This is a genomic window from Gordonia sp. ABSL11-1 (assembly GCF_030315685.1).
Classification (GTDB): Bacteria; Actinomycetota; Actinomycetes; order Mycobacteriales; family Mycobacteriaceae; genus Gordonia.
In genome coordinates this window covers 170,587-228,257 of record NZ_JASXSI010000005.1, presented here as the reverse complement: position 1 = coordinate 228,257, position 57,671 = coordinate 170,587, and the positions used below count along the sequence as shown (strand labels likewise).

Genomic DNA, 57,671 nt, shown 5'->3' with positions numbered 1-57,671 from the left:
TCTGTCCCGACAGCCAGAAAGACCATCGTGAGCACCTCCACCGACATCGTCACCGACGACATCACCCCGCTGTCCGCAGTCACCTCGGACACCGTCACCTCGGACACCGCCTACGCCGCAACCGGAACCCCGTCCCGCCGTGAACACCTCGCCTGGATCGACATCCGCGGTGTGTCCGATCACCTCCGGGACGCCCTGGTGCAGGCCGCCATCCATCACCGCATCAGCGGCATCGTCAGCGACGACCCGGAGGTGCTCGCCGACCTCCCGCCGACGGTGCGCCGTGTGCTCGCCGTCCCCGCGCCGGCTGTCGACACCGACGTCGCCGCGACCGTCGACGTCGTCCTCGGTGTGCATTCCGGTGACGACGAGAACGTCCTCGTCGACGCCGGGCCCTCCACGGAGGCCGGTGTGCACGTGGTGGTCTCGGACGCCGACACCCTGCGTCATGCCTGCGAGATCGTCCGTCGTGCACCCTGGACGGTGCTGACCTTCACCGACCCCACGAAGATCCCGCTCGAGATCGTCATCGCGGCCGCCGAGAACTCCGGTGGCCGCACCGTGACCGTCGTCAACGACATCGAGGACGCGGAGATCGTCAAACTGGTCCTCGAACACGGCTCCGACGGTCTGCTGCTGAGTCCGCGCTCGGCCGACGACGTGGCAACTCTCGCCGAGGTCATCCGACCCACTGCCGATCGCATCGAGCTGGCCGAACTCACCGTCACCAAGGTCGAACACATCGGCATGGGTGAGCGCGCGTGCATCGACACCTGCTCGTTGCTGGAGAAGGACGAGGGCTGCCTGATCGGTTCGTTCTCCACCGGGATGTTCCTGTCGTGCAGCGAGACCCATCCGCTCCCGTACATGCCGACCCGGCCGTTCCGGTGGAACGCCGGCGCGGTGCACTCCTATGTCCTGGTGCCCGACAACCGCACCCGCTATGTCAGCGAATTGCAGGCCGGTCAGCCGATCCTGGCGATCCGCAGCACCGGGGAAGTCCGGGAGGTCCGCATCGGCCGTGTGAAGATCGAACGGCGCCCGCTGATCTCCGTCTCGGCGACCGCACCGGACGGCCGCAAGGTCAACGTCATCGCCCAGGACGACTGGCATGTCCGTCTCCTCGGCCCCGGCGGGTCGGTCAACAATGTCACCGACCTGAAGCCCGGCGACAAGCTCCTCGGCTACGCGCCCGCGGAGTCGCGCCACGTCGGACTGCCCATCACCGAGTTCTGCGACGAGCGGTAGGTCGTCGTGAGCATCTCCGCACTCGCACCCGAGCGCGACGCGGATTCGGAACAGACCGCCCCGCAGGTCCTCTGGTACATCAACCCGACCGACGGTGACGTCCCCTGGGAACCGTCGCACCGGGTCCCACCGACGTTCGACGTGATCCGCCATCAGGCGCGCACGCTCGACCGACTCGGCTACTACGGGGCGCTCACGACGGCCCGCGAGGCGATCTCGCTCGTCGCCGACACCCAGAATCTGCGGTTCCTGATCCCCGAGTACCCCGGCGTGAAGCCACCGGTGCTGCTCGCCGAGGAGGCGCAGGTCTTCGATCAGTACTCGGGCGGCCGGTTGATCTACAACCAGGTCAACGGAGCCGATCCCGTCCTGCACCGATATGGCCGTTTCGGGTCGAAGGCGGAACGCTATCGGGTGTCGGCCGAGTACTGGACCCAGGTCAAGCGGCTCTACCTGGACGACGTCGAACCGTTCGACGGCGAGTTCTTCTCCTACGGTCCGCGATACAAGCCGCCGATCCCCGGACCGCGGCAGCCGGGCGGCATCGAGGTGTGGGGTACCGGCGCGTCATCCGAGGGCATCGCCCACGCCGCCGAGGTCCTCGACGTCTACCTGTCGTTCATGTCCGAACCCGCCGCCCTCACCGGACTCTTCGATCGGGTCCGCCTGGCGGCCGCGGAACGTGGACGGACCCTGCGCTTCGGGGTGCTCGCCAGCGTGATCGTGCGAGAGACCGACGACGAGGCGTGGGAGCGTTTCGAGTGGCAACTGGGCCGGACCCGGCCGGAGACCGTGCTGGCCACCGCCGACCGCAACCTGCGCAGCTTCGGCTACCCCGGCCTCGACGAGATCCGGAGCGACAACCCGCAGGTGCAGGGTCGGATCGAGGCCCTCCGCGCAGGGCGGCTGCCGGGTCGTGCCGATCTCGAGTTCGCGCCCAACATGGCTGCCGGACTCACGACGTGGACCGCGGCCGAGCCGCCGTTCGACATCGCCGGCAAGGGCACCGGCACCTACTTCGTCGGCAGCGCCGAGAACGTGGCGGCGGCGATGTCGGCGGTCGCCCGCCGGGCCGGGATCGACGTGTGGATCCTGTCCGGATGGCCGCTGGCCGCCGAGGCCGAGATCGCCGCCGACCTCTTGCTGCCACTGCTCCTCCGACAGGCTCCGGCGCGGGCTGTCGGCGTCACGCGATGACGGCGCGCCGGTGACGGCCACGACGGACAACCGCGGTCGGTCACTGCTGCGCCGGGAATCCGGCGGGCTCGGCGTCGACATCGTGGCCATCATGACGTCGAGTCTCGCCACGGGCGCCCTCGGATTCGTGTTCTGGACCATCGCCGCCCGCGGCTACACCACCGCGGAGGTCGGTCGTGCCTCGGCCATCATCTCCTCGGCCACACTGCTGGCGACGCTGTCGAATCTCAGCATCAACAGCCTGTACGAGCGATTCCTGCCGGTCGCCGGGGGTCGCGCGCATCGCCTGCTCGTGCTCGGGCGGTCGGTCATCATCGCGACCGCCGCCGTCCTCGGCGTCGGCTTCGTGCTCCTCGGACCGCGCGACACCCTGTTCACCTCGAGCACCCAGGCGTGGCTGTACCCGGCGTTCGTCGTCGTACTGGGCATCTTCGCCATCCAGGATTCGATGCTGATCGGTCTGGGCCGGTCGCGCACCGTCGCCACCAAGAACATCACGCAGTCGACGATCAAGCTGATCCTGGTGGCCGCACTGATCCCCCTCGGCACCGGGTCCGCCGTCGTCTGGGCGTGGGTGCTTCCCGCCGCGGCGATCTCGCTGTGGATCGGGATGACCGCGATCCGCGACGGCGCCCGCGCGATGACCGGACCGTCGATCCTGCCGCGCCGCACCGAGATCGTCCACTTCTACGCCGGTTCGTTCGCGATGACCGCGGTCGGAGTGGTCGTGCCGCTCGTCGTGCCGCTCGTCATCGTGGCGCGTCTCGGCGCGGAGATGAACGCGTACTTCACCATCTGCTGGCTCGTCATCAGCACGGCGGCGGTCCTGCTCAACGCCACCGCAGCGCCGTTCGTGGCGACCGCATCCGAGCCGGGCACCGATCTGCGACAGGCGACGCTGCGTTTCATCGCACTCTGCGGTGGCGCGAGCATCGTCGGATGCGTCGCACTCGTCGTGACCGCACCGTGGATTCTGTCGATCATGGGTCCGCAATACGCCGCCGAGGGCACCGACCTCATCCGACTGATGGCACTGACGTTGCCGACGGTCGCGTTCGTCACCATCTACACCGCGCTCGCCCGCGTCGAGCGCCGGCTGCGCCTCGCCGTCATCACGCAGGTCGTGTTCGGCGTCGTCGTCGTCACCGGCATCGCCTTCAGCACCGACCACTGGGGAATCATCGGCGTCGCGTACGTGTACCTGACCGCCGACGTCATCATCGCCGCCATCGTCGCCATCCCCGGCATCCGGATGATCCGCCGGGCCCTGCGCACCAGCGCGCGTCGTGACGTCAGACACGGTCACGAGGACGACGAGAACCCGGTCGCCCCGGGACGACATCGCGCCACACCGGAGCGTCCGGCCGTGGTGCTATGGCCGTATCCGGACACACCGGCCTCCGCGACACCGGCATCCCCGACAGCAGCATCCCCCACAGCAGAGCACGAGCCAGCACATCCGGAGAAGACAGAGTGACGACACGCATTCCCGTCGAGCACACCGACATCGCGTCCACGGCACACCCCGCGATCCGCCGTCCCCGCGGCGAGAGCGGACGCTCGACGAGCGTCGCCGGCCGGATGGCGGCGGCCGCCGAGACGTATGGCGACGCCGTCGCGCTGCGGACCGCTGACGCGGGCACCACCGAGGGCATCGGCTATCGCACCCTGCTCGACCGGGCTCGACGAATCTGCTCGGCGATCGACTCGACCACCGCACCGGGCGATCAGCCGGTCGTCGTGCAGGTGGCCATGTCCGGCGACGCGGTGGCCGTCGTTCTCGGAGTCTTCCTGTCCCGGCGGCCGATCGTCGCGATGGATCCGGCGCTCCCGGCGGAGCGCGTGCGGGTCATCCTCGATCAACTGCGCCGGCACGGACGTCCGCCCGCGATGATCATCGCCGACGACGCCCACCTGGCCGTCGCACGGCAGGCCGCCGACGACACCCTCGAGATACGCCGCGTCGACGAGCTGTCGACCGACGCCGCGAATTCCGTCGCCAGAGCCGCCGCATCGCGGGCACACGACGAGTCGCACGCCGTCACCAGCATTCAGTTCACCTCGGGGTCCACCGGAACCCCCAAGGGCGTCCTGCATCCCAACGCCATGTGGCTGTGCGACGCCGATCTGATGAACGGGCCCTTCGGAATCGGGCCCGGCCGGCGGGTGGCGCTCTGCCTGCCGATCAGTTTCGGGGCGGGCCTCAACGTCCTGATCGGCTCGCTCCTCAACGGTGCCGAGGTGACCGCGATCGATCCCCGGTCGACCTCGCCGGAGCAGTTGCTCGACCAGATGTCCGATGCGGGCGCGACGATCGCGTTCATGACCCCCTCGCTGCTGCGCGCCCTCAGCGGCATCAGCGGTCGTGACCACCGCGCGTGGACCGGTCTCGGACGCGTCATCACCACCGGCGAGGCCCTCCCCGGCGACGTCGCCCGCGCAGCCCTGGACCGCTCACCACATCTCACGGTGACCAACTGGGTCGGGTCGTCGGAGACCTCGGCCCTCGCGTACTTCGATGTGCGTCAGGGCGACACGATCCCCGCGGGAATCCTCCCGGCCGGACACGCCGCCCCCGAGAAGCTCATCGACATCGACACCGACGGACGGATCGTGGTGTCGTCGCCGTACCTCGCGCTCGGCTATCTGGATCCCACGTCGGACACCGGACATTTCGAGCGGGACTCCCTGGGCCGCAGCATCTTCCGGATGAGCGACCGAGGCGAGCTAGCCGAAGGTATCCTGCATCTGCGTGGTCGCGCCGACAACGCGGTCAAGATCCGCGGCTACCTCGTCGAGCCCGCGGAGATCGAACGGGCGTTGTTGGCCGACGGCGACATCGCCGAGGTGGTCGTGATCGCGCAGCAGACCGGCACCGCCGCCGACACCGCGAATGCTGCGGCCGATGAGGCACCGGAGCCGCCCGCTGGACGATCCGCACCGACCGCTCCCGACGCGACTCTCGTCGCCTACGTGGTGCCGAACGGTCGAGTGCGCACCCCGGCACCGTCGGAGTTGCGTACGCGGCTGCACGAGACGCTGCCGCCATGGATGGTGCCGGCGACGATCGTCGAGCTGTCCGAACTCCCGAGGACCGCGCGCGGCAAGGTGGACCGGGCCGCGCTGCCCGCACCGCGGCGTGTCATCGAGCAGCCCCGCGGGCACCTCGAGGCGGCGATCGCCCACATCTGGGCACGCGAACTCCATCTCGACACCATCGGCCGCACCGAGAACATCTATGCGCTGGGCGCGGATTCGCTGACCGTGCAGCAGATCCTGGTGCAGATCACCGAGCAGCTGGGCGTCGCCCTCACCCAGTCGGAAGCGGCCGGCGCACCGACCGTCGCCGAGATGGCCGTCGCCGCGAGCGCCCACCGGTCCGGCCCGCGTCGACGTCCGCGCGGCGGTCTCGCCCCGACCACCATCCGTCTGCGCGCCGCGGAGGGCCGGACGGTGTTCTGCTACACCGGTGCCGGGGCATCAGCCCTGGCGTTCGTACCGCTCGCCGACCATTTGTCACACCTCGACGCCATCGGCTCGGTCCACGCCTTCCAGCCCCACGGACTCGACAACCGCGGCCTTCCCGATTGGACGATCGACCGCGCGGTCCGCCGTCATCTCCGTGACCTCCGTCGACTGCAACCGTCCGGCCCCTATGTGCTCGTGGGCCATTCGCTCGGCGGGTTCCTTGCCCTGGAGACCGCCCGGCGACTGCGTGCCGCCGGCGAGCAGGTCGACATGGTGGTCGTCCTGGACACCTTCGTGCCCCCGCGGGTGACCGGAGCGGTCCGCGACAGCACCCCCGATCTGACCGTGACCCCGGACGAGGCACCGCTCCCGCGCGCCGAACTGTGGCGCCGGCGTGCGCGTCTGCCGCTCGCCGGGATCGTCCCGATGTCGCCGGTCGCGGCCGCCGGCGCGATGGAGGAGGTCGGTCGACGCGTCGGCCTGCTCCACCGGCCCCGGCCCTACGACGGCCGGGTGCTGCTGGTGCAGGGCAGCGAGAACCACGACGACCCGCGGATCTGGTCCGAGCACATCACGACCGGCGACCTCACCGTCCGACGACTCGACTGCGACCACATGTCGATCATCCGGGCACCGCACATCACCGAGGTCATCGACGCAATGAGCGAGTCCCTCGACCTCCACTGAGCCTCGGCCGGGGTGAACGCGGTCGGCGTCGACCGCAGTGGTCGGCGCCGCGTATACGCGTGCAGCACGAGAAGGCCGGGGCGACAATTGTTGTCGTCCCCGCCTTCACATTCCGCTGCAGTATCGTCGCCACGTCTGGCTTCCGGGGATCAGCCCAGATGCACGTGATCCGGGCGCCGGCAAAGGATGCGCGAGTACAGATTCGGGGTGAGGACGATCCCGGCGGCGAAGACCGCCGACCGGACCTGCCGGTCGGCCAGCAAGGGCACGACATCGCGCAGGGAGCTGCGTTCACGGGCGCCGACGAGGAGTCCGTCGATCACCTCTCCGCCGGCGGCGCCGTCGTGGCGGGCGCGCATCGCCATGTGGGCCGCCGGGATCAGCACCTCGCGATAGGCGAAGCGTCGTCGGAGTCGGCGACGACGCCGACCAGCCGCGATCGTGTCGATCACCTCCGACATCTCATCGCCCATCTCGAACAGACCCAAGGTGTGGCCGTTCACCGTGCGCGACACCGAGTCCGCGCGCTGCCGGTATCGATACAGGGCGACGCCCACCATGGCCACCCGATCCGAACGCAGGGCCATGCGCGCCGTCGCGACCATGTCCTCATACGCGCGACGCTCGTCCCACGGGGCGGCACCGAGGACGTCTCGCCGGAAGACGTGTCCACCGGGCAGCGCCTTCACCGTGCCGGTCACCAACAATTCGACGAATCCCGAACCGGTGACCGCGCCGTTCGGCGCCGCGTCCTCCAGAACCCCTCGCGCGCGTCCGTCCGGGCCGACGAGCGCTGTGCGGCAGGCGGCGACGTCGGCGTCGAGGTCGGTGAGTGCGTCGACCATGATCCGGGTGAACGCCGGGTCGGCGAGGTCGTCGCTGTCGAAGAACCAGACGACCTGTCCGGACGCGGCCGCGACCCCGGCGTTGCGTGCACAACCGGCGCCCCGATTGCGGTCCTGGCGGACCACGGTGTGGTCGACACGCGCCGCGGTCAGGACCTCGACGGCGATCTCGATGGAACGATCTCCACCGAGGTCGTCGACGAGCACGACCTGATCGACAGGATGTTCCTGGGCGAGGACGGCATCGAGGCACTCGCGGATGTACCGCTCGCTCCGGTGGATCGGGATGACGACCGACAGCGACAGCCGCTCTGTCCCGACGTGCTCTGACAGATGTATCGTCGGCGTGCTCCGATCACCATTGAGCACGCCGTGGTCACTTTCTCCCTGCCGGACACCGATGGAGAAAGGGTAACCTAACCTGCGTCATCGTCCCAGTTCGGGGCCGGTGAGACGAGTCACCGACAGGCCGATGGCCATTCGCCGGCTCCGTGACCACCGCTCCCGGATGCTCACAGCCGCACGGTCGCGAGCACTCCATGATGATCGGAGCCCGGTAGATCGATCCGTCGAAACGAGGTCGGTGTCGGACCGTTGCGGGTCAGCACCCGGTCCAGCGCGAGCAGCGAGGGATAGGGCCGGCCGGCGGGATAGGTCGCGACGATGCCCGATCCGAGGTGCTCTGCGGCGTCGGTCAGTTGGGGTGAGTCCGGTGCGTCGGAGCCCGACAGCAACAGCCGGAAGGCGCGGTGATCGTAGGTCGAGTTGGCGTCGGCGCCGATGATCAGCGGCGCCGCGTCGGCGGAGAGGATCGACCGCAACTCGCGGAGCTCGGCATCCCAGCGCCACGACGGCTCGGGATACGGCGGCAGAGGGTGCAGTGCATACACCGATATGGGCCTTCGGTTCGGAAACGAGAGTCGCGCATGGAGATTCGACAGCTCGAAACCGCGCAGGAGCTGCCCGTCGGTGAGCGGGGCCCGCGCATAGATTCCCGCGCCGCCTCCACCGTCGCGCGGATGCAGGAACGCGAACGGCAGCGCCCGGCGCAGTCCGGCGCGCTCGAGGGCCCCCACCGCATCGGGCGTCAGCTCGATCACCGTCAGGACGTCGACGTCGGAGTCACGCACCCGCGACACCAGTGCGTCCGGGTCGGCCCGCCCGAGAAAGATGTTCGCCTGCATCACGGTCAGGTCCGAGTCCGAGACCTGTTCGTCCACCCCGCGATACAGCGGAGCCTGTGACAGAACGCCGACGGCGACGACGAGCACGGCGACCGCCGCGGAGATCCAGGCGCGCGCGAACAGCAACAGCACCAGACCGAGGACGCCGACGAGGATCAGCACCGGCGTGAACGACGCCACACGGGACGCGAGATTACTGACCAGACCGGAATGGTGGGCCGCGATCCCCGCGATCGCGACGACGACCGCACCCCACCCGAGCAGTCGAACCAGTCCACGCATGCGGTCGATCCTGTCATGGTCGCCGTCAACGGTTTCCACCGCGTCGGCCCGCGGCGGCACCGTGTCGGTGGGGCCGCTCAGCCGTAGGCGACGTCGATGGCGTACTGCGTGAACCCGAGCCGGTCATAGGTGTGCAGGGCCGCGGTGTTGTCGCCCTCGACGTAGAGTTCGACCTCGCTCAGGCCCCGGTCGGCGAGGTGATGCAGTCCGGCGAGGGTCAGGAGCCGGCCGAGTCCGCGACCCTGGGCGTCGGGGTCGACCCCGACGATGTAGACCTCACCGAGTTCGGCATCGTGACGTTTGGTCCAGTGGAATCCGAGGAGCCGCCGCGGATCCCCGGTGTCGAAGGCCAGGAACAGGCCTTCGGGATCGAACCACGAGCTGTTCACGCGCTCGGCGATCTGCGCCGTCGTCCATCCGCCTTGCTCGGGGTGCCAGTCGAAAGCCGCATTGTTGACCCGGAGGATCTCGGCGTCGTCGGCCGACCCGGCGTACGTGCGCAGCACGAGCGAGTCGCCGACCGCGAGCGCGGGGAGCTCGTCGGCCTCGGGCCCCAACGGCCGTCGGAGCTGCAGGAGTTCGCGTCGCCGACGCAGACCCAGCGACGCGGCCAGCGCTACGGCGCCGGGCAGATCGCCGTGCGCCCAGGCACGCGGCGCCGGATCGGCGACGAGGTCGCGGGCGACGTCGAAGGCCACGGTCAGCAGCGCCCGGCCGTGGCCACGACGTCGGGCGTCCGGGCTCACCACCGCCTCGACCATCGCCGGTTCACCATCCCGGCCGGCCACCACATTCGCATATCCCACATCGGAGACGACATGACGCACACCGTCTTCCGCGCCGGAGCCCATCGCGTGAATCGCCTGCTCGGCCAGCGGCGACACCCCGTCGGAGTCGGTGGCGGCCGTGACGAGACCGCGCGCGAAGTCCGCGACATCCGGGGTGAGCCGATCGTGGACCGCCGGGGCGGGGCCGGCCGGATCAGTTTCCGTTGGCGCTGGCACTGAACTCCTCGTCGAACGGGCCGTCGAGATCATCGGGATCGAGATCGTCGTCCTCATCGTCGACGACGACATCGAGATCGCCACCACCGCCTGCCGCGCGGCCCCGATTCGGACGCACTGCCTTGTAGCCGACGTTGCGAACGGTGCCGATCAGGGATTCGTGCTCGGCACCGAGTTTCGCGCGCAGGCGCCGGACGTGCACATCCACGGTGCGCGTGCCGCCGAAGAAGTCGTATCCCCAGACCTCTTGCAGCAGTTGAGCTCTGGTGAAGACACGCCCCGCGTTCTGGGCGAGGTACTTCAGCAGCTCGAACTCCTTGTAGGTGAGATCGAGAGGACGCCCGCGCAGTCGGGCGGTATAGGTGCCCTCGTCGATGATGAGCTCGCCGAGAGTGACCTTCCCGCTGGCCTCCTCGGTGGTCATCCCCCTGGTGCGCACGACGAGCAACCGAAGGCGCGCATCGAGTTCCGCAGGCCCGGTGCCGGGTAGCAGGAACTCGTCGAGTCCCCAGTCGGCGTTCACCGCGACGAGTCCACCCTCGGTCAGTACGGCCGCCACCGGCACCGACGATCCGGTACTGCCCAGCAGGCGACACAGTCCACGCGCAGCTGCGAGATCGGTACGGGCGTCCACGATGGCGACGTCGGCGTTGCCGGCCTCCATCAGGGACGACACCTCGGTCGGCGCGACCCGAACCGTGTGCGCGAGCAGAGATAGCGAGGGCAGGACGGATTCCGGGTTCGGATCGGCTGTCAACAGCAAGAGATCCATGAACAACTCCGATCTCGTTCGTTCCCCGGTCCGGTCGTCTCCGCACCGTTTCGGCCCATGATCTCCGACCGTCCCGTCGCGGTTCGCGCGGCGACGCATTGTTTACGCCGCCTTACCAACGTGTGCGCGATAGGTGACAGAATAGCGCCAATGTCGGGATCCGCTGTCAACAAGGCGCTCAGGGGAGGCCGAGGCGGGCGCACCCGGGCCGCGCGAGGTCGGTCACACCCCGGGCATCGCATACTCGGGGTCGGCATCATCGCAGTGATCGTGGTCACAGTCGCCGTGCTCCTCACCGACACCGTCACCGCCATGCGCACGGAACACGGCTTCTCGCGTGCGTTGCTGGCATCCCCGCATCTGACCTACGAACCCGAGGTCACCATCAGCGGCTTTCCCTTTGTCACGCATGCACGCACCGACCGGTTCACCGGCGCGGTCATCACCGCCCGCGGCGTGCCGGTGGCGTGCCCGCCGCGCGAGCGCTGTCACGCCGAACTCGGCGCCACCCTGGGCCCGATCACAGTCCCGGACGGCTTCTCGATCGCATCGAGTGACATCGTGCACACCGACTCCCTGAGCGCGTACACCCGGCTGGACTCGGTGAACCTGGGCCGCATGCTGGGGATCGTCGACCTCACCGTCAGCACCCCTGCCCCGACCGACAAGGCGGGTGGCGGGGGGCCCGGCGACGGGTTGCTCCGGCGATCGAGCGGAGTCGTACTGACCGGGACCGTCCCGCTGCCATCGGCGCGCGCATCCACGGACCCGCCGTCGGCATCGACGTACGATGGTCCGACCGCGCGGGTCAGCGTCCTCGTCGACCTGTCCGTCGTCGGCGGGCGGCTGCATGTGCAGGCGACCGACTTCTACCGCGGCCCCGAACGCCACGCGGACGACGAGGTGGCCGATGATCTCCGCGAGAATGTGCTGTCCGCGTTCACCGCGACCCTCCCCGCTCTACCCATGCCATGGGATGTCGCCCCCACCGGCGCGCACAGTGAAGGCAGCGACGTTCTGCTCGCCGGCGACGACGGGCCCCGCGACCTGCGGCCTGACGAGTTCTGAGTTGCACCGGGGGGCGCCGCGGGGCGGGGTTGGGGCCGCCGGTGCGTCTCTAGTACCCTGGTCCGCATGCAACTGCGCCGTGAGTTCATGCTCACTCGCCGTCGTGCGATCGACTTCTGTCGCGTCGCCGATTGTTGCTGTCGTTAGACAGTGAACGCGGCGCCTCGTCGGCGCGTTCACCGCGACGATGGCGGCCGGTGCGGTTCTCTGCATGTCCTCCTCCCACCTCGCGTCTGATCCGAGTCTTCGTCGGTGAGCGCGGTGCGTGACGGATCAACCGGTCGACATCACCTCGAATCCCCATCGAAATCAATGTCCTACAAGGAATCCGGGAAGGATCAACCATGGCACGTTCCGACGTCCTGGTCAGCGCCGATTGGGCTGAGCAGAACCTCACCACCGATGGTGTCGTCTTCGTCGAGGTCGACGAGGACACCTCCGCCTACGACGGTGGGCACATCGCCGGCGCCGTGAAGCTCGACTGGAAGACCGATCTGCAGGATCCGGTCCGTCGTGACTTCGTGAACGCCGAGCAGTTCGGCGCACTGCTGTCCGAGCGCGGCATCTCCAACGACGACACCGTGGTGCTCTACGGCGGCAACAACAACTGGTTCGCCGCCTACGCCTACTGGTACTTCAAGCTGTACGGCCACAACGACGTCAAGCTCCTCGACGGCGGCCGCAAGAAGTGGGAACTCGACGGGCGCCCGCTGAGCACGGACGCCGTGAGCCGTCCGGCCACCACCTACAAGGCCGGCGAGCCCGACCTGACCATCCGCGCGTTCCGCGACGAGGTCGTCGCCGACATCGGCGTCAAGAACCTGGTCGACGTCCGCAGCCCTGACGAGTTCTCGGGCAAGATCCTCGCGCCGGCCCACCTGCCGCAGGAGCAGAGCCAGCGTCCCGGCCACATCCCCGGTGCCATCAACGTGCCGTGGAGCAAGGCGGCCAACGAGGACGGCACCTTCAAGAGCGACGACGACCTCAAGGCGCTCTACGACGAGGCCGGCCTCGACGGCTCCAAGGACACCATCGCGTACTGCCGTATCGGCGAGCGCTCGAGCCACACCTGGTTCGTGCTGAAGGAACTGCTCGGCCAGCAGAACGTGAAGAACTACGACGGCAGCTGGACCGAATACGGCTCGCTGATCGGCGTCCCGATCGAGCTCGGAGAAGGAAAGTAATCATCATGTGTGCTGCACCCAAGCAGGGACAGAAGCTGCCGGCAGGCGTCGACGTCGAGAAGGAGACCGTCCTGACCGGGCAGGTCAACGACTCGTCCGGCACCCCGGTCGCCGGCGCCTTCGTCCGGCTCCTCGACTCGACCGGTGAGTTCACCGCCGAGGTCGTGGCGAGCCCGACCGGCGACTTCCGGTTCTTCGCCGCCCCCGGTACGTGGACACTGCGTGCGCTGTCCTCGGTCGGCAACGGCGACGTGACCATCTCGCCGGACGGCCCCGGGGTCCACGAGCACGACATCGTCGTCGCGAAGTAACCTCCGGACATCCCCGGCCTCAGGGCCCGGTCGCCGCACGGTGACCGGGCCCTGAGTCGTCTGTTCCCTCCGGGGCTCCGGCGTCCCCGGGTCAGCCGCGTTCGGCGCGCTCCGCCAGGCGATCGAGCGAGGCCCGCAGGCGGTCGGGGGTGGTCTCGCGCGCCCTGGGCAGACGGTTGGGGTCGTGCAGGTCGGTCCAGTCGTAGGTGTGAACGACGCGACTGCCGCCCTCCTCCGGCGTGATCGCCCAGCGCCACAGGTGACCGACCGGCGCAGCAGAGGGTTCGGCCGGGCGCCATGCGATGAGGCGCCCCTCCTCGAACTCGACGACGTGGTTCTCGCGCACCTGACCGTTGGTGAGGGTCATGGCGAACACGTCGCCGACACCGGTCACCCGCTGTCCGGGGGCGGCCTCCGCCAGGTTGTCGTTGCCGTCCCATTCCGGTTGGCGGGTCGGGTCGGCGATCAGCTCGAAGATCTCCTCCGGCGCCGCCGAGATGAGTCGGGATGCCGTCGAGATGCGCGTGTCATCGGTCATCTGCTCATCCAATCGCATCACCCGACCTCAGGTCGAGAGCGTCCGGCGCGCGCGGTAAACTGCCCATCGTGGTCATATTCTTCGAGATCCTCCTGATCCTGGCGTCGATCCTGATCGCCTGGTTCGGTGTCTACGTCCTCTACCGTCTGATCACCGACGAGTCGTGACCTCCGCCGACGCGGACAGCAACGACGAGAACGGTCGGTCGGACCTCCGCCGATCCGGCGACGAGGCGATCAACCGGGCGGCCGAGCGCGCCAAGGAGACCGCCGAACGCAACCTTCCCGAGTGGGGTGAGCTCCCGCTCCCCCACGACACCGCCAATCTGCGTCAGGGCGCCGACTTGCACTCCGGGCTGCTCGCCCTCCTGCCGATGGTCGGGGTGTGGCAGGGCGAGGGCGAGGGCAACGACCCGGAGAGCGGCGAGGATTATCACTTCGCGCAGCAGATCATCATCAGCCACGACGGCCAGAACTTCCTGAACTGGCAGTCGCGTTCCTGGGTCATCGACGAGGACGCGCGGTTCGTGCGACCGGATCTTCGCGAGACCGGATATTGGCGGATCGGTGAGGACGACTCGATCGAACTCCTCCTCGCGCACGCCGAGGGGTCGATCGAACTGTTCTACGGTCGGCCACTGACCCAGACCTCCTGGGAACTGGCGACCGACGTCGTGATCAAGGCCGATTCCGGACGGCGGACCGGCGGGGCCAAGCGGCTCTACGGTCTGGTCGAGGACGGCGATCTCGCCTACGTCGAGGAACGCGTCGACGCCGACGGTGATCTCATCCCGCGACTGTCGGCCAAACTCCGCCGCTACGCGGGCTGACCGCATCGGCCTGCGTCACCGGCCGCGACGCAACCACCGGCGATCCGACCACGCCAGATAGAGATTCTTCTTCGGGATCGCGCTGTACACGACGGTCCCCAGCATGATCACCACGGAGCCGTAATTCGTTGCGGTACCGGGTTTCCCGCTGGTGCCCGGGATCACGGCGCCGGACGTCGCGAACGACGCCGACCGCCCCGGCCTGCTGTCGACTCGCTCCCCGACCACCGAGAACACCTGTCCGGCGTCGGCGTCAGCCCGTACCGGGAAGGTCATCGCCGTGCGCGGTCCGATCTCGGCGACCGCACGCTCCTCGCCACGGTTGAACAGCACCGCGACGGACTCCTCGCCGGTGTTGCGGATCGTCATCGTCTCCGCGCCCGTGCGGTATTGATAGGTCACCCCGGACGCCTCGGCGTCGAGATAGATCTGCTGGGGATAGCCGCAGTCCCAGTCGGCGCTCCAGGGGGTCAGGAAGTGGTAGTCGAGATACTCCCGACGTCCGGGGACCGGCAGCACGCTGGGCATCAGCTCACCGCCGGCGAACCACATCACCCCGACCAAGGTGGGGCTGCCGTCGGTCCGCGGCGCCTGGACGTAGCAGACCGAATCGCCGGGCGGCACCGGAACCGACTCGCCGGGCCGCGCGATCACCAGATCCAACGGGCCCGCGGCACCGACCGTGAGGACGCCGACCGGGCCCGCGCCGCGGTTGTGAATGGCCACCTCGCCGTCCACGCGAGTGTGATGCACGCCCGCCGCCACCGGGTCGGCGAAGACGAATGAGGGTGACGTCGGTACGCCGAAGTCGACGTCGCCCGGCTTCCAGAACAGACCGTCCGGATCCCGGTCGGCCCAGCGCACCTCGTCGGGTCCCGGTCCGTCGAGCACGAACCGCGGCTCGTCGCCGTACGGGTCGGTCGCCGCGCTGATCTGTCCGACGCACACGGGACGGCCGTCGACCCGCTCGGTCTGCAGGATGTGGAACTCGGCGGCCGGGAGCTCCACCGAATCGCCCAACGGCACATGGGTGAAGCGAGTGCCGTCGATGCCGGGCAGTTCCGGCGTCGACAGGACACCGAGGTCTCGGTGGCCCCGGTTGTGCAGGATCACCCGGCGCGAACCGGCGGAGTGGCTGTAGGTGACGCCGGTGACGTGACCGGGCGTCCACGTCGCCGCACCGTCGTTCGTCCAATCGGCGTCGTCGGGGGTGAGGAACCGACCGCGGATCCGGTCGTCGGCGCGGCCGTCGGAGAGATGCCGGTCGATGCTCGGGAGTTCGTGCACCGGTGCGGGTGCTGCGAGCAGCGAGTCGTCGGCGGACACCACGTGCGCATGTGTCGTGGTCATGTCGGTCTCCCTCGGAAGTGATCCTCGTGTCAGTGATTCGCATCCCGGCCGGTCTCGGATGGGATGGGTGATCGGGGTCGATCACGCCTCTGAGGCAAGTTCACGTCAGATCCGGTACGCGAGCACGAGTAGTCGACTACTTGACTTGGTGGTCGCACCCTGGGTGACCTGCGTTACACCATCGATGTGGTACGAACGGACCTTTCGGGACACGACGTGGCCCAGACATGGAACGGCCCCCGCACCACCCGTGAGACGGGCGACGTCGATCGGACAGGATCGAGGTGCGGGGGCCGGGTGACCATCGGGTATTCGCCGGCGCGGCGTGTGCGGTACGGGTTCGGGGTCCGAACACCTCCGGCACACATCCGGGCAGTGAATGCCACGGGGTCCGCGCTAGCGGATGGTCACCTCACGTGTCCAACAGTCATACAACTTCGAACCACCTCCTTCCTCGTGTACAGCCGAAGATACGCTCGCCGACGACGACCGGCAACGGATTTACCGATCTGCCGCGGCAGGCGCGATGTCGAGCAGCCTGCAGTCCGGGTTCATCGCGGAAACTTCGTGTGGCGCAACGTGATGCGTGACGACGATGACCGTCCGCCCGCGACCGAACCAGCCGCCGTCGGCGGCCACGAGCCGGCGCATGACCGCGGCCGCGTCGTCGGCGTCGAGGTGTTCGGTCGGTTCGTCGAGCAGCACGACGGGCGCCGGGTGCAGCAGCGCTCTCGCGAGCAACAGTCGACGACGTTGGCCGCCGCTGACGGCCTCCCCGCCACCGACCAGATCGGTGTCGAGCCGCTCGGGCAGCGACTCCACCCAGGAGCGCAGGCCGACGGTGTCGAGCGCCGCCATCAGGTCGTCGTCGCCGGCGTCCCCGCGCGCGAGCAGCAGGTTCTCGCGGACCGTCGTCGAGAAGACGTGGCCCTCTTCGGCGAAATAGCAGACGGCGGATCGCGGATCGACGGGGCCGCCGGTGTCGTCGACGACGGTGACGCGCCCGGCACGTGAAGCGAGAAGCCCGGCGATCGTGACCAGCAGCGTCGACTTGCCCGATCCGCTCGGCCCGACCACCACCATCCGTTCACCGGGCCCCAGACGCATCGTGAGTCCGTCGGCACCGATGAGATCGCGGCCGACGAGATCCTGGTCGGCCAGGTCGGGGCCACCCGGCCACCCCCAGTGCAGCGCCTCCGTGGACACGGTGACCGGCCCGGTGTGCGGCGGCAGATCCCACGGGCCGGTCACCGATTCGTCCTCGGCGGGCCCGGCGACGGACGCAGAGGCGACAGGTGCAGCGGCGACAGGTGCAGCGGCGACAGGTGCAGCGGCGGCGGTCGCGGGTGCACCGGCCCGATCGACGAGCGCCATGACACGTGCTGCCGCCTGCCGGCTGCGTTCGAGCTGGATACCCGCCTCGGTGAGCGGGGCAGTCGACTCGAACGCGGACAGCGGCAGCAGGATCAGCACACCCAGGATCATCGGGGTGAGCCCCTCGCCGGAGGCCACCGACGCGAGCGAACCCGACACCGTCGAGGCCAGATGCACACCGATCAGGCAGGCTGCGAGCAGGGAGACCCCCAGGGACAGCGGGGTGGCCGCGGCGGCCGCCGCCTCGTGGCGCAGTCCGCGGTCCGCCGCCGCACGGGCGGCGAGGTCCGCCCGGGCCGCGGTGGCGAGCACCTGTTCACGGCGCCGGGCGACGATGAGTTCCGGCGCATGCCACAGTGCGGCCATCACCGCTTCGGAGGTCTGCGTCGACGCCGTCGACCCGTCGGCGATCGCAGTCGCGGCACCGCGGGCGGCCAGCCACGGTGCGATGACGCCACTGACCACGAGTGCGACCGCGAGAACGATTGCCGCCCACAAGGACACCAACGCCATGATGACGACGGCCGCCACGCTGGTCACCGCGCCGACCGCGATGGGGATGACCCCGCGGATCAACGCGTTGCCGATCTCGTCGATGTCGTCGCCGGTCCGGGCGAGCAGATCTCCGCGCCGCAACATCACCGAGTAGGCGGGTGACCCGGCGGCCAGCGTCCGGTAGATCCGTTCGCGCGCAGTCGCCATCGCCCCGAGCGCCAGGTCGTGGGTGGCGAGACGTTCGAGGTAACGGAAGACGCCGCGCGAGATGCCGAGTGCGCGGACCGCGGTGATGGCGACCGACAGATAGAGGACCGGTGGCATCTGCCAGGCGCGGGTGATCAGCCACGCCGACAACGCGGCCAAGCCCAGTGCCGACAACGCCCCTCCGACACCCAGCAGTACCGACGACACCATCGGGCGACCACGGAGTCTGAGGAACGCGAACGCGCGGCGCAACGGATCGCGGCCGGCCCCGTCGACGCTCGCCGTCTCGACGTCAGACACCTTCTCCTCCACCCACGTCGATGATCTGATCGGCGAAGGTCCGCGCGATCGGCTGATGGGCGATCACGACGACCGTGTCGCCCGCACGGGCCCGCGCGGTCAGTGCGTCGAGTACGCGCGCCGCGGAGACGTCGTCGAGGTGGGCCGTCGGCTCGTCGAGCAGCATCAACGGCGACGGTGAGGCGAGCACGCGGGTGAGTGCCAGACGCTGGCGTTGTCCGGCCGACAATCCCACCCCGCCGGCCCCCAGGATGGTGTCCGGGCCGGCGGGCAACGACGCCAGCACACCGTCGAAACCCGTTGCCGCCGCGGCGCTCCGGATGGCCGCCGCGTCCAGGGTGCCGAACAGCGCGAGATTGTCGGCCACGGTGCCGGGTACGACGACGGGTTGCTGGGGCAGCCACGCCATCTGTTCGTGCAGCGCATCCGGGTCGAGCTCGGCGACCGAGATCGAGCCGATCAGCACCGACCCCTCGTCCGGATTGAGCAGCCCCATGACGGCGAGCAACGCCGTCGACTTCCCCGCGCCGTTGCGACCGGTCAGCACGGTCAGCTCACCGGGCCGGATGACGGCGCTGAGACGATAGGGGGCCCAGCCGTCCCTGCCGTGTACGCCCACGTCCAGCAGCGTGATCGGCGTGCCCGCGACCACGCAGGTGCGAGTACCCGGTGTCACCGCAGGTGCGTCGTCCGCGCCCTCGATGAGGTCGATCACCTCGCCCGCGGCCGCCACGCCGTCGGCGGAGTTGTGGAACTGCGCACCCACCCGACGCAACGGGTGATAGGCCTCCGGCGCCAGGATCAGCGCGAGAATCCCGGCGTACAGGCTCATCTCGCCGTACACGAGGCGGAGGCCGATGCCGACGGCCACCAGGGCCACGCAGAGGGTGGCGAGCAGTTCGAGGACGGCCCCGGACAGGAACGCCACGCGCAGTGCCGACATCGTGCTGCGCCGATGCGCCTGGCCGAGCACGGCGACCCGATCGGCAGGTCCGCGCGACCGGTTCATCGCACGCAATGTCGGCAGTCCCGCGATGAGGTCGAGCAGCTGGGCCGTCAGACGGCTCATCGTGGCCAGTTTGCGGGCCGTCCGGTCGCGGGTCATCAGACCGATCAGCACCATGAACAACGGGATGAGCGGCAGCGTGATCAGGATGATCAGCGCCGACGGCCAGTCGGTCACGGCGATCACCGCGACCACCGTCGGGGTCACGGTCACGGTGACGATCAGCGCGGGCAGGTACCCGGACAGATAGGGCCCGAGGCTGTCCAGTCCGCGCAGCAGCACCGTCGTCGCGTGGTCGCGGCGTGCGAGCAGATCACGCGGCGACGTCCGGGACGGATCGGTGAGCACCTCGAGCGCCTGGTTGCGCAACTGTGCGATCACCCTCGCCGACGCTCGTTGGGCGTACCGATCGTGCAGGAAGCTCATGAGGGCGCGCACCCCCAGCGCCCCGGCGAGGACGACGAGATGTACCTGCTGGGCGGCGATCGAGCGCGCCGGCGGATCGACGATGATCTCGGAGACGATGGATGCGGCCATCGCCGCCGTCACGATGATCGCGATGACCGTCGCCGCCGAGAAGGCCGCGGTGACGATCACGTACCCGCGCGCCCGCGACGAGTGCCGAATCAATCTCGGATCGATCGGCCCGGTCCGGACTCTGGCGGACGAGCCGCCGTCGTCGACACCGAGCGTGTCGTCGGCGACCGTTGCCCGGGTCATTCAGTCGGCACGCGCAGCGACGGCAGGCCGCTCGGCTCCGGGATCTGGTCCACCGAGATCCGCTTGCGGAACACCCAGTAACTCCAGGCCTGGTACCCGATGACGACCGGGGTGATGAACAGTGCCGCCCAGGTCATGATGGTGAGCGTGTAATGACTCGACGACGTGTTGTCGATCGTCAGGTTGTAGGCCGGATTCGTGGTCGACGGCAACACATTCGGGTACAGCACCGAGAACAGGGTCGCGACGGTGCCCGCGATGGCCACCGATGTCGCCAGGAACGCGATGCCCTCCCACTTGAGTCGGGTGGCGAGCACCATGACCACGGCGGCGACAGCCGCGATCAGAACCGGGATCCACGTCCAGCCGTTGCCGTAGGCGAACTGGGTCCACAGCAGGAACGCGGCCGCGACGACGAGCGTCGGGATCGCCAGTCGTGACGCGTACTTCATCGAATCCTGCTGCAGCACACCGTTGGTCTTGAGGGCGAGGAACACCGCACCGTGAGTGAGGAACGCGAGCAGGGTCGTCGCACCGCCGAGCAGCGCATACGGGTTCAGCAGGTTGAAGAAGCCTGCCGTGTACTGCGCGTCGGCGTCGATCGGCAGACCGCGGATGACGTTGGCGAAGGCCACCCCCCACAGGATCGCCGGAATCCATGACCCCAGACCGATGCCGATGTCGGCCCACGTCCGCCACTTCGGATCGTTGATCTTGCCGCGCCACTCGATGGCACACACCCGGGTGATCAGACCGACCAGGATGAGGAACAACGGCAGATAGAACGCCGTGAACATGGTTGCATACCAACCACCGAACGCGGCGAACAGAGCGCCACCCGCGGTCAGCAACCACACCTCGTTGCCGTCCCACACCGGACCGATGGTGTTGAGGATCGCACGACGACGCTTGTCGGGGTCGGCGAGGACGTCGCCGGCCGCGACCTGATCGTCACCGCCGGTGTGGCTCGAGCCGAGGAACGGCATGAGCATGCCCACGCCGAAGTCGAAGCCCTCGAGTACGAAGTACCCGACGAACAGCACCGCGATGATCAGGAACCAGAACTCGGGAAGTCCCATGGGTGGTCTCCTCAATACGCGAACGAGAGTTGCTTGGGCTCATCGGAATCGGAGTCCGACGGTTCGTCTGGTGGCACGGCGTCGTAGGTCGCCGGCCCCTCGATCACATAGCGGCGCTGGAGCATGAACCACACCACGCCGAGAGCACCGTAGAGGAGGGTGAACCCGATCAACGTCACCCAGACGGTCGCCGCCACGTGATTGGACACACCGTCCTGCACGAGCATGTGGATACGGGTCGGATCGAGGTCGTCCTGCCAGTTGGGTGCGACCACCCAGGGCTGACGGCCCATCTCGGTGAAGATCCAACCGGAACTGTTGGCCAGGAACGGCGTAGGGATCATCCACAGCGCGAGGAGGCCGAATCTGCGCGATTCCACCACCCGTTTCTTCCTGGTCAGCCACAGCCCACCGAGGGCGACCACGACCGATCCGAGCGCCCAGGTGATCATCGCGCGGAATCCCCAGTAGGTGACGAACAGGTTCGGCGCGAAGTTCTGATTCGGCATCTGCAGCGCCTCCTCGTACTGCTCCTGCAGCTGATTCACGCCCTGCAGGGTGGAGTCGAAGGTGTGCGTCGCGAGGAACGACAGCATGCCGGGGATCTCGATGATGTGTTCGATGTTGTCGCAGTTGTTCTGCCTGCCGATCGACAGGACGGAGAACCCCGCACCGGTCTCGGTGTCGCAGAGCGATTCGGCCGCCGCCATCTTCATCGGCTGCTGCTTGAACATGATCTGCGCCTGGGTGTCCCCGGTGATGACGAGCGCGACACCGGCGACCAGGGTGAGCCACAACGCGAATCGCGTCACCGGCCGCCACAGCTGGTGGGCGTCTCGTTCGAGAGCCTCCGGCGTGGCGTCGATGTGGCTCGGTGACGTCGTCTTCGGCATGTCCGACGTGTCACCGGTCTCGATGGCCTCGCGCAGTTTCTTGGCGCGCCACATGTTGCGGGCCATCCACCAGCATCCGATCGCGGCGACGAACGTGCTCGCGGTCAAGAATGCCCCGGCTATCACGTGTGGGAATGCCGCCAAAGTGGTGTTGTTGGTGATGACCGCCCAGAAGTCGTTCATGGCAGGGCGGTTTCGGACGGGATCCCACTCGACGCCGACGGGATGCTGCATCCACGAATTGGCCGCGATGATGAAGTACGCGGATGCGTTCACCCCGATGGCCGCCAGCCAGATGCAGGCGAGGTGGACTCGACGCGGCAACCGTCCCCACCCGAAGATCCACAGACCGATGAACGTGGACTCGAGGAAGAACGCGACGAGTCCCTCGAGCGCAAGTGGAGCGCCGAAGACGTCGGCGACGAACCGGCTGTACTCGCTCCAGTTCATGCCGAACTGGAACTCCTGCACGATGCCGGTCGCCACACCCAGCGCGAAGTTGATGAGGAAGAGTTTCCCGAAGAACTTGGTGGCCCGCAGCCACTGTTCGTTTCCGGTGACATGCCAAACGGTCTGCATGACCGCGATCATCGGCGCGAGACCGATGGTCAGCGGGACCAGGATGAAGTGATAGACGGTGGTGATCCCGAATTGCCAACGGGAGACATCAAGAGCGTCCATGTCGCCTCTATCAGAGTCGGTGCACCGGGCTGCGGTGCACGGCTGGGCCGGTGTCGAGATGACTGCCGAACCGTTCCTACTACACACAGTAGTAGAGATACCCCTCCGACGCTACGCTGCACCGATCGGACGATTCAAGCGACCAAAGTCCTCATCGCACCGGGATTGAATTGTGGGCTGGATCCCGACCGCACCGATAGGCGACGTCGATCACGGCACCGATCACCACGAACTGCACGGACGTGCCACCATTCTCAATCAACGCAAATGGCGCGGTCCACCAATTGGGCGAATTCGTCATTGTTCGGTGACTCCGGCATCACATATCTGTTCAACGACGTGACCCGGGCGGCGAGCGCCACGCTGCTGACCAGCCAGACGGATTCGGCCGCGATCAGGTCGGCGCGGCGCAGCGGTTCGGCCCTCGTCGTCCATCCCTCCTGCGCGGCCGTCTCGAACACCGCACGTTGGGTGGTTCCCGGCAGGATGCCGAACTCCGCGGGCGGCGTCACGAGCGTCCGCCCGGTCACCGTGACCACGGTCGATCGCGGTCCCTCCAGCACCGATCCCTCGCTGCTGAGGTAGATGACATCGTCGAAACCCTGTGCGGCGGCGTGCCGCAACGCCGCCATGTTGGTCGCATAGCTCAGCGTCTTGGCCCCGAGCAACTGCCAGGGCGCCGCGTCGGCGAGGTCGGTGGAGAACCCCCGCTCGAGGGTCACCACCGAGATGCCGTCGGCGCGGGCGGTCCGGACGCGATCGGCGACCGGGCCGACCATCACGTACGCGGTGGCACCGGCGTCGGGACTGCTTTCCCGCCCTCGCGAGTAGACGAGGCGCAGCCAGGCCTCACCGGCTCCCCCGGCACTCGCCGACCATTGCTTCTCGGCCACCTCGATGGTCGAGCGCCACGCGTCACGGTCGGGAGCGGGCAGATCCATCATGTCCGCGCTGCGCTGCAGGCGATCGAGATGAGCGCCCACACGCCGGACGCGGCCGGAGCGGATCAACAGCGTCTCGAACACCCCGTCGCCACGCAGCGCTGCCAGGTCGTCGGCGTGCAGGAACGGGGCGTCGGAATCATGGACCGTACCGTCGAGAGTCACCAGGATCTGCTGCGCCATGACGTCGAGGCTACGGGCCGGGCGGGGCGCGCGGCTGTCATCACCGGCGGCCGTGTGGGCGTGTCGACCCGTAGAATCGACACGTGACCGCGTCACCCATTCTGACCAGGCAATCCACCCACGGTGCCGTTCCCGGCCCGACCGCAGCCGACGGCCCGGACGACCTCGTCGAGGTCGCCTGGCATTACGGGGATCCCCTCGGCGAACAGCGCACCGCCGAACGCTCGGCCGTCATCGTCGACCGATCCGATCGGGCCGTCCTCGAACTCCCCGGCCCCGAACGGCTCACCTGGTTGCACACGATCTCCAGCCAGCACGTCCAGGGTCTCCCGGACCGTACGAGCGCCGAGAACCTGTCCCTCGACCTGAACGGGCGGGTGGAAGAGCATTTCGTCCTGACCGATGTCGACGGCGTCACCTGGATCGACACCGAGGGCGCTCGCGGCGGGCCCCTGCTCGACTTCCTCACCAAGATGGTGTTCTGGGCCCAGGTGCAACCCGGCGCTCGGCCGGACATGACGGTGCTCACCCTCATCGGGCCCGACGTCGTCCGCGGCCCGATCGCCGAGCTCCTCGAACTCACCCCGGACGCCCCCGTGTACGCCGCGGGCGACCTCCCCGAACTCCACCACGAGGAGGAGCCGATCGGTTTCTGGCGAGTGATGCCGCCGATCGGCGAGGGCGGACGCATCCCCGTCGTCGACCTCGTCATCCCCGAGTCCTCGGCCGACGCGTGGTGGACGCAACTGACCGACGCCGGGGCCCGCATGGCAGGCACGTGGGCGCACGAGGCCCATCGCGTCGCCGCGCTGCGCCCCCGATTGGGCGTCGACACCGACGACCGTACGATCCCGCACGAGGTGAACTGGATCGGCGATCCGTCCGAGCAGGGCGCGGTCCATCTCGACAAGGGGTGTTATCGCGGGCAGGAAACCGTTGCGCGTGTGCACAATCTCGGCAAGTCGCCACGCAGGCTCGTGCTGCTGCACCTCGACGGCAGCGCCGACGAACGCCCGGTCCCGGGCGATCCGGTGACCGCGGCCGGCCGTGCCGTCGGTCGCGTCGGCACCGTCGTGGACCACTTCGAACTCGGCCCGATCGCGTTGGCCCTGGTGAAGCGTGCCGTCGGCGCCGACGTCGATCTCCTCGTCGACGGCGAGCACCCGATGAGCGCACGGATCGATCCCGACTCCGTACGTGCCGACGATCGTCCGCAGGCCGGGCGCGTCGCCATCGAACGCCTCCGACGCGGTCCGGCCGACTCGTGACGAGAGCACCCGACGTCGGCGTGGTGCTGGCCGTCTGCGCCGCGACCGACGATGTGATGCTCGACAAGATCGGTGCCAGTGGCATCGACAAACGACCCGTCGTCGGCCGGGCGACCGTGGGGGAACTGGGCCTGACCTCCGACCACAGCGTCGACACCAGACATCACGGTGGAATCGACCAGGCGGTCTACGCCTACAGCGAACACGAGGCACGCCGCTGGGCGGACGAACTCGGACGCCCGCTCCCGCACGGCTGGTTCGGCGAGAATCTTCGGATCGACGGCATGCCGGTGACCGACGCCGTCGTCGGCGAGCAGTGGGCCGTCGGCGACGACGGGCTGCTCCTCGAGACGACGATCCCGCGCACTCCGTGCCGCACCTTCGCGGTGTGGTCGGGTGAGGCACAGTGGGTCAAGAGGTTCATGGATCGCGCCGATGTCGGCGCCTACCTGCGTGTTCTGCGTCCCGGCACGGTCGGAGTGGGCGACACCGTCAGCGTCGTCGCGCGACCCGACCACGGCGTGCTGGTGCGTCAGCTGTTGCCGACCGTCGAGGCCGATGACGACGGGTTGTCGGCGTTGCTGTCCGCCCCGGATCTACCCGCCAAGGTCCGACGAGAAGCGTCGCGCAGACTCGCCCGCGTCTGAGTGTTCGACCCGCCGTGATCACGTCGTCGCAACTGGTCGCGGCGTCGTCGGCAGGGCGATCCGCATTATCGAGACGAGCGCGCTAAACTGGGTCCCACGACAGAATCATTACCTAGAGAACGGGGCCGCCAAGTGTTTGGCCGCCCCGTCATTGTGCGAGGGGGTCCCAGATGGGCCGCGGCCGGGCAAAAGCAAAGCAGACGAAGGTTGCTCGTCAGCTGAAGTACTCCACTCCGAACACCGACTTCGACAGCTTGCAGCGCGAGTTGTCCGGGTCGGAGGACGCGGCGCCGGAGCGCCGTGATCCGGTGGATGAGTGGGCCGACGAGGACGAGTGGCGTCGAGCCTGACGCCTCCGACGTCGGTATCACCCTCCCGTCGTTGCACCGATCTCGGTGCACAACACTGTAAGCCACACCTGAGCGGTTCGTCGTTGGCACTGTCCTCCCGTCGGACCCTCGGGTGTGGTTGTGTGCTGTGCTGACGGGCAGGCTCCCCAGGCCGACCGGGTCCAGAGTTTCGCCGACCGTGCCCTGTTTCGAGCCGATCGTGCCCGGAATCGGGCTGTGGGGCATGAGATGAGATCGATTCAGGCCCTTGGCCTTTCGCCGTGGACCCGGTCAGCGAGAATCTGGGCACGCTCGGCGAAAGCCTGGACCCGGGCGGCGTGACTCTGGACACGATCGGCGCGAACGTAACGCCGGATCGGCGATACCGTCAGAGGCGATACCGTCAGAAGCGGGGGTGCTCTCCGGTCAGCGCGACCCGGGGCAGATCGTGATTCTTGGGTTCCGACGACCGCTTCACCGATCCGAGGACCCAGTTGTCGACGTGCCGGGCGGTCAGGACCGCCTGTGCACGCTCGGTGTCCTCGGGCGCGACGACGGCAACCATGCCGACACCCATGTTGAAGGTCCGTTCCATCTCCTCGCGCGCCACACGACCACGCTGCGCGATGAGGGCGAACACCGGCGCGGGCGTCCAGGTACCTCGTTCGAGCTCGGCGACGAGACCGCCCGGGATGACGCGTGCGAGGTTCTCGGCGAGTCCGCCGCCGGTGATGTGTGCGAACGTCCGCACATCGGTCTCGGCGGCAAGCGCGAGGCAGTCGCGTGCGTAGATCCGGGTCGGCTCCAGCAGTTCTTCCCCGAGCGACCGGCCGAATTCCTCCACGTGCCCTTCGAGGTCCATGTGCCCCCATTCGAGCAGCACCTTGCGCGCCAGCGAATACCCGTTGGAGTGCAGGCCCGACGATCCCATCGCGATGACCACGTCCCCGGGACGGACCCGCTCCGGCGACAGCAGCGCGTCGGCCTCGACGACGCCGACGGCCGTGGCCGACAGGTCGTAGTGATCCTCGTCCATCAGTCCGGGGTGTTCGGCGGTCTCCCCGCCCAGCAGTGCGCATCCGGCGTCGACGCAGCCGTCGGCGATACCCGCGACGATCTGCGCGACCGTCTCGGGAACGACCTTGCCGACGGCGATGTAGTCCTGCAGGAAGAGGGGTTCGGCGCCACAGACGACGAGGTCGTCGACACACATGGCGACCAGGTCGCGGCCCACGGTGTCGTGCTTGTTCATCGCCTGTGCGATGGCCAGCTTGGTGCCGACTCCATCGCTGGCCGCGGCCAGGACCGGCTCGCGGTAGTTGCCCTTCAGCGCGAACAGCCCGGAGAAACCACCCAATCCGCCCATCACCTCGGGCCGCGACGCACGTTTGGCATGGGGTGCAAACAGTTCGACGGCCCGCTCACCTGCGTCGATGTCGACGCCCGCCGTGGCGTAGGACACCGGATCACCGGAGGTGTGCGAGTGGTTGGTCTGATTGTCGGCAGCCGAATCCCGATCGGTCATCTAGCTGAGCACCCCTTGTCGAAATCCAGATGGTTCGGATCCCCGGATGGTTCCCCAGGCTCCGTCGTCACGTGTTCGGGCAGGCTCGCGCTCTGGCGGTCACACACGAGTCCCCGACGGCGAATACGCTACCCGACGTCGGTCCGGCCGTACGGCTCGGTGTGGATGGATGTGGACGCCGCAGTCCAGGATGTGACGGCCCCGAGGTTCAGGGCCGCATCACCGCGCTCACGTTGTCGTTGGTGCCGGTCAGCGGATCGACGCGATCGGTGTCGCCGGCGGCGTTGGCCAGCATCTGCTCGAGCACCGCCTTGCCCATCGACGTCTCCTTCGGCAGCTCGATCGGGTACTCGCCGTCGAAACACGCCGCGCAGAGGTTGTCCGAGGTCTGATCGGTCGCGGCGATCATCTCGTCGATGCTGATGTATCCGAGCGAGTCGGCGCCGATGGCCTGCCGAACGCCTTCGACCATCCCGGCCTCGGATTCCATGCCGTTGGCGATGAGTTCGGCGGGCGACGCGAAGTCGATGCCGTAGAAGCAGGGCCAGCGGACCGGGCTGGACGCGATCCGGACGTGGACCTCGGCCGCCCCGGCCTCGCGGAGCATACGGATCAGCGCGCGCTGCGTGTTGCCGCGGACGATCGAATCATCCACGACGACAAGACGTTTGCCGCGAATGACCTCTTTGAGAGGATTGAGCTTGAGGCGGATGCCGAGCTGACGGATGGTCTGCGACGGCTGGATGAAGGTGCGCCCCACGTAGGCGTTCTTCATCAGGCCCTGGCCGTACGGGATTCCGGATTCCTGCGCGAAGCCGACGGCGGCCGGCGTACCGGACTCCGGCACCGGGATCACCAGATCGCCCTCGGCCGGATGTTCCCGGGCGAGCCGACGACCGATCTCGACGCGGGTGGAATGCACGGAACGGCCGTGGATCACGCTGTCCGGGCGGGCCAGATAGACGTACTCGAAGACGCAGCCGCGCGGGGTGGGCTCGGCGAAACGCGAGCTCCGCACACCGTCGGCGTCGATCGCGAGCAACTCGCCGGGTTCGATGTCGCGGACGAAGGAGGCGCCGACGATGTCGAGGGCCGCGGTCTCCGACGCGACGACCCATCCGCGGTCGAGACGACCGAGCGACAGCGGGCGCACACCATGCGGGTCGCGGGCGGCGTAGAGCGTGTGCTCGTCCATGAACGTCAGGCAGAACGCACCGCGCAGCGTCGGCAGCAGTTCCATCGCGGCCTGCTCGAGGGTGCTGTCGGCGGCGCCGTGCGCCAGCAGCGCACCCACCAGATCCGAGTCCGATGTCGCCGCCGTGCTCATCACACCGAGCGAACGAGCGCTGCTGGCGAGATCGGCGGTGTTGACGAGGTTGCCGTTGTGCCCGAGAGCGACGCCCGTTCCCGCCGTCGTCGTACGGAAGATCGGTTGCGAGTTCTCCCACGTCGTCGAACCGGTGGTCGAGTACCGGCAGTGCCCGATCGCCACGTGACCCGACATCGCGCCGAGGGTCTGCTCGTCGAAGACCTGGCTGACCAGACCGAGATCCTTGAAGACCAGGACCTGCGAACCGTCACCGACGGCGATCCCGGCCGCCTCCTGACCGCGATGCTGCAGGGCGTAGAGCCCGTAATACGAGAGTTTCGCGACGTCCTCCCCCGGTGCCCAGACGCCGAAGACGCCGCATTCCTCACGCGGTTCGTTCTCCGGTTCGTCGATCGGGGAAGCGGTACCGCAGGTACGCGCCGGTGCGAGGAGGTTCTTGTTGCTGATCGACAAGTCGGTCATTCGGGTGCGCTCCCTGGGGGCTGCGAGAGACGTCGCGACGTCGGTGGGCTGGGAGGACCCCGAGTTTACCGGTCGGTAGACGCCGATTGCGAATCATGCAGCGGCGGGGCGAGTCCGGATATTCCCCGTGTGAGGTGCGCCACGCGACCCGACCCGCCCGATCCCGCGCCGTCGCTGGCCATTGGCGCCGTCGGATCGAACCCGCCGCCTGTCCGGCGACCGGGGAGTGAACGTCGTTGCGGGAGCGATCACACCGGGAACAGTGGCATCCAGCGAGCGATCTCGCCGGCGCGTGACCCCGAGGCGCTGACCGCTCCCTGCTCGACCAGATCGGACAGCTCGGCGTCGCCGACCACGAGTCGCAACCAGGCGCGCGCATCGGTCTCCACCACGTTCGGCGGCGTACCCCGCGTGTGTCGCGGACCCTCGATGCACTGAACGGCCACGAACGGCGGGACACGCACCTCGACCGACGACCCGGGTGCGATCTGCGCGAGCGTGCGAGCACTCATCCGGACCGCGGCGGCGAGCGCCGGGCGTGCGGGTGCGGGTGACGAATCGTCACGGATCCAATCCACGACAGCGACGACCGCAGCGCGGGCCTCGCCCGGATCGATCGGTTTGCGCGCTGTCACGCCGACCATCATGCACCATGGGTCCATGGGCACCGACGTGGGCAAACGCGAGTTCACCGGCGAGGACCGGGTGCGGTTCCGGCGGCAGGTCGGCCGCGGGACCGAGGCGATCGCCCGGATGCTCGCCGACGGGCTGTTCACCGATCACGGGCAGCCACCGGAACCGCTACTGGGCATGGAGGTCGAGCTCAATCTCGTCGACGACGACATGAACCCGGCGATGGCCAACGCCACGGTTCTCGACGCCATCGCCGACCCCGACTACCAGACCGAGCTCGGACAGTTCAACATCGAGATCAACGTCTCCCCACGACCGTTCGTCACCGACGACACGATCTCCCTCGAACAGGCGTTGCGCACATCGCTCAACCGTGCGGAGAAGCGCGCGTCCCAGACCGACAATCATCTCGTGATGATCGGCATGCTGCCGACGTTGCGTTCCGAACACTTTGCTCATCAATGGATCTCGGCGAATCCTCGATACGATCTGCTGAACGAGCAGATCTTCGCGGCGCGCGGCGAGGACATCGAGATCGACATCAGCGGAATCCCGTTGGGCGAGAACCACTCTACCGAGCGACTGCACACCGCCATCGACTCCATCCTCCCCGAGGCCGCCTGCACCTCACTGCAACTCCATCTCCGGGTGGCGCCGGAGGACTTCGCCGCGCATTGGAATGCGGCGCAGAGCATCGCCGGCATCCAGGTCGCGCTCGCCGGCAACTCGCCGTTCCTGGCGGGCACGGCGCTCTGGCACGAGAGTCGCATCCCTGTCTTCGAGCAGGCCACCGACACCCGCCCGCTGGAGCTGAAGAACCAGGGGGTGCGGCCACGAGTGTGGTTCGGCGAGCGATGGATCAACACCATCTTCGACCTGTTCGAGGAGAACACCCGCTACTTCCCGGCGCTGCTGCCGGTCTGCTCGGACATCGATCCGATCGAGGAACTCGACGCGGGCCGCACACCGACACTCGACGAGTTGCGACTGCACAACGGCACCGTCTACCGCTGGAACCGCCCCGTCTATGACGTCATCGACGGCCATGCACATCTGCGCGTGGAGAACCGGGTCCTGCCCGCCGGTCCGACCGTCGTCGACACGATGGCCAACGCGGCGTTCTACTACGGCGCGGTGCGCGGACTCGTCGAGTCCGATCGCCCACTGTGGTCGCAGATGTCGTTCAACGCCGCCGCCGAGAACCTGCAATCGGGGGCCCGTGGCGGGCTGGAGGCCCAGCTCTACTGGCCGAATGTGGGCTGGGTCCGGCCCGATGAGTTGACGCTGCGCCGGCTTCTCCCGCTCGCCGATGCCGGCCTGCAGTCCTTCGGGGTGTCCGGCAAGGCGCGATCACGCTACCTGTCGGTGATCGAGGGCCGCTGCATCAACCGGCAGACCGGATCGGCCTGGCAGCGCAGGGCCGTCCTGGCCCGCGAGGACGCGGGCGACAGCCGTGACGCGGCGCTGGCGGGCATGTTGCGTGACTACGTCGACCTCATGCACGAGGGCGAGCCGGTGCACACCTGGACATTGTGAGCCGCATCACCTGTCACCGCGGGTCGTAGCGCACCCCACAACACCATCCACCCCGGGATGGTTGACCGTTACTTCACGTCACAGATACCTTCCTCCTATCGACTATGTCGTCCTGCATACATAGTTCTGCAGACATAGTCCGGGGAGGGGAGTTCAGGTGGCCGCATCGACTCAGAGTCGCGCACTGACCGTCGCGGGAGGGTGGATCCACCGGCATGCCGGGGTGGTCCTGCTCGTCTGGATCGCCGTCGCCGCCGGACTCAACCTCGCAGTCCCCCAGCTGGAACAGACGGTGGCGAGCCGTTCTGCCGATTTCCTGCCGCGCGACCTGCCCGCCAATCAGAGCCTCGAACGCATGGCCGCCGACTTCGGTGTGCCGGCGTCGAATGCGGTCAGCAGCGTAGTCCTGGTCGACGAGAGCGGGATCGACGCCGACGACGAACGCTATTACCGGGAGTTGTCGGCGCGCCTGGTCGCCGACAAGGACAACGTCGCCTACGTACTCGACACCTTCGGCAACCCGGTCACGCGCAGCATCGCACTGAGTCCCGACGGCAAGGCCGTCACCCTGCTCGTCGCCTCCGAGGGCTCGGTGGGCTCGACCCGGGCACACCACTCCACCAACGGGATCCGGGCACACATCGACGCCATCGCGAAACCCGAATCGCTCCGCGTCCACTACAGCGGCCCGACAGCGACTCTCGCCGACCTCTTCAGCGCCATCGACGTCTCGCTCCTGATCATCACCGGCGTCTCGATCCTGCTCATCACCCTGCTGTTGCTCATCGCCTACCGCGACCTGGTGACCGCGCTCGTCCCACTCGCGACGATCGGTATCACCCTCGCGGTGGTCCGACCGATCATCTCCGCGCTGGGTTCGACCGGCGCACTGTCCATCTCGAACTTCACGATCGCGATCATGACCGCACTGGTGCTCGGCGCCGGTACCGACTACGCGATCTTCACCATCGCCAACTACCACGAGGGACGCCGGGCGGGAGCGTCCGTCGGCGACGCCGTCGCCCGCAGCTCCGGGCGCACCGCACCCATCCTGATCGCCTCGGCGCTGACCATCGCCGCGGCCTGCGGGTCGATGATCTTCACCAAGATCGGGATGTTCACCACCGCGGGGCCGCCGACGGCCCTGGCCGTCCTGATCACCCTGGCGATCGCTCTCACCCTGCCCACAGCACTGCTCTCCCTCGCCGGGCGACGCGGCTGGGCCGAGCCCCGCGCCTCCACCGAGCGCGCCTGGCGCCGTCGGGGTGCCCGGGTGATCCGACACGCCGGGGTGTACACCGCTGCGGCACTGATCTTCCTCGTCGGCACGGCCCTGATCAGTACGACCTACCGCATGAACTGGGACGAGTCGGCGATGCCGGTCCGGCCGACGGACTCGACACGCGGTTACGACGCGGTGGCCGAGCACTACGGCCACAACGAGATCGCGCCCGAATACCTCACCGTGCGCGCCGATCACGACGTCCGCAACACCCGTGACCTGGCCGCGCTGGAGCTTGCCGCGATGTCCGTGGCAGCGATGCCGGAGGTCGCGGTCGTACGCTCGATCACCCGACCCGACGGCAAGCCGCTTCCCGAGGCCGCCACCGGATACCAGAGCGGTGTCGTCGGCGCCCAGCTCGGCGATGCGCATCGTCAGATGGTCACCGCGACACCCGAACTCAAGCGGCTCGCCGCCGGGGTCGGGGAGCTCGCGGCCGGCGCCGAGTCCGCGGTCACACGGATGCCCGAGCTCGTCGACGGCACCCGCGAGGTCACCTCGATGGCGTCCACGGTCCTCGACGGACTCGACCGCGCCGAACGGATCGTCGCCCTGTCCACCGACGGGCAGTCGCTGAGTCAGGTCCTGCCGACCCTCCGGGCGACGATGGCCTCGCTCACGACGATCGTCGCGGCCCTCGACGGACGCGATCGCGTGGCCACCTCGGCGCTGCGCCAGGTACAGACGACGTTCGGGCCGCTCCAGGGCGGACGACCCACGGCGGCATGCCATTCCGATGCCCGGTGCATGGCGGCGCGGGCAGCGTTCGCCGCTCTCGACCGCGCCCTCGGTGGTCGCGCCTCGGCTGCGCTCACCGAACTCGACGTCGCAGCAGATGCCGCGCCGGCCATCGTCGAACGGCTCCGGGCGCTGCTGCCCGAGCTGCGGGCGGCACTGCACACGGTCGACTCCCTGACCCGCCAGCTCGGCGGCCGCTCGAGCGCGGACATCCGTGCCGACCTGACCCGTCTGTCCGATGGTGTGACCGAACTCGCCGGCGGTATGGGACGTCTGGCCGACGGACTGCGGCAGGTGAAGGCGGGTACCGACAAGACCGTGGCCCTGACCGGGCAGCTGAACGACGGATTGCGGCGCGCATCGGAGTACCTGTCGACGATGGGGCACGCCACACGGTCCGGGCCCGGTGCGGGCTTCTATCTCCCGCCCGAGGCGCTGACCGATCCCCGGTTCGTCGAGGGCAGCAAGCTGCTGATCTCCCCGGACGGCCGAACCGCGCGCATGCTCGTCACCTGGAAGATCAACCCCTATGGGCAGGAGGCTCTCCGGGCCAGCCGCGAACTGCCGGACGTCGCAGCGCGCGCCCTGGCCGGGACGGTGCTCGACGACGCGGAGGTCTCCACCGCCGGTCTGGCGTCGCTGTCCGCCGACATGCAGGATCAGGTCCGTCGTGACTTCCTCCTGTTCGCGACCGTCGCCGTCGTGGCCGTGCTGCTCATCCTGATGGTGTTGCTCCGCAGTGTGCTCGCGCCGGTTCTGCTGGTGGCCACGGTGATCCTGTCGTTCGCCTCCGCCGTCGGCGTGAGCGTCCTGGTGTGGCAGCACATCATCGGTGTCGACCTGGACTGGTCGGTGATCCCGGTGTCGTTCATGGCGGTGATCGCGGTCGGCGCCGACTATTCGATGCTGTTCGCCTCACGCATCCGCGAGGAGTCTGCGCGTGGCGGCATGGTCCGCGGGATCATCCGCGGCTTCGGCAGCACCGGTGGTGTCATCACCACCGCCGGAATCGTGTTCGCGCTCACCATGTTCGCACTCATGAGCGGCACCGTGCTCAACCTCGTGCAGATCGGCTTCACCATCGCCGTCGGACTGCTGCTCGACATCGCGATCGTCCGAACCATCCTGGTGCCGGCCGCGATGGCCGTCGTCGGAGACCGGATCTGGTGGCCGTCGACGACGGCCCCTCGCCAGACGTAGCGGAAACCGTCTGCGGGCGACGATGTCGGCTACGTCTGCAACAGTCTCACCCGCGGGCGACCAACCCTCGCCCCGCCACCATCGGCAGGTCCAGCGCGGTCACCAATCCGGGTTTGGCATCCACCACGGCGGCAACCGAATTCACCAGTCGCATCGCGGTCACGATCATGCCCGACACGTTGTGGTCGCCGTTCTCGCCGTGGTGGGAGAACTCCACCTTCATCTCGGGCTCACCCGAGATGAGGATGCGGTAGCAGCCGTCCCCCTCGGCCGGCGTCGGCCACTCCGGACACTGATCGGGATGCGTGCGTGTGTAGTGCTCCAATACGATGCGATCGACACCGTCGACCTGGCCGACGACCTCGAAATGCAGTGCTGCCATGGTTCCCTCGGCGATGTCCACCGACACGGTCGGGCAGTCGCGGTCGGCGGCCACGCACTCGGTCCGTTCGATCAGCGGTTCGTCGAGCGTCAGGCCGAGTCCCGCCGCGAGTTGACGGACGACGCTGCCCCAGCCCATCGACAGCACCCCGGGCAACAGGAGCAGCGGCGTGGCATCCATCGGCTGCCCGAAGCCGAAGATGTCCTTCATGACGACGGGTTGGTAATAGGTGGAGTAGTCGGCGATCTCGAGGCATCGGATCTCGTCGATGCGCTGCGAGAGGCTGGTCATCGCCAGCGGCAGGACGTCGTTGGCGAAGCCCGGATCGATGCCGTTGACGTGCAGGCTCGCATTGCCCGTACGCCCGGCGGCGGCCACCCGGTCGAGCAGGTCCTGGTTGAGGATGCCCTCGGGGAACTGCAGCACGACGGGTCCGCTGGACACCACGTTGATCCCCGCCTCGACGAAGGAGATCAGGTCGTCGATGGCCTCGAAGATGCGGTCGTCGGTCATCGCGGTGTGCACGATGCAGTCCGGCCGCAGCGCGAGGAGCTCGTCGCGATCGTTCGTGGCGGACACCCCCAGGTCGCGTCCCAGGCCGGACAGATCCCCGGCGTCCCGGCCCACCTTCGCCGGGTCCGACACCCACACGCCGACGAGTTCCAGATCGGGATGGGCGTCGATCCCGGCGATGGCATGGCGTCCCACGGTTCCTGTCGACCACTCGACAACACGAAGAGTCATGCGCCCAAAGTAGAACATGTTCCAATTCCGGGGAGGCGTTTTCGCGCGGGCGATGGGATTGGTTCCAGGACACCTGCAGTGTGCCGAGCTCGCGTAGCGTCGAGGACCGTGACCGACTCCTCTGCTCCGGTGGCGATCGTCCGCGGCGGCCACTCGACCGCCCTCAAGTGGCATCGTGCACGACGCCGGGCCGGTGACCCGGCGTTCACGGCGCGCCGCATCGTCGAGGGGATGCGGGCCGGCGCCGCGGTGGAGATCGACCTCGTGATCCATGCCGACCGCGGATTCGCGGTCCTGCACGACCGCGACGTCGCGCACGGCACGACCGGCCGCGGTCACATCTCGCAGCTGTCGGCCGACCAGGTGCGATCGCTCTTGCTCCGCGCCGACGACGGCACGCCCCTCGACGACCCGGTGCTGCTGGTCGAGGATCTCGCCGAGATCCTGTCCGACGTCGACGTGCATCCGGACGCGCTGCTGCAGTTGGACTTCAAGGAAACCGCGGCAGACCTCGACGAGCGCGCGGTGACGACGTTCGCCGACGCCGTCGCTCCCTTCGCCCGCAGCGCGATCCTGTCCTGCGGGGACGCAGCGGCGGTGGCGCTGCTCACCGACCCCGTCCGCGACATCCGCATCGGCTTCGACCCGTGCCACGGCGGTGCCGTCGACCGCGTGCTGCGCTCCGGGCGCTTCGACGAGTTCGCCGACGCGGCGGTGGCGGCCTCACCCCGCGCGGAGATGGTCTACCTGGAACGGCGTCTCGTCCTGGACGCCGATCGGCGCGGACACGACCTCATCGCGGCGTTCCACGATCGCGGACGCACCGTCGACGCCTATACCGTGTACGCCGCCGACGACGCGTCGGTCCGCGACGTGCTGCGGCTCGTCGAACTGCGGGTCGACCAGATCACCACCGACGACGCCGAAGGTCTGCTCGCCGCGATCGGGTCGCCGATCGACTGATCGTCGCGAACCGGCTCAGCTGAACAGCGCGGGCAGCGTGGCCTCGTGGACGTCGCGGAGCTCGTCCAGGGTGATCTCGAACTGATCCTGCACCGACACCGAGTCGCTGCCCTGGTCGACCACACCGATGCGCACCCACGGCATGCCGCGGGCATCGAGCATCGAGGTGAACCGCGACTCCTCGGTGCGCGGTACGGCGACGACGGCCCGGCCCGACGACTCCGAGAACAGCCACACGAACGGGTCGGCGTCCTCGGGAAGCAGGATGCGGCAACCGGTCTCGCCGGCGAGTGCCGACTCGACGACGGCCTGGAACAACCCGCCCTCGGACAGATCGTGTGCGGCCGAGACGAGTCCGTCGCGCGAGGCCGCCACCATGATGTCGGCGAGCAACCGCTCCCGCTCGAGGTCGACCTGCGGCGGGACACCACCGAGGTGGTCGTGTGCGACCTGCGCCCAGATGGACCCGTCGAACTCGTCGCGCGTCTCGCCGAGCAGGATCAGGGTCTCCCCCGGTTCCGTGCCGAAGCCGGTCGGTACGCGACGGTGCACGTCGTCGATCACGCCGAGCACTCCGACGACCGGGGTCGGCAGGATGGCCGTCGAACCCGTCTGGTTGTAGAAACTGACGTTGCCACCGGTGACCGGGATGCCCAGCTGCGCGCAGCCGTCGGCGAGACCGCGTACCGCCTGCTGGAACTGCCACATCACGGCCGGATCCTCCGGCGAACCGAAGTTGAGGCAGTTGGTGACCGCCTTGGGCGCGGCGCCCGAGACCGCGACATTGCGGTAGGCCTCCGCGAGCGCGAGCTGCGCACCGCGGTACGGGTCGAGGAAGGTGTACCGACCGGACGCGTCGGTGGCCAGTGCGATGCCGCGTCCCGACGCCTCGTCGATCCGGACCATGCCGGAGTCGGCGTTCTCGGCGAGCACCGTGTTGCCGCGGACGTAGCGGTCGTATTGCTCGGTGATGAACTTGCGGCTGCACAGGGCGGGCGAGGCCACCATCTGCAGGGCGGTGTCGCGCAGCGCGTGCGGGGTGTCGGGACGCATCAGCGGCGCCGACGTCGACTCGATGACCCCGTCCTGCCACTCGGGACGGGCCACCGGACGCTCGTAGACGGGACCGTCGTGGGCGACCGTGCGCGGCGGCACGTCGACGACGGTCTCACCGTCCCACGTGATCACGAGGTGATCGCCGTCGGTGACCTCACCGATCACGGTCGCGAGCACATCCCACTTCCGGCAGACGGCGAGAAAGGCGTCGACGTTCTCCGGCGTCACCACCGCACACATGCGCTCCTGCGATTCGCTCGAGAGCACCTCGGCCGGGGTCATGCCCTCGGCGCGCATCGGCACCTTCTCGAGGTCGATGTGCATGCCGCCGTCTCCCGCGGCGGCCAGCTCCGACGTCGCGCACGACAGACCAGCACCGCCGAGATCCTGGATACCGACGACCAGCCCGGCGTGATAGAGCTCGAGGCAGCACTCGATGAGCACCTTCTCGGTGAACGGGTCGCCGACCTGCACACTCGGCAACTTCTTGCGATTCGGACCGGCGTTGTCGCCGGAATCATCGAAGGTCTCCGACGCCAGCACCGACACGCCGCCGATGCCGTCGAGCCCGGTGCGCGCACCGAACAGGATGATCTTGTTGCCCGCGCCCGACGCGAACGCCAGGTGCAGATCCTCGGTGCGGAGCACGCCTGCGCACAGCGCGTTCACCAGCGGGTTACCTGCGTAGCTGGGGTCGAAGACGGTCTCACCGCCGACGTTGGGCAGGCCGAGGGAGTTGCCGTAGCCGCCGACACCGCGGACGACGCCGTCGACGACGCGGCGCGTGTCCGGAGCATCCGCGGCGCCGAAACGCAGCTGATCCATCACCGCGATCGGGCGGGCGCCCATGGCCATGATGTCGCGGACGATGCCGCCGACGCCGGTCGCCGCACCTTGATACGGCTCGACGTAGCTCGGGTGATTGTGCGACTCGACCTTGAAGGTGACCGCCCAGCCATCGCCGATGTCGACCACACCGGCGTTCTCGCCGATGCCGGCCAGCATGCTCGCTCGCATCTCCTCGGTGGTGGTCTCACCGAAGTACCGAAGATGCACCTTCGACGACTTGTAGCTGCAATGCTCCGACCACATCACCGAATACATCGCGAGTTCGGCGTCAGTGGGTCGACGGCCGAGGATCTCACGGATCCGCGCGTACTCGTCGTCCTTCAGTCCGAGCTCCCGGAACGGCTGGGGTTGATCGGGGCTGCCGGCTGCGGCTGAAACGGTATCCACCTGCGCACTCACTCTGACAAGTGTAGGTGAGGCACCCACATGGCCGTGTGGTGGAGTGATCGGGCTCGAGGCTAGGCTGTGGTCCTGACACGGACAGGTCGTCGGTGGGGACGTGACCTGCACGAAAAATGCGTCTGGGGGGACCGTGATGGCCGACGTCCGCAAGGCCCGGCAACTGTTCGAACTGGGTGTGCTGTCGCTGGGCATCGCCGTCGAGGGGCAGGAGCCGGTCAACAACCCGCAACAGGCGGCCAAGGCATTCACCCGCGCCAGCGAGTGGGACCCCGCGATGGCCGACGCGTGGCTGGGGCGTCTGGCGTGCGGGGAGAACACCGACGAGGTGTTGCTGGCGCTCTACCGGACCCGATCGGGCATCGGTCATGAGCAGCGCCGGCTCGGACTGCCGCAGCGCACCCTCGCCGGCCGGTGGACGGTGGATACGTTCATCACCTACCCGCTGTCGGACACCACCACCGCGACCGCGGCCTACGCATCGTCGCTCGCGCGCGGCGACGACTTCCCCGGCGCCCAGGAGGTACTCGACGAGATCCCTGCCGCCCATCGCATTCCGATCGTGGAGTACGTGCAGGGGTATCTGTACACACGGGCGCACCGGTGGCCGGACGTCCTGACCGCGTTGCACCGTTCTGATCGTTGGGACGACGAGTTCCTCGGTGTGGCCGCGGACTTCATGGCCGGATCGGCGTGCGCCCAGCTCGGCATGTTCGGCGAGGCGACGCGACGCCTGCAGACCGCGATCGACGGACCGTTGCCCACCCTCGTCGGTGAGTCGATGTTCGTCATGGGCATGGCCATGCGCGAGCAAGGTCAGGAGGACAAGGCGCGGTTGATGTTCGAGCAGGCCTACGCACGCAACCCCCTCTCGGCGGCGGGGCAGGCGCTGAAGTCCCCCAGCTTCCGACTCGTCATCACCACCCCCGACCAGATCGCCGAGCGTCGTGACCCGTGGGACCCGACGTCGGCGGCCGAACCCGCTGAGACCCTCGTCGCCGACAACGCCGGCCGGCCCGAGATGACCGAGATGGTCACCGCGGCCCAACGCGAGCTGGCCGACCAGATCGGCCTCGACTCCGTCAAGGAGCAGGTCGCCAAACTACAGTCGGCGGCGACCCTCGCCAAGGTGCGCGCCGACCGCGGACTCACCACATCGGCCCGCAGCCTGCACCTCGCGTTCACCGGACCACCCGGCACCGGCAAGACGACGGTCGCGCGCATCGTCGCCAAGATCTACTGCGGACTCGGATTCATCAAGACCGACAAGGTCGTCGAGGCGACGCGTCGCGACATGGTCGGCGAGCATCTCGGTTCGACGGCCCCGAAGACGTCGGCGGTGATCGACTCGGCGATGGACGGGGTGCTGTTCATCGACGAGGCCTACACACTGATCCAGCAGGGGCTCACCGGCGGGGACGCCTTCGGCAAGGAGGCCGTCGACACGCTGCTGGCGCGGATGGAGGACGACCGGGACCGGCTCGTCGTGATCATCGCCGGGTACGACGGGGAGATCGACCGGTTCCTGCGCTCGAACGACGGACTGTCGTCGAGGTTCGCTCGCCGGGTGCGGTTCGAGTCGTACACCCCCGACGAGCTCTCGCGGATCGGCGACTTCATCGCGAATCGTCGCGACTCGCTCCTCACCCCTGACGCGCTGGCGGAGCTCGAGCAGGCCTGCGTCCCGCTGTATCACGATGTGCGCGAAGATGTCTCGGGACCACGACGCGCCACCGACATCGCGGGTAACGGTCGCTTCATCCGCAACGTCGTCGAGGCCGCGGAGGAGGAGCGCGAGTACCGGCTCTCCACGATGGGCGACCTCGAGTCGCTCACCCAGGACGACCTGATGCGTATCGAGGTGGACGACATGCGCAGCGCGATACGCAGCGTGCTGTCGGGATTGCGGCGATGAGGCGCGGTGCGGCGCTCATGGCCGCTGCCGCCTCAGCTCTCGTGATCGCGGGATGCACCGTCGACGGCACGCCGGTCGCCGACCCGGCCGCACCGTCGACCTCCACGACCACCTACTCGTCCGTCCCGGGCTATTCCGGCCCGAGCTATCCCACCCCGAGCTATCCCACGAAGCCACCGTCGTTCGCACCGCCGCCGGACGACACGGTGCGCGAGGTACCCGCGCCGGCCAACTGGGCGACGATGACCTGCCGCGAGTACATCGACCTCGACCTGTCGACGCAGGTCGCCGTGATCAAGGCCCTGGGTGCGACGCGCAACTTCGTTCCTGTCGCCCGGATCTTCTCGGTCCTGTGCACCGGGCAACCGGAGACCACCGTCGCGGACATGCTCCGCCGGGGTGGCCCGAACTGATCAGGGCGCGCACAAGTGATTCCCGGCGTGCTCGTGATGTTTACCCTGGGCTCATGAGCAGTGACGTCCCCACCATCTCCGCGGACCCGGCCGAGCAGTACGCCGACCTCGCCGACGCCGCCCGGGCCCTGGTGGCCGGCGAGAGCGATCTCGTGGCCAACGCCGCCAATCTGTCGGCCCTCGTGTACCACGCTCTGCTGCAAGTCAACTGGGTGGGTTTCTACTTCTTCGACGGCACCGAGCTGGTCGTCGGGCCGTTCCAGGGTCAGCCGGCGTGTGTCCGCATCCCACTGGACCGGGGCGTCTGCGGGGCCGCTGCCCGCACCCGCGCCACGCAGCGGGTCGCTGATGTGCACGCGGTGCCCGATCACATCGCGTGTGACGCGGCGAGCCGTTCCGAGGTGGTCGTGCCGCTGGTGCGTGGCGACGAGTTGATCGGCGTCTTCGATCTCGACAGCCCGGTCACCGACCGGTTCTCCGAGATCGACCAGCACGGCCTCGAATCGATCGGGCAGATTCTCGTCGAGTCGATCAGCTGACCGGCCGCCCCCCAGGAAGCCAGACGCGCCGGCACCCCACACCCGATCCCTGAGGAAGCCCGGAGCGCCAGCGGAGGGCTGTCACGAAGGGTCCCGCCCTCGACCCGATCAGCCCGCGCCGGTGACCGCGATGATCGCGTCGCGATAATCCGGCCTGCAGATCACGAGATCGGGCAGGTAGGTGTCGTCCTGGTTGTACACCAGCGGCGAACCATCGATACGGCCACACCACAGGCCCTTGGCCTGCGCGACGGCCACCGGCGCCGCAGAATCCCACTCGTACTGACCGCCCGCGTGGACGTAGGCGTCGGCCTCACCGCGGACGATGGCCATCGCCTTCGCGCCGGCCGATCCCATCTGCAGCACCTCGCCCCCGATGGCGTCGGCGGCCGCCTGTGAGAAGGCCGGTGGCCGAGAGGCGCTCACCACCACGCGGGGCCGGTCGGTCCGCGGCATCGCGGCGAGCCCGTCGGTCGGGGCGACCGTCGCAGCGTCGTCGAGATAGGTGACCCCCAGGGCCGGCAGGGCCACCGCTCCCGCGACGAGGCCGTCGGTCGCCGACCAGAGCGCCACGTGCACCGCCCAATCCGTGTGGCCGTCGGTGCCGTACTCCCGGGTACCGTCCACCGGGTCGACGATCCACACACGGTCCGCCGACAGCCGGTTCTTGTCGTCGGCGGACTCCTCCGACAGCACCGCGTCGTCAGGCCGCTCGGCAGCCAGTCTCTCCAGCAACAACTCATTGGACCGCAGATCGCCGGCCTTGCCGAGCTCTTTGCCCGTCAGCCCGCTCGTGGCGCGGATGTCCATCAGCAATTCGCCTGCAGCCGTTGCCAGTTCACCGGCGAGTGCACGGTCGGTCGCCACGTCTCTCCTCTACAGTCCCAGATTGCGGATGACCGAGTCGGCCACCTCCGCGGGTGATCCATCCGACGGCGACACGACGATGTCGGCATTCTGCGGCCGTTCGTATGGCGAGTCGATGCCGGTGAACTGACTGATCTCACCACGACGAGCCTTGGCATACAAACCTTTCGGGTCACGCTGTTCGCAGAGGTCGAGAGGGGTGTCGACGAAGATCTCGAAGAACGGCAGGCGCTGCTCCGCGTGGATCTCCCGGGCGCGTTGACGCTCTTCGGCGAAGGGACTGATCAGCGAGACGATGGCGACCGCGCCGGAGTCGGCGAACAGGGCGGCGACCTCACTCGTCCGACGGATGTTCTCGCGCCGGTCGTCGTCGGAGAAGCCGAGATCCGAGTTGAGGCCGTGACGCAGATTGTCCCCGTCCATCAGGTACGCCGGGCGTCCCTCGGCGACCAGCCGCCGTTCGAGCTCGGTGGCCAACGACGACTTCCCGGAACCCGACAGACCGGTGAGCCAGATCGTCGCGCCCTGGTGCGCGCGCTGATCGCGGGCCACCTTCGTCGTCTGCCACACCACATGACTGTCCATACTGACCGGCGCCGTGATCATCCCGGCGGCGACGGTCTTGTTCGTCGCCTCGTCGATCAGGATGAAACTCCCGGTCTCACGGTTCTTGCGGTAGGCATCGAACAGCATCGGCTGTTGCGTGTGCAGCGTGATCCGGGCGATCTCGTTGAGCTTCAACGAGTCCGCCGACTCGTCACGATGCAGGCTGTTGACGTCGAGTCGATAGTTGAGCCCACCGATCTGGGCTCGGGTCAGTCGCGTCCCGCACATCAATTGGTAGCGGTTGCCGGGCCGCAGTTCCGTGTCGTCGGAGAACCAGCACACCATCGCGTCGAGGTCGCGGCCCACATACGGGCGGTTGTTCGGGCGGGCAAGCATGTCACCGCGGACGATGTCGATCTCGTCGGCGAGTTCGATCGAGACCGCCATCGACGCGAACGCCTCGTCGACCTTCGCACCACCCGGACCCCAGATCTCGGTGATCGTGGTGCTGAAACCGCCGGGCAGCACGATGATCTCGTCGCCACGCGCGAAGATGCCGCCCGCCACCGTGCCCGCATACGCCCGATGATCCGCACCGTCGCTGCGTTGAGGCCGGATCACATACTGCACGGGCATACGGGCGTCGATGAGATTGCGGTCCGAAGCGATGTAGACGTTCTCGAGGTGACTCAGCAGCGGCCGTCCCTCGTACCACGGCATGTTCACCGACTGGTCGACGACGTTGTCACCCGCCAGCGCCGACAACGGGATGAAGGTCAGATCGGTGACGTTCAATTTCGCTGCGAAAGAGACGAAGTCGTCGACGATCTCGTCGAACCGATCCTGCGACCAGTCGACCAGATCCATCTTGTTGACGCAGATGGTGAGGTGCGGGATGCCCAGCAGGGACGACAGGAAGGCATGTCGCCTGGTCTGTTCCAGCACACCCTTGCGGGCGTCGATGAGGATCATCGCCAGGTCGGCGGTCGACGCCCCCGTCACCATGTTGCGCGTGTACTGCACGTGACCCGGGGTGTCGGCGATGATGAACTTGCGACGCGGCGTGGTGAAGTACCGATAGGCGACATCGATCGTGATGCCCTGCTCCCGTTCGGCACGCAGCCCATCGGTCAGCAGCGCCAGATTCGCATATTCGTCGCCGCGCTCGGCACTGGTCCGTTCGATGGACTCCAACTGATCGGTGAAGATGCTCTTGGAGTCGAAGAGCAGGCGTCCGATCAGAGTCGACTTGCCGTCGTCGACCGACCCGGCCGTGGCCAACCGCAGCAGCTCCTTCGCGCCTCGGCCGGGCCCGCTCACTTCGTTCCCGGCGCCCATCCAACCGGGCCCGCTCACTTCGTTCCCGGCGCCCATCAGAAATAGCCTTCTTTCTTGCGATCCTCCATGCCTGCCTCCGAGATCCGGTCGTCGGCGCGTGTCGCCCCCCGCTCGGTGACCCGGGTGATCTCGATCTCCGAGATCACCTTCTCGTTCGTGTCGGCATCACTGAGCACACAGCCGGTGCACGTCGCGTCGCCGACGGTGCGGAACCGGACCGTCGCGGTCTCGACCCGCTCACCCGGATACTGCTGCAGGAAGCGGGTTTTTGCGAGGAGCATGCCGTCGCGGGGGATGACCTCGCGTTCGTGGGCGTAATAGATGGGCGGGAGTTCGATGTCCTCGGAGCCGATGTACTGCCAGATGTCGAGCTCGGTCCAGTTGCTCAACGGGAAGACCCGGATGTGTTCACCCTTGTGGTGGCGTCCGTTGTAGAGCCGCCACAGCTCTGGTCGCTGCGCGCGCGGATCCCAGGCCCCGAACTCGTCGCGGAAACTGAAGACCCGCTCCTTGGCACGGGCCTTCTCCTCGTCCCGGCGCGCGCCGCCGAACACCGCGTCGAACCTGTTGTCGGTGATACCGCGCAACAATGCGGTGGTCTGCAGACGATTCCGACTCGCCCCGGGACCCGTGTCCTCGACGACCCGACCGGCGTCGATGTCGTCCTGCACGGAACTGACGACCAGGCGCACGCCGGTCTGTTCGACCACCCGATCCCGGTACTCGATGACCTCGTCGAAATTGTGTCCCGTGTCCACATGCATCAGCGGGAACGGCACGGGCGCCGGCCAGAATGCCTTGCGGGCCAGGTGGAACATGACGACCGAGTCCTTGCCCCCGGAGAACAGCAACACCGGCCGCTCGAACGTCGCCGCGACCTCCCGCATGATGTGTACGGACTCGGCCTCGAGGGCCGCGAGGTGCGTCAGTTCATACCCATGGTGCACGCGTTGATCTCCCGCGTCGGTCGTGCTCGACACCGTGACCATCTCCCTTGACATGTCGAATATTCGACACTAAGTATTGACTATGTGACACAAACCGTAGGTGACTCCGCCGACGCGCGTCAACCATCGCGCGCCGCCTCACCTCCGACGTCCCGGGTCGTCAGCATCGTCGAACTCCTGGCCGGCGCGGACCAACCCTCGTTGACCCTTGCCGAGATTGTCCGTCAGACCGGTCTCTCGCGCGCCACGGCGCACGCGATCGTCGGCGAACTGGTCGAGCAAGGCTGGCTGATCCGCGATCCGGTGGCCGGGACCTTCGGTGTCGGCCCCGGATTCGTCGCCCTCGCACGGACCGCCGGTAGCGCGGATCTCCTGAACCGCTGGGCGTCGTCGGCCGCACACCAGTTGAGCGACCGCTTCGGCATCGCCTGCTTCGTGGCGCGACGGACCTCGACCGACATGATCACCGTCGCCGCACACGCGGTGCCGGCACATCTGTCCGACGGCTCGGAACCCTCGCCATGGTTCCGTCACGGGAGCCGAATCCGACTGCGCCCGCCGATCTGCCGTGAGTTCATCGCGTGGGAACCCGCGGACGCACGGGCGGAATGGGTCGCGCAGGCGCCGGAGCCGACGCGCACCCGCCTGCGAATGGTCCTCGACGTCATCGCCGAGCGCGGCTACTCGATCGAGCGGATGACCGACGACCACGTCGCGATGGTGGAGGCCCTCAGTTCGCTGGACACGATGTCGGAGAGCCTGCGCGCCCGGGTCGGCGACCTGTTGACCGAGCTGTCGGTGATCGATTATCTGCCCGACGAACTCGACGGCGAGATCGCCGCGGTGACCGTCGGCGCACCGATCGTCGACGCCACGCAGCGGGTGGTGGCCTCGATCGTCGCCTGCCCCAACTCGACTCTGTCCGTCGGCGAGCTCGACGACCTCGCCGCAGCGACTCGGTCGGCGGCCGACGGGATCTCCGCGCACCTGGCGTGAACGGACGACGCTGTCCCCACTGACACCTCAGCGACTGATCGGCGCACGGTGCGGGCCCGATGCCTCGCTGACGTGTCATCTGGGACAGCCCACATCGCATAACCGTGTCCGTCAACAGGACGACATCGGGCCACAGAAGCATCACGTTTCCGACAGTCGTGAAACACCGGACACATCCGTCACGAATCGTTGGGCAGCACCCCGCTCTCCACGGAAGGACACAGACATGCGATCACGGCCCACCCGCACCCGACTCGCCGGCGCCCTGCTGGCTGCCACCGCGGCGGTCGGCCTCGCCACGGCCGGGACGGGTACCGCGTCCGCGGAGACCGTGGTCCCCCTCGAGCGCTGCTGGGGAGTCAGCCCGAACATCGTCGACCAGCCGTTCAGCACGGCCCGCCTCTTCGTCAGTCCGGAAGGCCGTGGCCGGGTCGTCGCCCGGGTGCGAGATGTGTCGAGCTTCTGGATTCCCACCGGTGGTTATCAGTCGGTCGGACGGCTGGACTGGCACAACCTGACCACCGGCCGCAAGGGCACCTCCGTCAACGCCGCATCGATCGGCCTCTACGTCGGCGGCCCGACGTTCCACCTCACCACCGGACCGGGCACAGTGCGCGTCACGTTCAGTGCCGTGAACCGGAATGCGCTGTGGGCCATCCCCAGTACGGCGTGCAGCGGCACTATGCGGGTGGGGTGACGGCGGGGCCGACGTCACGCGGCGCCATGCGGATTCGTTGGGAGACAACCGATCAGCCGCATGAGAGTCACCGGAGAACGCCGATGAGTGGATAATCCACATATCTCCGCTCTGGGGTGAGCCTGATGCGGGCCACGCAGGATGTCAACGTCTGTCAGTCGTAGCCGTCGACGTCACGCGTGGTACGCGATGGAATCCGGACCCGGTAGGTCGACTGGCGGATCTCGGGTGAACCAGGCGAACTCGAAGGAACTGAGACGCCCCTTCCTCACGAAGACGATGATCTCTCCGACGAACTCGTTCTCCTCCCACACCTCGGCCGACACCGGGAGTGGACCGTCGGCGATCCGGGCGGGCCGAACCGACGGGTTGTCGAACTGCCAGAAGAGCTGTGCCCGGCCATCACCCGGGATGATCCTGAGTTCGTCGAGTTGCGTCCGCAGGATCGCACCTGCATCTCCGGACACGAGACGGAGGATGTGCGAGAGGATGTCGATCTCACGACCGGTGAGCGGTCGGGCCGCTCGTGAGGTCCGCAGTGTCCGGTCGGGTCGGTCCTCCGCGGAAGGATCAATCACACCGCTTCGAAGCGTATGGAGTCAAAAGGCGGGAACGCAGTGGGTCTTTCGTCGGTCACCCACGCGAACTCGAGCAAGGACATCCGGCCGTCCGAGAGAAACAGCATCACCTCGCCGAGGTAGTCTGCGCCGTCCCACGCCTGGGCGGCGACCGGCAGCGGTCCGTCGGACAACCCGGAAGATCTCGTCGCCGAGCCCACGCTGAGTGACACCTGAATCGGCGAATCGCCGCGTACCGCGGACGCGTGCTCGAGCTGGCTCTGGAGTACACCTCGCTCGGATTCAGGTAGCACGTCGATGAATTGGGCGATCAGACCCACCTCGTCGGTAGTGAGTTGGCGTCTGTGGTCAGTGCACAACGGAACTCCTTTCTCCGTGCGGAGACATCATCGCCGTCGTCGCCGACAACTCATGGCCCGAATCCACGCTCCCTCGCGCCTTTTGACCGTGATCCGACAGCATGAGAGTCACCAGAGAGCGCAGACAAGTGGATTATCCACTTTCCTCCGCTCTCCGGTGATCCTGATGCGGGCGAGCCCGCCCCAACCATCACGTCTTCGTCACAGATCATCGACATCCCTCGCGCAACGGCCCCAGAACCGCTGGCATGGCAGATGACATGCACTACAGACGGTGCCGACGTCGGGGAGCTCCATGCGAAGCAGAAGTCTGATTTTCGTGATCGCGATGACGCTCGCGATGCTGTCGTGGTCGGCGGCGCCTGCCCAGGCCCGGCCGACCATCCCGGCCGCCGGATACGGGTTCAGCGACGGCGGCGCGATGATCTTCACCAACGGACGCGCCGACACGACACGCGAACTCGACGCGATCCGCGAGGCAGGCGGCTCGTGGATGCGGCTCGGCGTCGACTGGAGTCGGATCGAGCCGCAGCGAGGAAAGCCGAACTGGTCGACCCTTGACTACATCTGCGACCAGGCGCAGGTCCGCGGCATCAGGATCCTCGCCAACCTGACGTTCGCCCCGACGTGGGCGAACGGCCGCGTCGGCGTCGTCGGCCGCACGGCGCCGCCGCGCGATCCCGCCACTTTCGCGACGTTCGCCCGTCAGTACGCACAGCGTTACGGCACCCGGACCGATGCCTACGAGGTCTGGAACGAACCGAACCTGCCGATCTTCTTCGGCGGCCAGTGGTCGAACCGCGCGGCGAGCTATACCAAGATCCTCCGAGCGGCATATCCGGCGCTGAAGTCGGTTGCGCCGACGACACCCGTCGTCGCCGCCGGACTGTCCCGCGGCGACGGGGCCGACGCCCCGCCCGCCTTCGTCACCGCGATGTACGGTGCGGGCGCGCACGGATTCTTCGACGCCCTGGCGATGCACCCCTACATCGCCGGCGGCGACGGCACCCTGGCCGGGGCCAGATCACGAGGCTGGCTCGACGTCGCGTCGGTTCGGGCGCTCATGGTCTCCAAGGGCGACGCGTCGAAGAAGATCTGGTTCACCGAATTCGGAGCGCCGACCGGCCCGCGGTGGGGTCCCGCCTGGCTCGCCACGCTCGGCGGCGCGTTCAACGTGACCCAGGCTGAGCAGGCACGGCAGATCGAGTTGGTGATGAGCTCCATCGCCGACCTCGACCACGCGGGACCGGCGTTTGTGTACTCCATCCGCGACACCAACACGCGGAGCACGCAGGGTGAGGCGAACTTCGGGGCGCTGTACACGACCGACTGGAAACGGAAAACGTTCTTCGATCACATGACGTCCTGATCCCGCCGCGACAGCAGCGACAGCAGCCCTCACTACCAACCAAGCACTTGCTAGGTTACCCTCGACGGCATGAGTGATGCCGTCATCCCGCCTGCACTCGGACTCGACGATCTCGGCCCGGAGTCCACCCCGGTCGCCTACGAGGTCGGCGGGCCGGACAACGCCGTCGCCTACGTGACCCTCAACCGTCCCGAGTACCGGAATGCGCAGAACTCGGTGATGACGTACTCGCTCGACGCGGCGTTCCGCAAGGCCGTCGACGACCCGGCGGTCAAGGCCATCGTGCTCCGCGCGAACGGGAAGCACTTCTCCGCAGGCCACGACATCGGCACCCCCGAACGCGACTTCGACACCCACTACGACAACGTCGCCGCGCTGCACTGGGATCACACCGACAAGTCCGGCGCCGATCAGCGTCTCGCCCGCGAGACCGAGGTGTACATGGGCATGTGCCGGCGCTGGCGGGAGATCCCGAAGCCGGTCATCGCGCAGGTACACGGGGCCTGTATCGCCGGCGGGCTCATGCTCGCCTGGATATGCGACTTCATCGTCGCCTCCGATGACGCGTTCTTCTCGGACCCGGTCGCGCGCATGGGTATCCCCGGAGTCGAGTACTTCGCGCACGCGTATGCGCTCGGCACGCGCCGCGCCAAGGAGATCCTGTTCACCGGCGAACGGTTCACCGCCGCGCAGGCCGCCGATTGGGGCATGGTGAACCATGTCGTCCCGCGCGACGAGCTGCCGGCGACGGTCGACGCGATCGCGGAGAAGATGGTGGCCATGCCGCTGCAGGGACTGTTCCTCAGCAAGAAGGCGGTCAACATCTGCGAAGACCAGATGGGACTGCGCAACTCGATGGACTCGGTCTTCGGCTGGCATCACTTCGCCCACGCCGCCAACGCCGAATCCGGTGGCGACTCGCTCGGCGGGATGGACGCCAAGTCGATGAAGGCCTCGTCCGCGAACGGTTCTGGGAGCTGACATGGACCTCTTCTTCGACGACGCAGCCCAGAAGTTCCGCACCGAGGTCCGGTCGTGGCTCGCCGATCACGTTCCCGCGCAACCGCTCCCGTCGATGGACACCGCCGAGGGATTCGAGGCGCACCGCGATTGGGAGCGCACGATGGCCGCCGACCGCATGTCGGTGGTCAGTTGGCCACAGGAATACGGCGGTCGCGATGTCCCGCTGCTGCACTGGGTGATCTTCGAGGAGGAGTACTACCGATCGGGCGCGCCCGGCCGCGTCAGCCAGAACGGGATCTTCCTCTTGGCGCCGACCCTGTTCGAGCACGCCCATCCCGATCAACTGGCCCGGATCATGCCGCGCATGGCGCGCGCCGACGACATCTGGGGGCAGGCCTGGAGCGAGCCCGAGGCCGGCTCCGACCTCGCCTCCCTGCGGTCGACGGCGACCCGCACCGACGGCGGCTGGTTGCTGAACGGACAGAAGACGTGGAGTTCGCGTTCGAGCTTCGCCGACTGGGCGTTCGGATTGTTCCGCACCGACAAGGAAGCACAGCGCCACCGTGGCCTGACCTACTTCATGTTCGACCTACGCAGCCCGGGCGTCACGGTCCGTCCGATCGCCCAGCTCGACGGCGAGGCAGGTTTCGCGGAGTTGTTCCTGGAGGACGTCTTCGTGCCCGACGACCCGGACAACCACGGGGACTCCGGTGTCATCGGCGCGGTCGACAACGGCTGGAAGGTGGCGATGAGCACCGCGGCCAACGAACGCGGACTCTCGCTGCGATCGCCCGGTCGCTTTCTCGCCACCACCGACCGTCTCGTCCGGCTGTGGAAGCAGAGCCGTGACGGCGTCTGGCCCACCGCCACCACCGACGCCCGGGTGGCCGACGCGTGGATCGGCGCACGCGCCTACGAACTGTCGACCTATCAGACGGTCAGCCGCCTGGCCGCCGGCGGACAACTCGGCATGGAGTCGTCGATCAACAAGGTGTTCTGGTCGCAGTGGGACATCGCCGCCCACGAGACGGCGCTGGACCTGCAATGCACCGACGCCGAGCTCGACGACGCCTGGATGGACGGGTACCTCTTCTCCCTGTCGGGCCCGATCTACGCCGGCACCAACGAGATCCAACGTAACGTCATCGCGGAGCGCCTGCTCGGCCTGCCGCGTGGGGACAGGTGAGACGGATGGAATTCCTGCTTTCCGATGTACACGACGACCTGGCGTCGACCGTGGATGCAGTGCTCACGAAGGCCGACGTGCCCGCACGCACCCGCGCCTGGGTCGACGGCGATCGCGGGCCCGTCGACGAGGTGTTCACCGCGCTCGCCCAGACGGGGGTCAACGGCCTCCTGATCGACGAGTCGGCCGGCGGCTCGTCGGCCGGTGCGATCGAGATGGTGGTCGCGGTCGAGCAGATCGGGCGTCATGCGCTCCCCGGGCCGGTGGTGGAGAGCATCGCCGTGCTGCCCGTGCTCTTCCGGTCGGCCGGCGTCACCGGCGAGCGACTCTCGGCGCTTGCCGAAGGCGCCTTCGCGACGTGCGCCATCCCACCGGTCGCACCGCTTGCCCCGGTCTCCGACATCGCCTATCTCGTCCAGGACGGTGTGCTCAGCACGGCGACGGCGGCCACCGCGGTCGCCACGGTCGACCCGACGCGGCAGGTCGCCGAGCTCGGTCCGGTCGAGACCATCGCCGAGGGCGTCGCCGTCGACGACGCCCTCGACATCGGCACCCTGGCGACGGCCGCCCAACTCCTCGGCATGGCGGGCGCGATGCTCACCCTCGCCGCCGATTACGCGCAGGCCCGCCATCAGTTCGGCCGCGCGATCGGGTCGTTCCAGGCGGTCAAACATCACCTGGCAGACGTGGCGATCGCGGTGGAGATGGCGCGACCGCTCGTCCACGCCGCCGCTCTCGGCATCGACGGACTCGTTCCGGAGGACACCGACGTCCGCCGAGACGTCGCGGCAGCCAAGGTCGCGGCCGGCGACGCCGCCCACCTCGCGTCGCGCCGGGCCCTGCAGGTGCTCGGCGCCATCGGCTACACGACCGAACACGACCTGTCGCTGTACCTGACGAAGACGCGTGCACTGCTCACCGCATGGGGCACACCCGCCGCCCTGCGGCACCGAGTTCTGGAGTCACTGTGACGATCTCCCCCGCCACCGCCCAGTCCGCCATCTCGGCCGAGGAACGCGAGGCGCTGTCCGAGGCCATCCGTGACCTCGTCCGTCGTCGTGCCGACTCCGCGACCGCCCGCGCGGCCATGCGCGCCACCCCGCGCATCGACCGCGAGCTCTGGCAGACCCTGTGCAGCGAGATCGGTGTCGCCGCCCTGCCCATCCCAGAGGAGTTCGGCGGGGCGGGAGCCACCTTCGTCGAGACCGCCGCCGTGCTCGAGGAATTGGGCCGGACATTGAGTCCGGTACCCGTGTTCGCAACCGCGTCGGCCACCGCGGCGCTGCTGCTCGCCGACGACGAGGAGATCAACCGGCAGCTGCTGCCCGCCATCGCCGCGGGCGAGCGCATCGTGACGGTGTGCTGGGCGGGCGCCACCGGCTGGGACACTCCAGGGGTGACCGCAGACGCCGGACTACTCACCGGCACAGCCGAATACGTCATCGACGGTGAATCCGCGGATCTGTTCCTGGTGCTCGCGGGCGGCGGTGGGGCGCTCACCCTGCACGCCGTCGACACCGATGCCGAGGGCGTCACCGTCACGCCGCTCCCGGTCGTCGACCCCAGTCGGCCGCTGGCCCGCGTCGCCTTCGACGAGGCGGCCGGCGTCTCGATCGCCTCGGACTCCGACCTGTCGACCCGATTGCGCTCGCTGTCCTGGACGCTGCTCTCGGCCGAGCAGGTCGGTGGCGCCACCGCGGCGCTCGAGCTCACTGTGGACTACACCCGGTCGCGCAGACAGTTCGGCCGGACCATCGGCTCCTTCCAGGCGCTCAAACACCGGATGGCCGACATGTACGCGTCGGTCGAGACCGCGCGGTCGATCGCGCGGGCCGCCGTGGCGGCGGCCACCACCGGCTCCCCCGACGCCGACGAGCTCGCCTCCGCCGCACATGTCTATTGCTCCGAGACGTTCACCACGGTGACCGGTGAGGGCATCCAGCTGCACGGCGGCATCGGGATCACCGCCGAGCACGACATCCAGCTGTACTTCAAGCGAGCACACGGATCCGCTCAACTCTTCGGCCGGCCCCATGAGGTGGTCGCCGAACTCTCGGCACGCGCATTCGGCTGAGATCACGGCGGTCCGGGCACACCGGGCCCTCGTGGGTTCGCAGACGCCGGTCTCCACTCCTGGGCACCGAGGCGACGAGGATGCACGGCCACCCCTGATCCATGACGATCGGAGACCACGCGGACTATCGTCGCTGACAGGTCCCCGACGACTGCGACTCCTGCAACCCAGCACGAGTCCTCACGCTGCGGTCGGGGCAGGGAAGGCATGACCATGCAGGACAACAAGCACACCCGGCGCCGCGTCCCCAAGCCTCGCGACCTGGCACCGCTGATGCAGTTCAAGAAGCCGCAGTTGGACGCGAAGAAGCGTCGGCTCGACGCGGCGCTGACGGTCGAGGACCTGCGCACCATCGCCAAACGCCGCACCCCGAAGGCCGCGTTCGACTACACCGACGGCTCGGCCGAGGCCGAACTGTCCATCGCGCGGGCACGTCAGGCGTTCTCCGACATCGAGTTCCGCCCGGCGATCCTGCGAGACGTGTCCAAGGTCGACACCTCCTGCACCATCCTCGGCGGACGCTCGGAACTGCCATTCGGCATCGCGCCGACCGGTTTCACCCGCATGATGCAGACCGAGGGTGAGTACGCCGGTGCCCGCGCCGCCGCCCGCGCCGGAATCCCGTTCTCGTTGTCGACGATGGGCACCGCCTCCATCGAAGACGTCAAGGACGCCAACCCCCACGGCCGCAACTGGTTCCAGCTCTACATGTGGAAAGATCGCGAACGGTCGATGGCTCTGGTCGAGCGCGCCGCCAACGCCGGCTACGACACCCTGCTGGTCACCGTCGACGTCCCCGTCGCCGGGGCGCGACTGCGCGACAAACGCAACGGCATGTCCATCCCACCCGCGCTGACCGCCAAGACCGTGCTCAACGCCGTGCCCCGGCCGCAGTGGTGGATCGACTTCCTCACCACCGAACCACTGGCGTTCGCGTCGCTGGACCGTTGGTCGGGAACCGTCGCCGAACTGCTCGACACGATGTTCGACCCGACGGTCACCTTCGACGATCTCGCGTGGATCAAGAGCCAGTGGCCGGGCAAGCTGGTGGTCAAGGGCATCCAGACCGTCGCCGACGCCAAGGCGGTCACCGGCCTCGGTGCCGACGGCATCGTGCTGTCCAACCACGGTGGACGCCAACTGGATCGGGCACCCATCCCGTTCCACCTGCTGCCCGACGTCGCCCGCGAGGTCGGCGCCGACACCGAGATCATCCTCGACACCGGGATCTCCTCCGGTGCCGACATCGTCGCCTCCATCGCATTGGGTGCCCGCTTCACCCTCGTCGGACGCGCCTACCTCTACGGCCTGATGGCCGGCGGTGAGGCAGGCGTCGACCGCATGATCGCCATCCTCTCCGAACAGATCACCCGCACCATGCGACTGCTCGGAGTGTCCACACTCGACGAACTCGGGCCCGGGCACGTCACCCAGCTCGAACGGCTGGTCCCCCGGAGCCGGGCGTAGGTGCGAGATCGCAACCGGTGTTTCACCGGTCAGCTTCCGGTGACGGCGGTGCGACGTTCCGCGATCTGATCGGCCAGACCGACGGCCAAGGCGACGAGCACCAGCAACGCGGCCGTCGCCAGGCCGAGCTGGAATGCCCTCGCCCAGTCCCCGTGAGTACTCGCCACCTGGGCGAAGAACACCGCACCGACGAGGGCGATACCGGCCGCCGACCCGATCCGTTGGCCGGTCTGCAACACGCCGCCGGCGATTCCAGCCTTCGACACGGGGACCTCGTCGAGGCTGAGGGTGAGGTTGGGCGAGATGACCAACCCCGAACCGACACCCGCGATGAGCAACGGGAACGCCGCCGCGTAGCCGACATACTGTCCGGGCACGAGGTACGCGGCGATGATCGTGCCGACCATCCCGAGGAACACGAGGAGCAGTCCTGCGATCACGAGCCGCCGTCCGACCCGGTTGACGATGTCACCGCCGATCTTGGCCGATATCGCCGACCCGAGGGCGAACGGGGTGACCGCCAGACCGGCCATCAACGCCGAATACCCCAGGCCCTGTTGCACATACAGCGTGTAGATGAAGAAGACCGTCGTGAACCCGGCGAAGTAGACGAGCGCGATGACGCAGCCCAGTGAGTACGACCGCAACGAGAACAGGGACAGGTCGACGAGCTGCTGACGGCCGCGACGCCCCTGATGCCGCTCCCAGAACACGAACGCCACCACCAACACTGCGGCGACGACGAACAACAACCATTTCCCGGCGCCCGGCCATTGCCGCTCCTGCACCAGCGGCAGCATCACTGCGACGACGCCCGCACCCAGCAGGAGCACCCCGAGCGGATCGAACGACGACGCCCGCAGCGGTTGTTTGGTCTCTGCCGGCCGCGCCGGGATCAGCCGCATCGCGGCGACGAACGCGACGACCCCGATGGGCACATTGACGAAGAACACCCAGCGCCAGCCGTGTTCGACACCACCGAGTTGGATCAGGACGCCGCCGAGGAGCGGACCGACCGCGGTGGAGATTCCGATCGTCGCGGCGAACATGCCGAAGGCCCTGCCCCGCTCGGCACCACGGAACAGCAGCTGGATCAGACCGGACACCTGCGGGCTGAGGATGCCGCCTGCGACACCCTGCACGAGTCGCGAGATCACCAGCATCCCAGGCCCCTGCGCGAACCCGCACGATGCGGAGGCCAGCACGAACAACGTCAGACCGACGAGGAAGGTGGTCTTGCGGCCACGGGCATCGCCGACCCGGCCCGCGGGCACCAACACCAGACCGAAGGTCAACGCGTAGCCGGACACCACCCACGAGAGGTCCGCAGAGGTGGCTCCCAGAGCCTTCTCGATCGACGGGAGTGCCACGTTGACGATAGACACGTCCAGCAGGGTCATGAATCCGACCACGAGGCAGACGGCCAGCGCCTTCCACCGGCGCGGATCCGGCTGGTACTGATCGGAAAGCGGATCGGTGGACATCGACATCTCTGTAGTGAACCATCCGGCGGCGGGTCGGGCGGTCCGCTCGGCTGCAGGCGATCTGGTGCAATGAACGCATGGGAGTGAGCATGCGTGACGCCGCCGCCGCGTCGGTGTCCGTCGGCACGGTGTCGAATGTGCTCAACTCCCCCGACGAGGTCGCACCGGCCACGGTTGCGCGGGTCCAGGCGGGGATCGACCAGCTGGGACTCGTCCGCAACGACGCCGCACGCCAGCTCCGCGCCGGACGGTCGCGGTGCGTCGGACTCGTAGTGCTCGACGTCGGCAACCCGTTCGTCACCGACATCGGCCGCGCCGCCGAGCGTCGGGCCGGCGAGAACGATCTGACCGTTCTCCTCGGCACGTCCGACGACGACGTGTCCCGGGAACAGGCCTACATCGACGCGTTCGACGAGCAACGCGTCTTCGGATAGCTGGTCTCGCCCATCGGTGACGACCTCGACCGCCTCGACGTCCTGCGTCGACGTGGCACACAGGTCATCCTCGTCGACCGCGACGCAGGCCGCTCCCCGTTCGACTCGGTCGCCGACGACGACATCGCCGACGACCGCCCGGATGCGGTGTCCTGTGCCAACGACCTCCTCGCCATCGGTGTCCTGCAGGCGTTCACAATGCTGGGGGCTCGGTGCGCGTGCCCGAGGACATCGCCCTGATCGGCTACGACGACATCGACTTCGCACGTTCCGCGGTCGTCCCGCTGTCCTCGATCCGACCAGCCCACCG

At 68.2% G+C, this 57,671-nt stretch carries 47 protein-coding genes and 1 pseudogene (1 of these 48 running past the window's edge); 26 read left to right on the top strand and 22 right to left on the bottom strand.

The genetic code is table 11. From position 1 onward, the window contains the following. Positions 1 to 27: 27 nt before the first annotated feature. From QSJ19_RS08145 to QSJ19_RS08130, 4 genes are read left to right on the top strand one after another with little or no spacing between them, the layout of a single operon-like run. Positions 28 to 1,248: a 3-dehydroquinate synthase II family protein gene (locus QSJ19_RS08145; protein WP_286319561.1), complete on the top strand. Its 1,221-nt coding sequence runs from the start codon at positions 28 to 30 to the stop codon at positions 1,246 to 1,248. A gap of 12 nt (positions 1,249 to 1,260) precedes the next feature. Next, positions 1,261 to 2,445 carry an LLM class flavin-dependent oxidoreductase gene (locus QSJ19_RS08140; RefSeq protein WP_286319674.1) on the top strand — a complete coding sequence of 395 codons (1,185 nt, stop codon included), beginning with the start codon at positions 1,261 to 1,263 and terminating at the stop codon, positions 2,443 to 2,445. Between the two features lie 10 nt (positions 2,446 to 2,455). Beyond that, the gene (locus tag QSJ19_RS08135) at positions 2,456 to 3,922 is read left to right on the top strand and encodes a lipopolysaccharide biosynthesis protein (protein WP_286319560.1); all 1,467 of its coding nucleotides are present in this window, start codon (positions 2,456 to 2,458) and stop codon (positions 3,920 to 3,922) included. After that, the gene (locus QSJ19_RS08130) at positions 3,919 to 6,600 is read left to right on the top strand and encodes an alpha/beta fold hydrolase (protein ID WP_286319559.1); all 2,682 of its coding nucleotides are present in this window, start codon (positions 3,919 to 3,921) and stop codon (positions 6,598 to 6,600) included. The genes QSJ19_RS08135 and QSJ19_RS08130 overlap by 4 nt, the downstream gene beginning before the upstream one ends. A 149-nt stretch (positions 6,601 to 6,749) precedes the next feature. On the opposite strand, the gene QSJ19_RS08125 is transcribed toward QSJ19_RS08130, so the two are convergent. The 4 genes from QSJ19_RS08125 to QSJ19_RS08110 form a co-directional block, all read right to left on the bottom strand. Next, entirely contained in the window at positions 6,750 to 7,814 is a 1,065-nt protein-coding gene (locus QSJ19_RS08125) for a glycosyltransferase family 2 protein (RefSeq protein ID WP_286319558.1), read from the bottom strand. A gap of 143 nt (positions 7,815 to 7,957) precedes the next feature. Then, positions 7,958 to 8,911: an endonuclease/exonuclease/phosphatase family protein gene (locus QSJ19_RS08120; protein ID WP_286319557.1), complete on the bottom strand. Its 954-nt coding sequence runs from the start codon at positions 8,909 to 8,911 to the stop codon at positions 7,958 to 7,960. A gap of 77 nt (positions 8,912 to 8,988) precedes the next feature. Continuing rightward, the gene (gene mshD / locus QSJ19_RS08115; RefSeq protein WP_286319556.1) at positions 8,989 to 9,915 is read right to left on the bottom strand and encodes a mycothiol synthase; all 927 of its coding nucleotides are present in this window, start codon (positions 9,913 to 9,915) and stop codon (positions 8,989 to 8,991) included. Next, positions 9,893 to 10,687, bottom strand: a complete 795-nt coding sequence (locus tag QSJ19_RS08110; RefSeq protein WP_286319555.1) for a winged helix-turn-helix transcriptional regulator — start codon at positions 10,685 to 10,687, stop codon at positions 9,893 to 9,895. Before QSJ19_RS08110 ends, mshD begins: the two co-directional genes overlap by 23 nt. A gap of 150 nt (positions 10,688 to 10,837) precedes the next feature. On the opposite strand from QSJ19_RS08110, the gene QSJ19_RS08105 reads away from it, so the two are divergent. The 3 genes from QSJ19_RS08105 to QSJ19_RS08095 all read left to right on the top strand — a co-directional run bounded on the left by QSJ19_RS08105 (position 10,838) and on the right by QSJ19_RS08095 (position 13,250). Then, on the top strand, positions 10,838 to 11,755 hold the full coding sequence (locus QSJ19_RS08105; RefSeq protein WP_286319554.1) for an LmeA family phospholipid-binding protein: 918 nt from the start codon (positions 10,838 to 10,840) through the stop codon (positions 11,753 to 11,755). A 344-nt stretch (positions 11,756 to 12,099) separates the two neighbouring features. Then, positions 12,100 to 12,939: a sulfurtransferase gene (locus tag QSJ19_RS08100; RefSeq protein ID WP_286319553.1), complete on the top strand. Its 840-nt coding sequence runs from the start codon at positions 12,100 to 12,102 to the stop codon at positions 12,937 to 12,939. 5 nt (positions 12,940 to 12,944) lie between these two features. Further along, the gene (locus QSJ19_RS08095) at positions 12,945 to 13,250 is read left to right on the top strand and encodes a DUF1416 domain-containing protein (RefSeq protein WP_286319552.1); all 306 of its coding nucleotides are present in this window, start codon (positions 12,945 to 12,947) and stop codon (positions 13,248 to 13,250) included. A 91-nt stretch (positions 13,251 to 13,341) separates the two neighbouring features. Here the strand turns inward: QSJ19_RS08095 and QSJ19_RS08090 are convergent, their stop codons facing one another. Continuing rightward, entirely contained in the window at positions 13,342 to 13,788 is a 447-nt protein-coding gene (locus tag QSJ19_RS08090) for an SRPBCC family protein (protein ID WP_286319551.1), read from the bottom strand. Between the two features lie 163 nt (positions 13,789 to 13,951). Between QSJ19_RS08090 and QSJ19_RS08085 the strand changes: the two genes are divergently transcribed. After that, a complete protein-coding gene (locus QSJ19_RS08085; protein ID WP_286319550.1) occupies positions 13,952 to 14,617 on the top strand; it encodes a heme-binding beta-barrel domain-containing protein in 666 nt (221 codons plus the stop codon). A gap of 15 nt (positions 14,618 to 14,632) precedes the next feature. On the opposite strand, the gene QSJ19_RS08080 is transcribed toward QSJ19_RS08085, so the two are convergent. The 6 genes from QSJ19_RS08080 to QSJ19_RS08055 form a co-directional block, all read right to left on the bottom strand. Beyond that, on the bottom strand, positions 14,633 to 15,967 hold the full coding sequence (locus tag QSJ19_RS08080) for a hypothetical protein (RefSeq protein ID WP_286319549.1): 1,335 nt from the start codon (positions 15,965 to 15,967) through the stop codon (positions 14,633 to 14,635). A gap of 501 nt (positions 15,968 to 16,468) precedes the next feature. Next, the gene (gene cydC, locus QSJ19_RS08075) at positions 16,469 to 18,343 is read right to left on the bottom strand and encodes a thiol reductant ABC exporter subunit CydC (protein ID WP_286319548.1); all 1,875 of its coding nucleotides are present in this window, start codon (positions 18,341 to 18,343) and stop codon (positions 16,469 to 16,471) included. Then, positions 18,336 to 20,069, bottom strand: a complete 1,734-nt coding sequence (gene cydD / locus QSJ19_RS08070; protein WP_286319547.1) for a thiol reductant ABC exporter subunit CydD — start codon at positions 20,067 to 20,069, stop codon at positions 18,336 to 18,338. Before cydD ends, cydC begins: the two co-directional genes overlap by 8 nt. Continuing rightward, positions 20,066 to 21,148, bottom strand: coding sequence for a cytochrome d ubiquinol oxidase subunit II (cydB, locus tag QSJ19_RS08065; RefSeq protein WP_286319546.1), 1,083 nt, complete (start codon positions 21,146 to 21,148; stop codon positions 20,066 to 20,068). Before cydB ends, cydD begins: the two co-directional genes overlap by 4 nt. Positions 21,149 to 21,159: 11 nt before the next feature. After that, complete coding sequence (locus tag QSJ19_RS08060) at positions 21,160 to 22,722, bottom strand: cytochrome ubiquinol oxidase subunit I (RefSeq protein ID WP_286319545.1); 1,563 nt, start codon at positions 22,720 to 22,722, stop codon at positions 21,160 to 21,162. A 254-nt stretch (positions 22,723 to 22,976) separates the two neighbouring features. Next, on the bottom strand, positions 22,977 to 23,846 hold the full coding sequence (locus QSJ19_RS08055; RefSeq protein WP_286319544.1) for an aminodeoxychorismate lyase: 870 nt from the start codon (positions 23,844 to 23,846) through the stop codon (positions 22,977 to 22,979). 83 nt (positions 23,847 to 23,929) lie between these two features. Between QSJ19_RS08055 and ygfZ the strand changes: the two genes are divergently transcribed. From ygfZ to QSJ19_RS08040, 3 genes are all read left to right on the top strand, one after another. Then, positions 23,930 to 25,114 carry a CAF17-like 4Fe-4S cluster assembly/insertion protein YgfZ gene (gene ygfZ, locus QSJ19_RS08050; RefSeq protein WP_286319543.1) on the top strand — a complete coding sequence of 395 codons (1,185 nt, stop codon included), beginning with the start codon at positions 23,930 to 23,932 and terminating at the stop codon, positions 25,112 to 25,114. A gap of 56 nt (positions 25,115 to 25,170) precedes the next feature. Next, complete coding sequence (locus tag QSJ19_RS08045; RefSeq protein WP_286319673.1) at positions 25,171 to 25,761, top strand: MOSC domain-containing protein; 591 nt, start codon at positions 25,171 to 25,173, stop codon at positions 25,759 to 25,761. Positions 25,762 to 25,931: 170 nt separating this feature from the next. After that, a complete protein-coding gene (locus QSJ19_RS08040; RefSeq protein WP_286319542.1) occupies positions 25,932 to 26,111 on the top strand; it encodes a DUF3073 domain-containing protein in 180 nt (59 codons plus the stop codon). A 382-nt stretch (positions 26,112 to 26,493) separates the two neighbouring features. Here the strand turns inward: QSJ19_RS08040 and purM are convergent, their stop codons facing one another. The 3 genes from purM to QSJ19_RS08025 form a co-directional block, all read right to left on the bottom strand. Then, complete coding sequence (purM, locus tag QSJ19_RS08035; RefSeq protein WP_286319541.1) at positions 26,494 to 27,615, bottom strand: phosphoribosylformylglycinamidine cyclo-ligase; 1,122 nt, start codon at positions 27,613 to 27,615, stop codon at positions 26,494 to 26,496. 208 nt (positions 27,616 to 27,823) lie between these two features. Next, positions 27,824 to 29,407, bottom strand: coding sequence for an amidophosphoribosyltransferase (purF, locus tag QSJ19_RS08030; protein WP_286319540.1), 1,584 nt, complete (start codon positions 29,405 to 29,407; stop codon positions 27,824 to 27,826). 248 nt (positions 29,408 to 29,655) lie between these two features. Continuing rightward, positions 29,656 to 30,042 carry a sterol carrier family protein gene (locus QSJ19_RS08025; protein WP_286319539.1) on the bottom strand — a complete coding sequence of 129 codons (387 nt, stop codon included), beginning with the start codon at positions 30,040 to 30,042 and terminating at the stop codon, positions 29,656 to 29,658. Positions 30,043 to 30,067: 25 nt separating this feature from the next. On the opposite strand from QSJ19_RS08025, the gene QSJ19_RS08020 reads away from it, so the two are divergent. Continuing rightward, positions 30,068 to 31,576 (top strand): glutamate-cysteine ligase family protein, encoded by a 1,509-nt coding sequence (locus QSJ19_RS08020; protein ID WP_286319538.1) that lies wholly within the window; start codon positions 30,068 to 30,070, stop codon positions 31,574 to 31,576. A gap of 157 nt (positions 31,577 to 31,733) precedes the next feature. Continuing rightward, entirely contained in the window at positions 31,734 to 34,796 is a 3,063-nt protein-coding gene (locus QSJ19_RS08015; protein WP_286319537.1) for an MMPL family transporter, read from the top strand. A gap of 46 nt (positions 34,797 to 34,842) precedes the next feature. On the opposite strand, the gene QSJ19_RS08010 is transcribed toward QSJ19_RS08015, so the two are convergent. Beyond that, positions 34,843 to 35,922 (bottom strand): NAD(P)H-dependent amine dehydrogenase family protein, encoded by a 1,080-nt coding sequence (locus QSJ19_RS08010; RefSeq protein WP_286319536.1) that lies wholly within the window; start codon positions 35,920 to 35,922, stop codon positions 34,843 to 34,845. A gap of 108 nt (positions 35,923 to 36,030) precedes the next feature. On the opposite strand from QSJ19_RS08010, the gene QSJ19_RS08005 reads away from it, so the two are divergent. Then, the gene (locus QSJ19_RS08005; protein WP_286319535.1) at positions 36,031 to 36,885 is read left to right on the top strand and encodes a glycerophosphodiester phosphodiesterase; all 855 of its coding nucleotides are present in this window, start codon (positions 36,031 to 36,033) and stop codon (positions 36,883 to 36,885) included. Between the two features lie 15 nt (positions 36,886 to 36,900). Here QSJ19_RS08005 and purL read toward each other — a convergent pair whose 3' ends face one another. Then, on the bottom strand, positions 36,901 to 39,189 hold the full coding sequence (purL, locus tag QSJ19_RS08000; protein WP_502876115.1) for a phosphoribosylformylglycinamidine synthase subunit PurL: 2,289 nt from the start codon (positions 39,187 to 39,189) through the stop codon (positions 36,901 to 36,903). A gap of 136 nt (positions 39,190 to 39,325) precedes the next feature. Between purL and eccA the strand changes: the two genes are divergently transcribed. From eccA to msrC, 3 genes are read left to right on the top strand one after another with little or no spacing between them, the layout of a single operon-like run. Further along, complete coding sequence (gene eccA / locus QSJ19_RS07995) at positions 39,326 to 41,104, top strand: type VII secretion AAA-ATPase EccA (RefSeq protein ID WP_286319533.1); 1,779 nt, start codon at positions 39,326 to 39,328, stop codon at positions 41,102 to 41,104. Continuing rightward, entirely contained in the window at positions 41,101 to 41,517 is a 417-nt protein-coding gene (locus QSJ19_RS07990) for a hypothetical protein (RefSeq protein WP_286319532.1), read from the top strand. Before eccA ends, QSJ19_RS07990 begins: the two co-directional genes overlap by 4 nt. A gap of 53 nt (positions 41,518 to 41,570) precedes the next feature. Next, positions 41,571 to 42,056: a free L-methionine (R)-S-oxide reductase MsrC gene (gene msrC, locus QSJ19_RS07985; protein ID WP_286319531.1), complete on the top strand. Its 486-nt coding sequence runs from the start codon at positions 41,571 to 41,573 to the stop codon at positions 42,054 to 42,056. A gap of 108 nt (positions 42,057 to 42,164) precedes the next feature. On the opposite strand, the gene QSJ19_RS07980 is transcribed toward msrC, so the two are convergent. From QSJ19_RS07980 to cysD, 3 genes are read right to left on the bottom strand one after another with little or no spacing between them, the layout of a single operon-like run. Further along, positions 42,165 to 42,923, bottom strand: coding sequence for a 3'(2'),5'-bisphosphate nucleotidase CysQ (locus QSJ19_RS07980; protein WP_286319530.1), 759 nt, complete (start codon positions 42,921 to 42,923; stop codon positions 42,165 to 42,167). A gap of 9 nt (positions 42,924 to 42,932) precedes the next feature. Continuing rightward, entirely contained in the window at positions 42,933 to 44,807 is a 1,875-nt protein-coding gene (cysC, locus tag QSJ19_RS07975) for an adenylyl-sulfate kinase (protein WP_286319672.1), read from the bottom strand. 35 nt (positions 44,808 to 44,842) lie between these two features. After that, positions 44,843 to 45,796 (bottom strand): sulfate adenylyltransferase subunit CysD, encoded by a 954-nt coding sequence (cysD, locus tag QSJ19_RS07970; RefSeq protein ID WP_286319671.1) that lies wholly within the window; start codon positions 45,794 to 45,796, stop codon positions 44,843 to 44,845. A 42-nt stretch (positions 45,797 to 45,838) separates the two neighbouring features. Between cysD and QSJ19_RS07965 the strand changes: the two genes are divergently transcribed. Beyond that, positions 45,839 to 46,750 carry an IclR family transcriptional regulator gene (locus tag QSJ19_RS07965; protein WP_286319529.1) on the top strand — a complete coding sequence of 304 codons (912 nt, stop codon included), beginning with the start codon at positions 45,839 to 45,841 and terminating at the stop codon, positions 46,748 to 46,750. A gap of 226 nt (positions 46,751 to 46,976) precedes the next feature. Then, a complete protein-coding gene (locus QSJ19_RS07960; protein ID WP_286319528.1) occupies positions 46,977 to 47,447 on the top strand; it encodes a hypothetical protein in 471 nt (156 codons plus the stop codon). Positions 47,448 to 47,620: 173 nt separating this feature from the next. Here QSJ19_RS07960 and QSJ19_RS07955 read toward each other — a convergent pair whose 3' ends face one another. Both QSJ19_RS07955 and QSJ19_RS07950 read right to left on the bottom strand, forming a co-directional pair. Next, positions 47,621 to 48,025: a hypothetical protein gene (locus QSJ19_RS07955; protein ID WP_286319527.1), complete on the bottom strand. Its 405-nt coding sequence runs from the start codon at positions 48,023 to 48,025 to the stop codon at positions 47,621 to 47,623. Next, positions 48,022 to 48,345 (bottom strand): hypothetical protein, encoded by a 324-nt coding sequence (locus tag QSJ19_RS07950; RefSeq protein ID WP_286319526.1) that lies wholly within the window; start codon positions 48,343 to 48,345, stop codon positions 48,022 to 48,024. Before QSJ19_RS07950 ends, QSJ19_RS07955 begins: the two co-directional genes overlap by 4 nt. 334 nt (positions 48,346 to 48,679) lie before the next feature. On the opposite strand from QSJ19_RS07950, the gene QSJ19_RS07945 reads away from it, so the two are divergent. From QSJ19_RS07945 to QSJ19_RS07920, 6 genes are all read left to right on the top strand, one after another. After that, positions 48,680 to 49,753 (top strand): beta-galactosidase, encoded by a 1,074-nt coding sequence (locus QSJ19_RS07945; protein WP_286319525.1) that lies wholly within the window; start codon positions 48,680 to 48,682, stop codon positions 49,751 to 49,753. A 69-nt stretch (positions 49,754 to 49,822) separates the two neighbouring features. Continuing rightward, positions 49,823 to 50,734, top strand: a complete 912-nt coding sequence (locus QSJ19_RS07940) for an enoyl-CoA hydratase (RefSeq protein WP_286319524.1) — start codon at positions 49,823 to 49,825, stop codon at positions 50,732 to 50,734. A 1-nt stretch (position 50,735) separates the two neighbouring features. Continuing rightward, positions 50,736 to 51,902, top strand: coding sequence for an acyl-CoA dehydrogenase family protein (locus tag QSJ19_RS07935; protein WP_286319523.1), 1,167 nt, complete (start codon positions 50,736 to 50,738; stop codon positions 51,900 to 51,902). 5 nt (positions 51,903 to 51,907) lie between these two features. Then, entirely contained in the window at positions 51,908 to 52,873 is a 966-nt protein-coding gene (locus QSJ19_RS07930) for an acyl-CoA dehydrogenase family protein (RefSeq protein WP_286319522.1), read from the top strand. After that, positions 52,870 to 53,976, top strand: a complete 1,107-nt coding sequence (locus tag QSJ19_RS07925) for an acyl-CoA dehydrogenase family protein (RefSeq protein WP_286319521.1) — start codon at positions 52,870 to 52,872, stop codon at positions 53,974 to 53,976. Before QSJ19_RS07930 ends, QSJ19_RS07925 begins: the two co-directional genes overlap by 4 nt. A 213-nt stretch (positions 53,977 to 54,189) precedes the next feature. Then, positions 54,190 to 55,443 (top strand): alpha-hydroxy acid oxidase, encoded by a 1,254-nt coding sequence (locus QSJ19_RS07920; RefSeq protein ID WP_286319670.1) that lies wholly within the window; start codon positions 54,190 to 54,192, stop codon positions 55,441 to 55,443. Positions 55,444 to 55,472: 29 nt separating this feature from the next. Here the strand turns inward: QSJ19_RS07920 and QSJ19_RS07915 are convergent, their stop codons facing one another. Beyond that, complete coding sequence (locus tag QSJ19_RS07915) at positions 55,473 to 56,927, bottom strand: MFS transporter (protein WP_286319520.1); 1,455 nt, start codon at positions 56,925 to 56,927, stop codon at positions 55,473 to 55,475. Positions 56,928 to 57,004: 77 nt separating this feature from the next. Between QSJ19_RS07915 and QSJ19_RS07910 the strand changes: the two are divergent. Next, a pseudogene (locus QSJ19_RS07910) lies at positions 57,005 to 57,671 on the top strand (LacI family DNA-binding transcriptional regulator); it runs 158 nt beyond the window's last position.

What these genes read in the sequence shown, in the direction of transcription:
- QSJ19_RS08120 (WP_286319557.1), bottom strand. Translation starts at nt 8,911, where the DNA reads ATGCGTGGACTGGTTCGACTGCTCGGGTGGGGTGCGGTCGTCGTCGCG.
- QSJ19_RS08110 (WP_286319555.1), bottom strand. Translation starts at nt 10,687, where the DNA reads ATGGATCTCTTGCTGTTGACAGCCGATCCGAACCCGGAATCCGTCCTG.
- QSJ19_RS08105 (WP_286319554.1), top strand. Translation starts at nt 10,838, where the DNA reads ATGTCGGGATCCGCTGTCAACAAGGCGCTCAGGGGAGGCCGAGGCGGG.
- QSJ19_RS08100 (WP_286319553.1), top strand. Translation starts at nt 12,100, where the DNA reads ATGGCACGTTCCGACGTCCTGGTCAGCGCCGATTGGGCTGAGCAGAAC.
- QSJ19_RS08095 (WP_286319552.1), top strand. Translation starts at nt 12,945, where the DNA reads ATGTGTGCTGCACCCAAGCAGGGACAGAAGCTGCCGGCAGGCGTCGAC.
- QSJ19_RS08090 (WP_286319551.1), bottom strand. Translation starts at nt 13,788, where the DNA reads ATGACCGATGACACGCGCATCTCGACGGCATCCCGACTCATCTCGGCG.
- QSJ19_RS08080 (WP_286319549.1), bottom strand. Translation starts at nt 15,967, where the DNA reads ATGACCACGACACATGCGCACGTGGTGTCCGCCGACGACTCGCTGCTC.
- cydD (WP_286319547.1), bottom strand. Translation starts at nt 20,069, where the DNA reads ATGACCCGGGCAACGGTCGCCGACGACACGCTCGGTGTCGACGACGGC.
- cydB (WP_286319546.1), bottom strand. Translation starts at nt 21,148, where the DNA reads ATGGGACTTCCCGAGTTCTGGTTCCTGATCATCGCGGTGCTGTTCGTC.
- QSJ19_RS08060 (WP_286319545.1), bottom strand. Translation starts at nt 22,722, where the DNA reads ATGGACGCTCTTGATGTCTCCCGTTGGCAATTCGGGATCACCACCGTC.
- QSJ19_RS08055 (WP_286319544.1), bottom strand. Translation starts at nt 23,846, where the DNA reads ATGGCGCAGCAGATCCTGGTGACTCTCGACGGTACGGTCCATGATTCC.
- QSJ19_RS08045 (WP_286319673.1), top strand. Translation starts at nt 25,171, where the DNA reads ATGCTCGACAAGATCGGTGCCAGTGGCATCGACAAACGACCCGTCGTC.
- QSJ19_RS08040 (WP_286319542.1), top strand. Translation starts at nt 25,932, where the DNA reads ATGGGCCGCGGCCGGGCAAAAGCAAAGCAGACGAAGGTTGCTCGTCAG.
- purM (WP_286319541.1), bottom strand. Translation starts at nt 27,615, where the DNA reads ATGACCGATCGGGATTCGGCTGCCGACAATCAGACCAACCACTCGCAC.
- purF (WP_286319540.1), bottom strand. Translation starts at nt 29,407, where the DNA reads ATGACCGACTTGTCGATCAGCAACAAGAACCTCCTCGCACCGGCGCGT.
- QSJ19_RS08020 (WP_286319538.1), top strand. Translation starts at nt 30,068, where the DNA reads ATGGGCACCGACGTGGGCAAACGCGAGTTCACCGGCGAGGACCGGGTG.
- QSJ19_RS08010 (WP_286319536.1), bottom strand. Translation starts at nt 35,922, where the DNA reads ATGACTCTTCGTGTTGTCGAGTGGTCGACAGGAACCGTGGGACGCCAT.
- eccA (WP_286319533.1), top strand. Translation starts at nt 39,326, where the DNA reads ATGGCCGACGTCCGCAAGGCCCGGCAACTGTTCGAACTGGGTGTGCTG.
- QSJ19_RS07990 (WP_286319532.1), top strand. Translation starts at nt 41,101, where the DNA reads ATGAGGCGCGGTGCGGCGCTCATGGCCGCTGCCGCCTCAGCTCTCGTG.
- msrC (WP_286319531.1), top strand. Translation starts at nt 41,571, where the DNA reads ATGAGCAGTGACGTCCCCACCATCTCCGCGGACCCGGCCGAGCAGTAC.
- cysC (WP_286319672.1), bottom strand. Translation starts at nt 44,807, where the DNA reads ATGGGCGCCGGGAACGAAGTGAGCGGGCCCGGCCGAGGCGCGAAGGAG.
- cysD (WP_286319671.1), bottom strand. Translation starts at nt 45,796, where the DNA reads ATGGTCACGGTGTCGAGCACGACCGACGCGGGAGATCAACGCGTGCAC.
- QSJ19_RS07960 (WP_286319528.1), top strand. Translation starts at nt 46,977, where the DNA reads ATGCGATCACGGCCCACCCGCACCCGACTCGCCGGCGCCCTGCTGGCT.
- QSJ19_RS07945 (WP_286319525.1), top strand. Translation starts at nt 48,680, where the DNA reads ATGCGAAGCAGAAGTCTGATTTTCGTGATCGCGATGACGCTCGCGATG.
- QSJ19_RS07940 (WP_286319524.1), top strand. Translation starts at nt 49,823, where the DNA reads ATGAGTGATGCCGTCATCCCGCCTGCACTCGGACTCGACGATCTCGGC.
- QSJ19_RS07935 (WP_286319523.1), top strand. Translation starts at nt 50,736, where the DNA reads ATGGACCTCTTCTTCGACGACGCAGCCCAGAAGTTCCGCACCGAGGTC.
- QSJ19_RS07930 (WP_286319522.1), top strand. Translation starts at nt 51,908, where the DNA reads ATGGAATTCCTGCTTTCCGATGTACACGACGACCTGGCGTCGACCGTG.
- QSJ19_RS07920 (WP_286319670.1), top strand. Translation starts at nt 54,190, where the DNA reads ATGCAGGACAACAAGCACACCCGGCGCCGCGTCCCCAAGCCTCGCGAC.
- QSJ19_RS07915 (WP_286319520.1), bottom strand. Translation starts at nt 56,927, where the DNA reads ATGTCCACCGATCCGCTTTCCGATCAGTACCAGCCGGATCCGCGCCGG.